Origin of the sequence: Neobacillus drentensis (genome assembly GCF_036965245.1) — a bacterium.
GTDB classification, from domain to species: domain Bacteria; phylum Bacillota; class Bacilli; order Bacillales; family Cytobacillaceae; genus Neobacillus; species Neobacillus drentensis_G.
The window spans coordinates 10,269-67,939 of sequence record NZ_JBALPG010000070.1; the positions used below are offsets into that span (position 1 = coordinate 10,269).

A 57,671-nucleotide genomic window follows, 5' to 3' on the forward strand; every position below is an offset into this window, starting at 1 on the left:
TTGATTTCCATGGAAAAGAAATTACTTAATTCACCACAACATTCGGATGAGTATACAGATGCTGCAGTTGCTGAGATGTTCCTAAACAATGCCCTGCTTGAATTTAGAAGGGAGAAAATCTGTAAGGAAATCGACCAAACATTACAGGATGGGAACAAGGAATTATTCCTTAAACTAACTGAGGAATTAAAGAAAATTTCGTAAGTCAATTACTAAGAAACCTACTTCTACTAAAAAAGAATCCCCAATCCATAGGACTGGGGATTCTTGGCCGTTTCAGCTGAAAGAGGAAAATAAAGAAAACGCAAGAAGAAAATTAGAAAATCCATATTTTAACCAATGGTTTTAGGCACCATTACATGCTAATTGTCATAAAGTGTTGCTTTTATCTACGATATTTTTAGGCAGTTAGTGTAGAAGGAGTGGTTTAGTTGAAAGAAAAAATTCTCGGAGAAATTAAACGAATTGAAGAACAATATGAAGTGAAGGTTTGTTATGCAGTAGAGTCCGGGAGCAGGGCGTGGGGTTTTCCTTCCAAGGACAGTGATTATGATGTCAGATTTATTTATGTTCATAAAAAAAATTGGTATTTGTCGATTGACCAAAAACGAGATGTCATCGAGCTTCCAATTAATGAACTCCTCGATATTAATGGCTGGGACTTGCGCAAAGCACTAAGACTTTTCAAAAAGTCAAATCCCCCATTAATGGAATGGCTTCATTCGGGAATTGTTTATTATCAAGCATATACTCTAGTGGACAAAATGAAGGCAATTCAAGAGAAAGTATTTTTACCGCAATCTGCACTATATCATTATTTAAATATGGCGAAAGGGAATTTTCGTGATTATCTCCATCGGGATCAAGTGAAAATTAAGAAATACTTTTATGTCCTACGCCCAATTTTAGCATGTATCTGGATTGAAAAGCATAATACCGTTCCCCCGATTGAATTTCAAATTTTGGTTGAAGAACTCCTCGATGAGGGACAACTTAAGCATGAAATCCTTACATTGTTAGAAAGGAAAATTAGAGGTGATGAGTTAAACCTCGAACCAAAGGTCACTGTTATTAATGACTTTATAGAAAGAGAAATTAATCGCTTAGAGGAATACACTAAGGCATTGAAAGTTTCGAAAGAAGATATCACACCAATATTGGATCAATTGTTCAGAGAAGTTCTAGAAGAAGTTTGGACAGAATATTAATCTTTAAAAGCCGTTTGGGAACCCCAAGCGGTTTTTTATGTTTATTTGTCCTAAGGCAAGAAAACAGAAATTATGATTTTCTAAATTTTTTTTTGTTTACATAAAAGGAATCTACTGGTAATTTGGATAAAATCCTGTAAGAAAATCTTCGCAGGATGTTAAGGCTTGTTGTTATTTTTATGTTTAAAAATGTGAAAGTTCAACAAATATTCACAGGTTATTCATATAGTCATATTGTTAATGTTGTTAATGTGAATTAAACTTAACCTCATGGGAAAAGGTATTTTGGATGAAGAGGGGATGAATATGTTACCGATTGAACGGAGGCAGCAGTTGTTAAAATGGTTAAGAGAAGAGGGATCTTTAGCAATTACTGAGATTAGCAGACGGTTAAATGTTTCAGAAATGACGGTGTATAGGGATATTAAGCCATTATTAGACGAAAAAGAAATTATCAAAACTTCTGGGGGTATCTCGTTAGCACCTATTTCAAAGATGTCTTCAACTACTTGTACTTATTGCTTAAAGGAATTAAATAGCCGTCACCCCGTTCAAATTATTACCAATGATTTAAAAGTGGAGCAATTATGTTGTCCACATTGTGGTTTATTAAGGTACAAGGATATCGAAAAAGATGTTTCACAAATTATCTGCCGAGATTTTCTTCAGAATTCTACTATTAGTGCTAAAATGGCCTATTATCTAATGGGCACCGATTTCAATTTGAATTGCTGCCAGCCGCAAGTATTAACCTTTGAATCTATAAAGCAAGCGGAACAATTTCAGAAGGGCTTTGGCGGAGTTGTGATCCGCTTTGAAGAGGCAATGGATGAAATTCAAAAAAGAATGAATGGAGCTGGAGGATGTTCTTGTAAAAAATAAAAAATTCTACCCTTTAGGGGAGTGATTGATTGAATGTAAAAATGAAATTCAGCATGTTCATGGTTCTTTTTACTCTTTTCCTATTTTTATTTCCGTCTATTTTTTCGGCTCATGCTTATATTAAAAAGTCGACTCCTTTAGAAAATGAGACTGTTGAAAAGTCACCAAACGAGGTAATGATTCAATTTGATGAATCGATCCAGCCGGCATTTAATTCGATAAAGGTTTTTGATTCGGAAGGGAACAGGGTCGATAAAAAAAATGGGAGGGTTGATCCAAAACAACCATCAATTCTAAAGAGCGGATTGAAGGAGAACCTACCAGATGGTAAGTACCGAATAAAATGGAAGGTTGTTTCAAGTGACGGCCATCCTGTTGAGGGAGTCATCCCCTTTCAAATTGGAACTGAAGATCAAGGGACAGCTGTAATACATAAAGAAACAAAAGGCTATACCCCGAAAGCGGATCTTATTATCATCCGTTGGCTGCAATATCTCAGTAATGCCTGCTTTGTTGGGATCCTGTTTTTTTACTTGGTTGTTTTGCCAAAAGGATTTCGACAAAATGGTGTAGCCGATAAGATTTTCTATAGATTGTTATGTACGAGTTTTGTACTCTTATTCCTTAGTATCCTGTTAAATTTGCCATTACAAACAACGATTGAATCTGGTTTCCCATGGAGTGAAGTGTTTAGCTTTCAATTATTTGAAAATATTTTAAAAAACACGACATTTGGTCAAACATGGATTTACCAGGCTGCAATCCTTTTGGCGCTTGCCCTAATAACTTTCTTTATCCAGATGGCTAAGAGCACAAAAAGGGTCATTCTATGGGCCTGTTTTGGTTTAGGTACAGCATTACTACTGACAAAGGCGATAACAAGCCACGCTGCAGCCCAAACTAACCAATTTTTAACGATATCAATGGATTTTCTTCATTTGCTTGCTGCTTCGATTTGGATAGGTAGTTTAATTGGCTTTACAGCGCTATTACCATGGCGGAAAAGCGCAGAAATGAAGCAAGATTATTTACAAATGTTAAAACGTTTTTCAAAATGGGGCATCATCCTTGTTATTCTGTTAACTTTCACTGGAGTGTTTGGCAGTCTATTATATCTTCCAAACCTTTCATCCCTTGTTCAAACGAACTATGGAAAGGTGTTAACTGGTAAAGTTATATTGTTCCTGTTAATGATCATACTTGCTGCAGTAAATTTTATGAACGGAAAAAGAAAAAAGGAAAGGGGACTAGCAGCTACATTATGGGGCGAACTTTCCATTGGTGTGATCATCCTAATACTTTCAGTTGTTCTAACCAATTTACCAACAGCAATGCAATCTCCAGGACCATTTAAGGAATCAAATGTAGTAAATCAAGGCAATCAAGTGACATTAAGAGTAACCCCTAATATAATTGGAGAAAATTTATTTGAAGTTACGCTAAAAGACCAGCAAGGGAAGCCAATAAATGATATTGAGCAATTAAACTTAACCTTCACCATGCTTGACATGGATATGGGAAAAGAAACAGTTAATCTAAATAAAGTTTCCGAAGGCAAGTATGAAGTAAAGGGTTTGCATTTCATAATGACAGGAGACTGGAACGTACATGTTCACGTTTTGACAAAGTCTTTAGAAAGTATCGATACCGATTTTAGCGTATTAGTTGGAAGCCAATAAAGTGAAACTTCAATTAGTGGTTTTTTAAATCCCCTACAGTCAGTCTTGTAAGGGGTTCCTACTGCCCGTTAATGCAGGATAAAAAAACATTCGAGGAGAATCCCAATGAAAAAAATAATGTTAAATATTTCAAAAATAATTATTCCAGCAGTTATGAGTCTATTTTTCTTTTCAACTGCTGCCAGTGCGCATGTGACAGTAATCCCAAAAACATCCGCAACCGGTGCCTGGGAAACATATACGTTAAAGGTTCCTGTTGAAAAAGATGTGGCAACGACAAAAGTTACCGTTAAAGTTCCCGATGGAGTAGAGATTATGTCCTATCAACCAGTTCCTGGTTGGGAGTATTCTGTAGAAAAAGAAGCAAATGGAAATGTAAAAACCTTTACATTTGAAGCAACTGGGGAGGGAATCCAAGTCGGGCAATTTCAACAATTTGTGTTTGTAGCAAAAAATCCTGATAAGGCAACAAAAGCTGCATGGGATGCATTTCAGTATTACAAAGATGGCAGTATCGTAGAGTGGACTGGCGATGAAGGTTCTGATTCTCCGCATTCCATAACGGATATTGTGACGGCAACCTCGACCGATCATCATGATACTACAGTGACAGAACATGCTGAAAAAACAGATAAGGTGCAAACAACTAAGGCTGAGAAAGAGGATGAAACATCAGATTATCTTCCACTTATTTTATCTAGTGCAGCAGCATTACTCTCTCTTGCAGCACTTATTCTCGCATTACGTAAAAAATAACCAAATCCCGATTCTGAAAACAGGAGAAGCCTTGTGCATCTCCTGTTTTTTTATAGATAAGATAATTCGACTTTGAGATTTATCCAGCACAAGCACCTCTATACGGGTGCTTGTGCTTTTATAATAAGTTTTACTTATGTCTAGTTATAAAAATCTTGTTATTATCCTTATTGATATTCTTATTTCTAAGGTTGGTGTAAACAATATTTTTCTGATATTTGTGCTTATCATCTTTGTATGCTTTTTTACCTTAAAAGAGTTACAGAAAGTTCACGTACCAAAATTAGCCTAACTGTATCCATTATTTGATGGTCTTTTTTTGTATAGAAGGAAAAAATATTAAATTTTTCCTCATATTTACTCCCAATCTAATAAAATTAAAACTATAATAAGATAAACAGTTAATTATAAATCAGGAAAAAATAGGTTTTTGTTGTTGGCAAATTACATTAAGCAATAATCTAGGCCCCAGGTCTTAGACGAAAATAAAACTTGAGATTGTTCCCTATTTATGCTTTGCCAATTAGACTTATTTATAGGGAAGATCAGCTTTCGTAAGAAATTTACTTTCTCCTCCCAAAACTGAGCTTTACAGGAGGTTTTTATAATGAATAGAAAAATATACGTACTTCTAACAGACACTGGCACTATTTTTACAAAAATAATCAAGCTATTTACAAAGAAACCCCATAACCATGCTTCCATTGTGATTGATGACCACTTTAACAAGGTTTATAGTTTTGGCAGAAGAAATCCGAGGAATCCTTTTGTAGCAGGATTCGTACAGGAGAACATTCGCGGTGGTTTATTTAGGAATGCTGATTGTGCCATTTATTGTGTTACCATCACTGAAAAACAATTTCAAAAGATCATCGCAAAAATAAGGGAAATGGAAGAACATAAGAATAAATACAGATACAATCTCATCGGGTTGATTGCTGTGATGCTAAACTTGGAAATTAATAGAGAGAATGCCTACTTTTGCTCCCACTTTGTAGCAGCTCTCTTAGAAGAATCAGGTATTCCAATAAAAAGACAAAAACCTCTTTCCCTAGTAACACCTCAGGATATAAAGGAATCGGCATCTCTTGAATTAATATACGAAGGGAAGCTGTCATCCTATGTTCAAAATTATTACCACGAATATTGTACTGATAGAGTGAAAGTAATTTAGAGTTAATATTAGGGGGAACTATGTGGGGAATAAGATACTTTACTACTTAGATCATTTACGAGTGGTGTTAACTGACTTTGTAGTCCAAGCTTATATTTACATAAAGTTTATCTATCTCTTTTATTAAAATTCCTCATTGTCGGTGTGACGGAACCCCCAATTGGATTTGTCGAATTGGGGGGGGAAAAGGTCATATCAAAATAAGCCCTCTCAATAGTTGAGGGCCTTCTAATGATTATAAAGCGATTCCTTCTTGTGTCTGGCTTTTTTTCTTTTTGAAGTTTCCACTAATCCCTTAAATACCTTTAAAGAGCTGTGAAAAACGGGACTTTGTATAAACGTATAAAGGAAAGTGGCGATAAACACCGGGCCGCCTAATAAAAACCCAATGATTAAGACGAGGCTTTCAACTATCATACGCGCTTGGCTTACCGATAACCTAGTTTTATCAGAGATAGAAAGCATAAAGCCATCTCGTGGTCCGGCACCTATCCCTGCTGCCACATACATTCCACCGCCGATTCCTGTAATAATAACGCCAGAAAGGAGAATAAGATAATCAAGCCATGTATTCGTTGCCTTTGGAAGAATATCTAACCAGAGAAAAAAGTCCATGATGGGCCCAATACAAAGGGCATTTAAAATAGTACCTATGCTAATATAGCTTGGGGCAACAAACAAGGAAATGATGATTAGGACGAGCCCACATACCACACCCCATGTTCCAATGGTTAAACCAAAATGCTGATAAAGTGCCACATTTAGAACTTCCCATGGATGCAGCCCAATATATTTAACTTTAACGGCGACGGCATTGCCCAGCCCAAAAAAGGTTAACCCCAAAAAGAATAAAAAATACTGAAAGAGTTTCAACTCCAGTAACCCCCATTGACCCTGTTAATTTTTCTGAATATTAAAACCTATCTCCATATCTTAAATTGCGTTGTTCTTTTTTTCAATAGTAAATTTGAATTATGGTCAGATATGATAAAACTTTAAATGGACTTAGCCTAAAAGGGTCGATCATTTTATCCATTTTCTTCAGCAATTATGTTAAAGAAGATATGTTTCTTCTACAAACCAATGATTTAGCATATAGTTAAAAAAAGACCTTCAAACCTCGAAGGTCTTTTACTTTGACAATGAAAGAGGGATACAACAATGCCAAGTGAAATACAACATGTAGAGGTAGATATCCCGATTGAGGTGATTTGGGACTTTATTAGGGACGAAAATAATTGGGCGCCGCTTGTCCCAGGTTATATTCAACATGAAAAAATAAATGACCGGCAAATCAGCTGGGAATTTAAGAGCGACCTTGGAATTATAAAAAAAAAGGTCACACTTTTAATTGATATTAAGGAGTGGAATGAGCCAAGTAAGGTATGCTTTGAATTAAAACGCAAGAACGAAAAGTATATTGGTGAAGGGTATTTTGAAGCTAGAGCACTTAATAAAAATAGAACTCGGGTGTCGGGCTTTCTAGAAATCAATGCAACAGGTCCAATAGGGACGTTAGCAAATTCGCTTTTTAAAAAAGCAATCCAAATAACGGATGAAGAAGTGGCTATAGCTATCTCTTCAAAGTTGGATGAGTTTAAAAATAAATAAAAATTCAAAGCTGCAACCCTAGTTAAACCGAGGGTTGCGTTTTTTTTCTATTATTATGAAAAATTATATCTGTTGTCGTATCAACAGCGATGATACCGAAAATATATGTATTGGTATATGACAGAACGGAATAACATAGCAACTTAAAACAATTTTGCAGATGAAAACCAGTCGCTTTGTAGGTTTTTTATTTTTTTTTTCAGTATTAAGTGATAAAGTAAGTTAAATACTGCACAAGATGCGTTAAGATATGTTATATTTATATATAAAAATTTAGCGAATCTTTTGAATTTTAGGAAGGTGATTAATTTGGTAGCAGAATTGAAAGTGAATGACAGCAGTCTTCCATTGCGTCGGGATGTAAAATTACTTGGTAAAATGCTAGGAGAAATCCTTGTTAATCATGGTGGCGAAGAACTTTTTGAAAAAGTTGAAAAAATAAGACTAATGTGCAAAACACTTAGGACTCAATTTGACCAAGAGATATATAATGCCTTAAAAGACGAGATTGCCGGCTTAAGCTCGCCAATGCGGAAACAAGTCATTAGGGCATTTTCAATGTACTTCCATTTGATCAATGCGGCAGAGCAGAACCACCGAATTCGGAGGCGCAGACAGTATCGGCTTCAAGACGACAACATCGTTCAACCAGCCTCGATTGAGAGTGCAATTTTAAAACTTAAAGAAAACGAGATTAATGACGAGATTATTCAAAATGCACTGAATACTTTGTCGCTTGAACTAGTCATAACCGCCCATCCTACTGAGGCGACAAAACGCTCGATCCTTGATATTCAGCAGCGAATTGCAGCTTTATTAAAACAACTCGATCATCCGTTACTTTCGAATAGAGAGCAAAAAAAGCTAGAAGAGAGCTTGTTTAACGAAGTTGCTATATTATGGCAAACAGATGAATTGCGTGAGCATAAGCCAACCGTTTTAGATGAGGTTCGTAATGGATTGTATTATTTTGATCAGACTCTTTTTGAGGTGCTTCCTGAAATTCATCAGGAGGTTGCAGAGTGTCTTGAAAAATATTATTCGAACACTTCTTGGGAGGTTCCAAATTTCCTTCGTTTTGGCTCATGGATTGGCGGTGACCGAGATGGAAACCCAAATGTTACCCACGAAGTAACGTGGGAGACATTAGAAAGACAGCGAAGGCTTGTCTTAAAAAAGTATAAAAATGTTTTAGTTGATTTAATGAAACGGTATAGCCATTCTACGAAAAGAGTTAAGGTCAGTGATGAGCTTCTGACATTCCTTAGGGAAAAAGAGGATTTATTTTTAACGGAAGAGAAAAAATGGCCTATAAAAACTGAAGCATACCGTCGTGTTTTTGCACTTATTATTGAAAGAATACGGCAAGTCGGTAAATCAGACTTAGGTTATCAGGCAGCGGATGAATTTTTAGCCGATCTATTCATGATTAACAACAGCTTAAAACAGCATCATCCAGCGGCACATGAATTAGAAATTATTCAAAAGCTGATCCGGCAAGTTCAGTTGTTTGGCTTTCATTTAGCTACACTTGATATCCGAAACCATAGCGGTGAGCATGAGGCAGCCATTACAGAAATTTTGCGCAAAGTCCGGATTACTGAAAATTATGCAACGCTTTCTGAAGAGGAAAAGGTGAAAATATTACAAAATATCCTCATGGATCCGCGCCCGCTTCTTTTATTAAATGAAGATTATTCAGCTGAAACACAGGAAATGATTAAAGTGTTCCAAATGATTAAAGCTGCTCATGAGGAGTTTGGAAAGCGATCGATTAGTGTTTACCTTGTCAGCATGACAAAATCACCGAGTGACTTGTTAGAGGTTTTGGTTTTAGCAAAAGAAGCAGGTATCTACCGACTCCATGCAGATGGAGCGTTAGAAAGTCATTTACATGTGGCACCCTTACTGGAGACAATTGATGATTTATCGGCAGGTCCAGCCATCATGGAAACTCTTTTCAAAATGCCTGTTTACCGGAATCATTTGCAAATCATGGGTAACCACCAGGAAATAATGCTTGGGTACTCAGATGGCAGCAAAGACGGTGGAACGTTAACGGCCAACTGGAAGCTGTATAAAGCGCAAATTGAAATTCATGACATGGCAAAAAGGTATCAGATAGGCCTTAAATTTTTCCATGGACGAGGGGGCTCGTTAGGACGAGGCGGCGGTCCACTAAATAAAAGTATCCTTTCTCAACCGGCGGAAACAATTGGAGATGGTGTCAAAATTACCGAACAGGGTGAGGTTTTATCTTCACGGTACCTGCTAGAGGATATTGCTTATCGAAGTTTGGAACAGGCGACCTCCACCTTACTTCTTGCTGCAGCAAATGTCTCCAATGAAGCTGAGCGAGGGCATTTACGTAAACAGGTATGGGAAGAAGCCATTGAGGAAATTTCTAGTTTCGCCCTTACTAAATACCAATTACTTGTTTTCGGAGATCCTGATTTTCTCACCTATTTTAATGAAGCTACACCATTAAAAGAACTTGGCGATCTTAACATCGGTTCAAGGCCGATGAGCCGTAAAAATAGAGGAAGATTTGAGGACTTAAGGGCCATTCCATGGGTGTTTGCTTGGACACAAAGCCGCCAGCTGCTTCCTGCATGGTATGCTGCAGGTACTGGTTTAGACAGCTATGCGGCAAAAAGTGAGCAAAATTTTCAGCTTCTACAGCAAATGTATGAAAAGTGGCCGTTCTTTCAATCAACCATAGATAATCTTCACATGGCTTTGATGAAGGCTGATATTACAACGGCGAAAGAATATTTATTGCTGGTTGAAGATAAAACAATTGCCGAAAGGATCTTTGCCAATATTCTTGAAGAGTATGAAAAAACAAAAGCAATTCTTCTCAAAATTACCGGTGATAAAGAGTTGCTCGATCACACTCCAAACATTAAAGATTCAGTATACAGGCGAAATCCATACGTGGATCCGTTAAACTTTTTACAGGTGGATCTTATTAAAGAATTACGGAAACAGGATGGGGCGAATGAAGAACTCTTAACGGAAGTTCTCCTCACCATTAGTGGTATTTCTGCAGGATTACGGAATACTGGTTGATATAGTACTAAAAAGCGATAAACTCTTACAAAAGAGATTTATCGCTTTTTTTTATAAAATTGACAGCGTTCGATGTTGACTAGCTTAACCTACAATGGTTTATGTGAATTTCGAACTTTTTGTGAATTATTAATAAATGAATGGCTATTCATTCATTTTTAAGCAAAGTTCGACATTATTCGATTTAACCAACATGATATATTTTAGCAAGTAGATAAATAAAGGAGTGAATTTAAAAAGGTTATCACTGCTGGAAGAAGTCTAATTCGTATTAATATGCGAAAGATTATTGATTCTGGAGGGGATTATTAATGGCTATAAAAGAAAAAGTGGTGCAAGAAAAGCATTTAGTTCCAGCGATGATTGACGCGTTAGCCAATAACGCTGAAAAGGCACTTGGAGATTTTCGCTGCTTCAATCAAGATATGGTTGACGAAATTGTGAAGCAGATGGCTCTTAAAGCGCTTGAAAATCATAAGCATTTAGCAAAATTAGCAGTAGAAGAAACAAAAAGAGGGGTATACGAAGATAAGGTTTTCAAAAATATGTTTGCTACTGAGTGTATCTATAACAACATTAGAGATATGAAAACGGTTGGCGTAATAAGTGAAAATGAAAATGAGGGTATAGTTGAGATGGCCGAACCAGTCGGTGTTATTGCTGGAATTATTCCAATTACAAATCCTACATCAACTATTATCTTTAAATCGTTAATTTCACTTAAAACAAGAAATCCAATTATCTTTGCATTTCCTCGTTATGCTCAAAAATGCTGCACAATAACAGCCGAGCTGCTAAGGGAAGCAGCAATTAAGGCTGGCGCTCCTGAGAATTGCATCCAGTGGATTGAAATTCCTTCTCATGAAGCCTTTCAATCATTGATGAAACATCCAAAAATTTCACTCGTCCTTGCAACAGGCGGACCTAACCTAGTAAAAGCTGCCTACAGTTCAGGAAAGCCAGCAATTGGTGTGGGTGCTGGAAATGTTCCTTGTTATATAGAAAAATCAGCCGATATCAAACGGGCTGTCAATGATCTTATCTTATCGAAAACTTTTGACAATGGTATGATCTGTGCTTCTGAACAGGCTCTCATTATAGACAAAGAAATTTATGATGAAGTAAGGCAGGAATTGATAACGAACAATTGTTATTTCCTAAATGATGAAGAACGACAAATGGTTGAGCGGATTACTATAGATCCAAAACACACCGCCATTAATCCGATGATTGTTGGATTGCCAGCTTATTTGATTGCAAAAATGGCAGGAATAAATGTTCCTGTAAATACTAAAATCCTTATTGCAGAATTAGACGGTGTAGGTCCGAAATATCCCCTCTCCTGTGAAAAATTAAGTCCGCTTTTAGCCTGTTATAAGGTTAATAGTTTTGCCGAAGGTTTACTAATTGCTGAGGAAACACTGGAATACGGCGGACTTGGGCACTCCGCAGCGATCCATACAGCTGACCAAAATTTAGTAGATATATTCGCACTTCGCATGAAAGCAGGCAGAATTATAGTCAATACTCCATCAACCCATGGAGCAATTGGGGATATTTATAATACATCATTACCGTCCTTAACAATCGGATGCGGGACGTATGGAGGGAATTCTGTGTCACAGAATGTGGGGGCAGCCAACTTAATAAATATCAAAAAAGTTGCAAAAAGGAGAAATATGACGCAATGGTTTAAGGTACCGTCACAGATTTTCTTTGAGCAAAATTCTATCCAAATGCTTTCTCAAGTTCCAGGCATATCGAAAGCGTTTATTGTTACAAGCGGAAGCTCAATTAAAAATGGCTATGTGGACAAAGTCCTCTATTATCTTAAAAGGAATGGTAATAATATTTTTTTTGAGACTTTTTCAGACATTGAACCTGAGCCAAGCATTGAAACTGTCATGAATGGCGCCGAAAGAATGAAAAAGTTCCAGCCGGATTGCATCATTGCCCTTGGCGGTGGTTCCGTAATGGATGCAGCAAAAGCGATGTGGCTATTCTACGAGCATCCTGAAACTGATTTTCTTAGTTTAACGCAAAAATTCTTTGATCCGACTAAGAGAGTAGTGAAATTTCCAGCACTTCACGGAAAAGCAAAATTTGTAGCGATACCAACCACATCAGGGACAGGTTCAGAGGTAACGGCTTTCTCAGTAATAACAGATAAAAAGACCAATTTGAAATACCCGCTGGCAGATTTCCAACTGACACCCGACATTGCGATTGTTGATCCACAGTTTGTCATGACTGTTCCGAAGCATGTTACCGCTGACACTGGAATGGATGTACTGACACATGCGATAGAGGCATATGTATCGGTTTTGGCTAATGATTATACGGACGGACTGGCCCTAAAAGCCATTCAGCTTGTATTTGAATATTTACCAAGGGCTTACCGGGACGGCAGCGATGAACTAGCCCGCGAAAAAATGCACAATGCGTCGACTATTGCAGGAATGGCCTTCGCAAACTCATTCTTAGGAATCAATCATAGCCTTGCCCATGTACTAGGTGCCGAGTTTGTTATTCCACACGGACGAGCAAATGCCATCCTTTTACCGCACGTAATTCGTTATAATGCGGCAAAACCTAATAAATTCATGACATATCCTAAATACGAACATTTTATTGCGGATGTGCGTTATGCGGAAATTGCTAAAATGCTAGGGCTCCCAGCAAGCTCAACTGAGGAGGGTATCCAAAGCTTAATTAAGGCAATTATTGCCCTAGCAGGAGAAGTGAATATTCCAATGAGTATCGAAGCAAACGGTGTTAACAAAGAAGAATTTGAGAGGAAAGTGGTCGAACTTGCTGAACATGCCTTTGACGATCAAGATACCATTGTAAATCCAAAACAACCATTTATTAGCGAACTGGTTGAAATCTATCGTCAAGCATATTTGGGTGTATAAGATCGCTTTAAAAAATAAAAATTCAGACTCAGTTCCCTGGGACTAATTCACAATAGTTAACAATGTAAGTGATTAATTTAGATTAATAATCTTTTTTTGCAATAACTATTTGTTGATTAAAACGATAGTGGAATAATCGAATCTTTTGTGAACAAACTAGGGTAATTTGTAAAAATTCATTGGAATTTCCACGAACCTTGTTATTTTTTGTTGTTATTTGACATAATGTTCTCCTTCTTAAACTTAATATTATGAAAATTGATGAAGTATGTCGAAATCGTCGCATTTACAAAAATCTTTTTTAAAACAATAATTTAAGTGGTTACAACTTCTTCCAAGTTTAATATTGTGAAAGATTTCACTTTTACATATTTTATTGAATTTGGAAGGGAAAATAAGGAGGGGAAAAATGTGGTTTATCAAAAAAAGCCATGGTTAAAGTTTTATGATCCTAGAATTAGTAAGGATGTATCAATTGAGTACGATTCTTTATTTGACCTATTAAAGCAGGCAGCAAATATTCATAATGACAAGCCCGCACTAACGTTTTTTGGGAAATCATGGAGCTACAAAGAAGCTAAAATGATATCTGAATGGCTTGCAGCTTCATTATTTCGGATAGGACTTAAAAAGGGAGATCGAATGGCAATCATGCTGCCTAACTGCCCTCACTATATTTTAAGTTTATTTGCTGCATTCCGATTGGGTGGTATTACGGTTCAAGTAAATCCAATGTACGTGGAAAGAGAAATTGAATATGTTCTTAATGATTCCGGGGCAGAATACATGGTTGTATTTGAAGCCCTTTATCCTAGAGTAAAGCAGGTACGGCCAAAAACCTCGTTGAAAAAGATCATTGTTGTTGGTTTTAATGGTAACAGAATTCAATTAGATGATGGGGATCTATATTTTGAAGACTTCCTTACCCATGACAATGTGATTCCTGACATTCCAATTGACATATATGAGGATGTAGCAATTTTACAATACACTGGCGGAACAACAGGATTATCGAAAGGGGTTATGCTTACCCATCATAATCTATTGGCCAACATTATTCAGGTATGTGATTTTACTTATAATGCAGTCGATGAGAAACCAGAAAATTTTAAAATCGTTAGTGTCCTGCCAATGTTTCATGTTTATGGACTCTCCTGTAATGCACTATCGGGGATAAGAATCGGCTGTAACCAGCTCATCTTGCCTCGGTTTGATGTGAATGAGGTATTAGATCTTATTAAACGAGAGAAGCCATTTCAAATGACGGCTGTGCCGACCATGATATTCGCATTGAATAGTCATCCACATTTAGAGGATAGCAGCATTGGTGATATTTTTTATTTGAATAGCGGAGGTGCTCCGCTCCCTGTTGAACAGGTTAAAGCGTTTGAAAAAAGAGTAGGGACAAGATTATCAGACGGTTACGGACTTTCAGAAACTGCTCCGTCTGCGATTTCCACCCCGCCATTCCTGCCTCGTAAATTGGGAAGTGTTGGTATCCCACTACCGGGAACAGAGGCAAGGATCGTTCAAGAAACTCCATCAGGCATTGTGGATGTTTCTGTTGGTGAAGCCGGAGAATTAATCCTCCGTGGGCCACAAGTAATGAAAGGATATTGGAAACGTCCTGGAGATACAGAGATGGTGTTGAAAGATGGCTGGCTATTCACTGGTGATATCGCCAAAATGGATGATGATGGATATTTTTATATATTGGATCGTAAGAATGATGTTATTATTGCCAGCGGCTACAATGTATACCCTCGTGAGATTGAAGAAGTGCTGTACCAGCATGAAGCGGTGGAGGAAGCTATTGTTATTGGGATTCCAGACACATACCGCGGGGAAACAGTTAAGGCTTTTGTTAAGCTAAAACCAGGTGAAGCTACAACACCGGAAAAACTAATTGAATTTGCAAAAGTGAATCTTGCGCCATATAAGGTGCCAAAAGAAATTGAGATACTTGATGAGCTTCCAAAGTCGTCTGTCGGAAAACTCTTAAGAAGAATGTTACGTAAACAGCAAGAAAAAACTCAGGTATAAAACAAACCTCTAGAATAAGCACTATCGCTTACAACTATTCTCCACAGAACTACCTCATAGAAAATCACCACTATTAAATACTAGCTTTAAAAAAAGAAGTATCTTCTATTTGGATTTTCATCATTGCAAAATAATGTTTATCTTCTGCCAATAATGGAGGATTATATGCAATTATCATCCGACCAAGATCTAAGAAAACTTTACAAAAAAATAGAAGACGACATTAATCGTAAAATATTCTCTCAAACGAATTCGTTATCATTTATCAAGATGACTGGTACAGCTATTGAGGAACACTTAAATCATTTAGTGGGTGCTAGAGAACTTACGAAACAATGGCTCGATTGTAATGGTCTTCCTACAAGGGATGACATTGCCGACATAGCGAAAAAAATAATAGAGAATGAGGATCGTCTAGATCGCTTGGATGATGCCTTTTATGCGGTATTGATGAATATCAAAGCAAGCCGCAGACAAATGGCAGTACTGGCCTTGGATTTAGATGAAATTTCAGGGTCATTCCCCCCTGAAGTAGATATAAAACTGGCTGAAAGATAAAAATTTCTTTAAAAGGATGCGAGTAAAATGGTTGGAAAAAAGGAAAATGAAAAAGATGTAGTGAAAGAGACGAACACCAAAAAAAGAGTACTAGAGGTTGAAACACCACAAGAAACTGAAGTAAAACCTAAGGGAGAAACAATGGAGAATAAGGTAGAAGAGTCAGTGCTTGAGTCAAAACCAGCAGTTGAGAAAGCTGCGGAAAAAGAAGAAAACGAGGAACAGCTTTCAAGCTTAGATTTACTTTGGAGACACGCGTTTGGTGAGTTAGACGAATGGGCGAAGCGATCTGATTTTCGTGATGAGGTTTTCTTGAAAGAGGCAAAGCTTTTTGCTGAAAGTGTTCAGCGTAATCAAGGAAACTCGATTGAAATAGCTGCACAATTTTACCAAGAATTTTCTTCCTGGGAAAAGACGGCTAGAGAAGAATTTTTAATGTCAACTACTAGTCTGCAGCACTTTTTCCCGCTTAAGTCCTATGAAGATATAAATGCGCAGATTGATCAAATTCGAGAGAGAACAATGACGATTCTTGCAACCCCTTGTCAAATGATAGCAAGCAATCTGTCAATGAATAAATATCTTGAAATGATTGATCAATATATTTCTATTCGTAAGAAAGGCAGGGAGCAGTATATTAATACTGTTAAGCAAGCAGGAAACTTAATTTATGAAAATCAGAAGGGCTTTGTAAATCTTTTTGCCAGACAAATTAAAACAGTAATGTTTCCATTAAATAAATACTTGGAAAAAACTGAAGAAATTATAAAATCATAATACTTAAGGGGCGAAGCGGGATGACTAAAGATAAAAATGATCCATTTGAAGGGTTCAAGCTAATTAGTGAAATATGGGAAAAACAACTAAATGGTCTGTTATACATGATGACTGACAACAATGAGTTCGTCCGGCTCTTAAAGGTTGGTACAGAAAGCCATTCACGTTACATGGAACTTTTAAGAAAAAACCAGGAGCTTATGGCAGGTGTAATGAATATGCCAACGAAAAAGGATGTTGCTAATGTAGCAAAGCTTTCTGTCCAGACTGAAGAAAAGATTGATATTTTAGAAGAACAAATTTGGAATTTACAGGACAGTATAGGTTTATTAAATAAAGAAAATCTAGAGATGTTCCAAGAAGTGGTGAATGTCGTCAAGCAGATGAAGATTGAATTACAAAAAATGGCCTTAGAAATTGCCGAAACAAAAAAAATTCAGGCAGAGCTTAGAGAACTTCGCCAAGGACTTGTAGATATTAAGATTATTCAGATCAATTTACAGGAATTACGGAAGGAAATTGAGGATCTAAAGGGCATTAAGGCAGAGCTAAAGGGGGTGAATGATGCTGCAGACACGACAGCCATTCAAACGGATTTACAAGAATTAATGCAAGAGGTTGCCCAATTAACAGATATAAAAGCTGAAATTGCTACATTGAAAAATCTTTTCCAAAAAGGGAAGGCAAAAGATAAAGATAAAGATAAAGATAAAGTGAAGGAAAAAGAAAAAGAAAAAGAGCTAGTCCTAACTGGTGCTGGCGCTTCCAAATCATAATGAAAGGAGCTTGGAGAATATGAGTGCAAAAGCATCAGTTACGAACTTTATTCCACTCCTTGACATAGAAAAGGAAAAAGCAAGGTGGAATCAAGTTTATAAAGTATTAACGGAACCAAAGCCGGACATTGTGCCGACACCTAGAGAAATTATTTGGAAAAAGAATAAATCAACCTTATATTATCACCCTGCAAAAGAAAAAAAATATCAAGTTCCATTGTTCTTGGTCTATTCACTTCTGAATAAACCATATATTTTAGACATTGGAGAAGGCAGCAGTGTCGTAGGTGGTCTTACAGAACGCGGATATGATGTTTACTTCCTTGACTGGGGATCCCCCGGATATGAAGATTGTGATATTACCTTGGATAATTATATCTTGGATTATTTAGAAAAAGCTGTTAAACGGGCATTACGTCATTCGGGAGCAAAGGAAATTTCGATGGTAGGATATTGTTTGGGAGGGACGATTTCAGCCATCTTTACTTCCATAACTAAACTACCGATAAAAAATTTAATCCTTGCTGCAGTACCGATTGATTTTAGTGTCGGTATTGTTCCAGATAAGTGGTTAAAAGGGCTTCAAAAAGGGCTCATTAACTTTGATCGCTTATCCGATATTTATGGTGTCATTCCTTCTGAATATATGTATCTTATGTTTAGAGGCCTTTCACCAGTCTATATGAGTCCATGGATCAACTTAATCACCCGCGCCCATGATGAGGACTATGTTGAAAAATGGCGAAGGATGGACAAATGGACAAAAGACACTGCATCATTTGCAGGGGCAGCATTTAAACAGTTACTTAATGATTTGTATAAAGATAACAAGCTCTTAAAGGGAGAGCTTTGGATTGGGGACAGGAAAGTAGATTTAAAGAATATTACGTGCCCTGTTTTTGTTTTCTCAACTTCAAGGGACACGCTAGTATTGGAGAAGCAAAGTCTTCCGGTAATGGATCTGATATCTAGTGAAGATAAAACCTATGAGGTATTTGAATGCGGACATGTTTCATTAGCACTTACGGGTAGGTTTGCAATTTTTGCTGACAAGTGGCTTTCGACACGTTCAAATAAAATTCAATAATCAATTGTATAATAAAAAGTAAGAGGAGTTAATAATTAACGGGAAGATGGGTGGGGGCCTTTCTTTCCCGTTAATCATGAATTATACAGCAGTTTTTTGCTGATTGAGGAATCTTCGTAGGAGATGGTTAAACCGGTCTTTTGCTTCCAGTTTGGCAAGGTGACCGGTATTCCTCATAATAATAAATTCAGATTGTGGAATTAGTTTGTGCATGCATGCCTGAATCCAGACAGGTAAGACAGAGTCATACTGTCCGCCAATAATAAGGGTTGGAACATTTATCTTTGGTAATAAATTCCGGTTATTGACTTCAAGACACATTTTCAAGGATTCAAGGAAAATTTGATGTTTTGGGCGAAAATAATGACAGAAAGTTTCCATCATATCTTTATTCCAGGAGTATAATGCCATACGTGCGATGAATTCTGCTTCGTTCCCTGCTGAAGTAACGGCTTCAAACTTTGCTTTTCGATTTTTAAAAAATAATCCCTTAAGCTTTTTAGGGAAAAAGTGGAATGTACTAACTAACATGAGTGAGCGGCAGAGGTCGGGAGCCTGACGGAAGATTTCTTGTGCAACGGCTCCACCCATTGACAGACCAAGAATGTGAGCGCTTTCAATTTTTAACTCTTTTAATAAACCAATCAAGTCAGAGGCAAAGTTCTGAATAGAAATACCATCCGTTTTTAAACACTCCCCATGACCGCGTAAATCAGGAATGATCAACTCAAATTGATCAGCTAATTCAAATTGGTTTTGCCATCCTTCTTTGACTTCACCTAAGCCATGAATTAGTACCAATGGTTCCCCTTCACCAAAATGCAAGTAAGGCACTCCTAATTTGCTAATTTTAGCTTTTTCCATTTTACACCACCTTTCCATTTTTTTTAGTTTATAACCAAGTTCACTAAATTGTAAACATTTAAATACTAAATTTATATATATTTATTTTACATATTGACAAAATATTACTTATAAGTGTAAAATACATGTAGGTGAGGTGATAAAGATATGGTAAACCAAGACAAACAATCAGTTAATCCATCAAAAAATTTTGTGCTGCCATTTATTTTATTGCTTCTTAGCAAATTTTCTCTTCACGGGTATGAACTTATCCAAAAGCTGGAGACATTCGGATTTAAGACCCTTGATCAAGGGAACTTGTACAGGATGCTGCGACAACTTGAAAAGGATGAACTTGTTTCATCAGAATGGGATACAACAGGAAGCGGGCCGGCCAAAAGAAGATATTCTATTACAAAAGCTGGTATTACATACTTAAAAGGCTATGCTAATCAACTAGAAACCTATCAATCAATCTTAGATCAATTCTTTAAGATGTATTCTAGTTTTCTTGAGCTCTATATTCCTTCATTTCAGAAGAGGGATCCAATAGAGAAAGTAAATAATAGTAGGAGGAGGAAGAACGATGGCACAGAAGAAAAGTGAAACGGTTGTGCCTGGTGATGAAAAAGTCATTCCATCACCAGAGGAGTCGAAAGCCGTAGGTTCATTTGTTACCACATTTTGGGATCAGTATGAGCAATCTCGTGAACGTGCAGAGCATATTCGGGAAAACCGAGAGGATGCTTATATTAATGCATTAAGGGAGGTCATCAAGTTCAATAAACAATACCGTAAATCCATTACAAAATTGTACGAGCAAACGAAAAAAACAAACAAGGAAATGGTATCTGAACTGGTGCATCAATTTAACGCAGGTAAAGAAGATGTGAAAGAAGATGTTCAGGCTCATGATCGTGAAGAACTAAAGAACCAATTGAAAGAAGTTTCAGGACAATTGGAGAAACTAGCTCTTACTCCAATCATATCTATCTTCCACATTGTCGATCAATTAGAAGATAATTTTGAGAAAAATGCAGAATCAAGTGTAGACTATGCGCGTGATCGCAGAAAGGCATGGCTTCAGGTTCGAAAGGAATATGTTAAGAAAGCAAGAAATACTCATCTAAACCTTGTAGAACGCGGTAAGAATAGTTTAAAAGAACTAGTAAAAATCCAGTAACCATAATAAATTCATAAGGGGAATTAACAGCATTGATTAACATAACCATCCTTTATAAAAGATAGAACCACAATCTCTATTAAAAATATGAGGCTGTGGTTTTTTATTTATTATCATTTCGATAAATTTTGTAATTACAGAAGAAGCGATGCATCAATGGCATCGCTTCTTCTTATTGTGGAGTCCTATTTAGTAACTTTTCTAAAACTGCTTTCATATAAACAAGTTCTTCCTTGCTTTTCGGTTCCATTTCAACCTGGCCGCCTTCATTAAAACTTAAACTAAAAAAGGGTAGTTTTGAGCTAACTGTTGTTACACTGTGGGTCAAAAGTTTTACGTTTTTTAGCCCGATGTTGCCTTTAGAAGGTATATAATTCTCACCAAATTCTGCGTTCGTAACCTTTAAGCTTAGGTTATTGAAAAGAACGGAATCTTTAGAAGTCATATCCAGTGTGATTATTCCATTTGAAGTTTTGACTAATTTTTTAATAATAAGACCATCTGCTGAAAGATTTTCAAACGTTAATTCAAGCATGGGCATGTCTTTTTGTTCGGATGTATCTCCTACTATCATTTCAGGGGGGTGTAATGTCCCTTCCATTTGCGCAGTTTCAATTATGAAGCCAATAATGGTCTGGTTACTTGCAGAGCTATACTTTGTAGGAACGATCAGGGCACAAATAGTAAGAAATACAATGACTACGAACTTATAAGTATTATTTTTTTGTTTCAATGCTATCACCATTTCTACGAATACTATATGCACTTTAATTTATTCTGGTAGAACTTCCTTTCCGGAAGCAACTTCTTTTTCGGCAGTATGATCTCCATTAGATTGTACTTGTGACACATTGTCCGCAATCACAGGTTTCCATGCTATCAGCATCGAACCGCCTATAATCCCAAGAATGGTTCCAATAAGGAATCCGCCTAACGCTCCCATAATTGATAGAACTGATGCAAAAATAGCTAAAATACCAAGCAAGGTCGAAAGTCTTGGCATGATATAGGACAGCACGCCCATTAACAATGTAAGGCCACCTAAAAAGAAGCCTACAAATAACATATTTCCCGGGGTAGCAGCAAGTTCATAGAGTTGTGCTGGTACGTATAAAATGATTAGTCCTGAAAAGATACACAAGGTCGCCCCCAAAAATGGGCGCCTTGCTCTCCAATTCTTGAACCGCTTACGTTTTGAATAAGTAGAATTCATTTTTATCATCCTTACTCAATTTTCTATGATTGTTGGTTTATTTGCTGTCTGGGATTTCAAAGTAAACTTTCATATTTGATAAAGTTACCCTATCCTGCCAGAGATATAATGTTTGCAATTCACCGTTTGTAATGGTGATTGTGTCGGCACCTTGTGTGAATTCTTTTGCAACCTTTTCTAATGGATTTTCAATATTTCCAACGAAGTTTTCTTTCATTTCCATGTTAGTAAATACTGCATCACCACTAACTACAGTTGCTTTTTGTGTTAGTCCATCAATTTTTACCGGATTCTTTTCATCTTTCGACTCAATGACAACTCTAATAGTACCAAGACCTGGGATTGTAATTTTTTTCGAAATTTCCAGGCCATAAATAGTAGCTTCTTTAATTATGTTTACTGCAACCGGGTTATTTTGCCTTGTTCCGCCATCTGCAAGCCCACCTAAAAGCTGGAAGTCCTTGCCTATCATTTTGTCAAATTTAACTGTGAATTCTCCAACACCGCTTAATGGAACTGCAGCCGCCACACCAGTAACTCCAAACAGCCCAAGAAGAGAGCCCAGAAAGATAAATCCACCTAATAATGCAACTACTAGCCGTTTCTTGACTGTTTGCCCCCCAATAATTACGGTTTCTGCAGCTAAATTCATTCTCATTCCTCCCTTTTTTGTTTTAAAAAGCGAAAGCATTTCTTGAAATAAGTAAACGCTTGCGCTATTCGTCACAATTTTATGATAAATTAGCCGAATTAGAAATCCCTACATTTGTAGGTGGTTTTTTCTACTTTAAAACTGAGAAGACAGGACAAGATATTTATCAGATGTTAAATGGAATTCAGGAGGAATGGTTTGCGTATTTTCACCGGCGTCCCGAACCAGAAGCGTTGATCTTCCATCTTAATTTATTGGAAAACGCTGCCCATAAGGTTTTAAAATCAAGGATCGCTTACTCATCTAAGCTACATCCTTCTGTCCATTATTTATTTTCGAAAATAAGTGAAGTAATGCTTTTTCAAACAGAAAAAGAGAATTATAGTATTTGGAAGGATGCGGTTATCTTATTTAATGAGTGGCTTATCCGCTCGCAAAATTTTAAGGAGTCGGTCGAGAATATTTGCTTTGGTTTTGGCTATATTCTTCCCTTTGAACGGTGCGCCCTTTTTAAGTTTACTAATAAGGAAAGTGTAGGGGTTGGCTTATTTGGACATCATTTAAATACAGAAGAGATTCAAGCAATTGCAGAAAAAATTACCAATATCCCTGTGTTGAATGAAAGCCTTGTCAAATTAAAATCACAAGGACATGAAATGAAAAATTTTCAGCCTATTTATATACCCTTTGCGGAACATGATCTTCCAAAAAAGTATGTGAAAAAATTTGAACTTACATCATTAATTAATGTTCCCATCTATGTTCCAGAGGAAGGGAAAATAATTGGTGGGGTCGTTTTAGATCAAGGCCCAGGTAAGCATTTTATTATTGATACAAGTCTATTTCCTGCGCTGATGAAATTTGGGCAAAGCTCAGGAGAATTGCTGTCAAAGTTTATCAAAGCAGATATTAAAAAGCAAGATTTGCCAGAAGGTGATTCTATTTCATTGTCACCTAGGGAAACAGAAATTATTAAGCTATTAGCGGATGGTGCTTCAACTGCAGAGGCGGCATTTAAGCTTTATTTAAGTGAATTTACGGTAAGAGACTATATATCAAATATCATGAGAAGACTTAATGCGCAAAATAGGACTGAAGTAGCTGTTAAAGCAATTCGAATGGGAATAATCGACTGAAACAATCGTGAAGAGGTTTATTTTATTTCGTAAATGTGGCATTATTAATTGGCTGCATTTTATTTTTTTGCGTGTTTGAGAAATAATATCTGAAACTTTGACGATATAATTGCGTTTTACTAGGTGTTAGCTTAAATTACAATAATATGAAAAAATTAATTTTGCCAGTCAAGTTTGCTTGTGAGAAAATAGGATAGTTATTTACTTGTTCTGACGCAAATAAAGTTAGGAGATATGACTACATGGATTTACTTATGATAATTAAAGCGATTATTTTAGGTTTAGTAGAAGGTTTGACAGAGTTTGCACCAGTGTCATCAACTGGACATATGATTATTGTCGATGATATGTGGCTTCAATCTGAAAAGTTTTTAACAATGCATGGAGCCAACACCTTTAAAGTGGTCATTCAGCTTGGTTCAATTCTCGCTGTTGTCGTTACTTTTAAAGATCGATTTATCGATTTGTTAAGTTTAGGGCGCCTTAATAAGGATAAAGTGGGCAGTGGGGGCCGTCTTAAATTAACACAGGTTATTGTTGGTTTGATTCCTGCAGGTGTGCTTGGAGTACTTTTTAATGATTATATTGATGATCACTTATTTTCCACGGCTACTGTTCTAATTGGATTAGTGGTAGGCGCTTTGTTAATGATTGTTGCAGATTTCTTTGGCCCAAAAAATCCAAAAACGCAAACAGTTGATCAGATTTCATACGGACAAGCATTAGCGGTTGGTCTTTTTCAATGTTTTTCACTGTGGCCTGGGTTTTCACGTTCTGGTTCGACCATATCAGGCGGGGTACTGATGGGGATGAGCCATCGTGCTGCCGCTGACTTTACCTTCATCATGGCGGTACCGATTATGGCCGGGGCTAGTTTTCTTTCATTATTAAAAAACTGGGAATATATGACGATGGATGCATTGCCAATATTTATTGCAGGATTTATTAGCGCCTTTATTTTTGCATTAATATCCATTCGCTTTTTCTTAAAGCTAATAAATAAAATTAAGCTTTTACCATTTGCAATATATCGAATTGTTTTAGCTTTGGTCATTTATCTTGTTTTCTTTTAAATTTTCTGGGCGGTTCTCTTACAGGGAACTGCCCTATTTATTTTTAATTATTAACTGTCAGCAAAAAGTTGACAGTTTTTTTATATATAAATGGCGGCTACGCCCTTGTACTTGCGTATAGAGCTTGAAAATGGGGGAATGTTCTATGATGTTTGTCCTAATTGGAAGTAAAAGGGTAAATGCCCATTAAACGCTCATTTGGATAAATCCCTCTTTTCAGGGAGAGAGGAGCCTATACCATCTAGTTAGAATAGAATAATTTAAAATAAGGTATGTATTTGAAGGCAATGGAAGGAGGGAAAACATGGATAAGAGTCGATGTGGACAGTGTATTTGTCACGACATGGAACAACTGCTTGATGAGCAGCAGAAGCTAAATTTTGAAGGCTTTCGTTTCATTTGCGATAAATTTGGGTATGACACGATTCCATTTATCCTCTCAAATGGGAAATGTTCATTTGAAACTTTTGGGGTAACGATGTATGGAAAATTCTTCACTACACAAGTTTTTAGGTTAGAAAATCTTGACCCAAGTCATTGTTGTGCAACGCTATCACTTCTAGTGCCAGTAGATATGGATGGCTGCCCGGTGGAGTTATGTAATGATGTGTATTCGCTATTAAAAACTGATAATTGTATGATTGTAGATTTGACCTGCTTTTGTACGATTCAGCCGTTATCCCCCAAATTAGTTAACAGAGAACTGCCCATTATTGAGCCGAAATGTTAAAAAATGGATTAGGGTCTGCTTTATACCAGTTTGATGGGCGGACCCTAATTATTTTTTTTAGAAAGGCTATAAATACATGAATCCTTCCTTCAACACCACACAGTTTTAAAAGTATATCCTAAACCATTTTTCCACTAGTGCCAAGAACATAGGACAAACATTCATTATGGATAAAAGCATATATGCAAATGGGCTTATTCTTTTTTTTCAAAACTAATTAATATGGATATGTGTCTATCGCACATTTTTATCTAGGTGAATAGGATATATGGAATTCAATAAAGGAGGTAATGTTAATGTCTGGTGCTGTTGGTGGCTTTGGCAGCGGATTTGCCCTACTTGTCGTTTTGTTTATTTTGTTAGTCATTATCGGGGCTTCTTGGGGTTGCTGTTTCTAATAATATAAAAAAGGAGGAAATATAATGTTTGGATATGGTGGTTTTGGAGGATATGGATATGGCTACGGTGGTTGTGGTTGCGGATTTGGCGGCGGTTTCGCATTAATCGTGGTGTTATTTATCCTTCTGATTATTGTCGGTGCAGCTTGTTTTAGATGGTAATCAGATAAGCTCCAGTGCTAAAAGCTCTGGAGCTTTAAAGCTTTTTTAGTGATAATCACAAAAAAACGCCGGGTTATACCAGCGGTTTATTTTGGCTATTAGGAAAGTATAAATTTTCCAAATTTATACTTTCCTAACGCATAAGTGCAACTACGCCTCTGTCTTCGCCCTTAGGGGCTCGCCAATCGGCGAGTTTTCTTTATGCAAAGATGGCGATTTGGTTCCATCTATAAGGCAGTTAATAAAATGTAAAAAAGCCAGAATGTAAAAATATGTGCATCTGGCTTTTGTTTATCCAGCATTAACGAGTAGGATGACCACCTTTTCAAGTCTTTAAGGGAACAATAAACGAAATGGGGGAAAGGCCCCCCAATGATTGTAGTTTTACTTTAAGCGAAAACAATGCTTTCAGTGATATTTTTCGATTTTTCCCAAACTATTGTTTCCACTTCAGAGCCTTCTAATGTTTCTTTCTTTAATAATGCATCAACCAATTGCTGATACTGATGTTGATGGTCATTGATTAGGATTTCAGCTTTTTCTAAGCCTTTTGTAAAGAGTTCCTGCATTTTTGTTTCTTTATCCTGTTTACTGAATGTCAATGTAAAACCGTCCTGAAGCATTCCGATATCCACCATATGTTCGATGATATGTTTTGCCTGCTGGACGTCGCCGCTAACACCGATACTATGTTCACCAAGAAACATTCTTTCAGCAACACCGCCAGCCAAAACCATGGCAACACGGTCGAGTAGATCAGAGGTTGTCGACAATTGCAGCTCCTTTGGAATTGGTGCTACATAACCAAGAGCCTCTCCGCGAGGGATAATAGTAGCTTTTCTAACGGAACCAGGCTTAGTTAACGATGCGACAATAGCATGTCCTGCCTCATGGATGGCGACCCTTCGTTTCGTGTCAAGATCTTGTAAGGAACGAGAGGTGCTTCCTAAAATGGTCCTGTCGAGGGCATAATCAAGGTCATGCTTGTAAATCATATCCTGACCATTTCTTACTGCTCGTCTGCTTGCTGTTTCAAAAAGAGACTGAAGTTCAGCGCCCGAGAATCCTGAAGTACTTTCTGCCAGCTCGTCTAAGGAAGCAAGAACATCATCTGCAAGAGATTTCCCTTTCGTATGGATATCAATAATTTCTCTTCTTCCCTTTGTATCAGGAAGTGGTACATGAAAGGAGAAATCAATTCTTCCTGGCCTTAGGAAGGCTTCGTCAAGCATGTCTTTTCTATTTGTAGCTGCAATAAACAAAATTCCATCATTAGAATGACCGCCATCAAGCTGAACTAGAAGTTCAGTTAAGGTTTTTTCTGCCTCCTCACCGCCATGTGCCTTTCGTTTACCTGCTAAGGCATCAACTTCATCTATAAAGATAACAGCTGGCCCTTGTTTTCTTGCTGTTTGGAACAAGGACCGTACACGGCTGGCCCCGACTCCAACAAACAGTTCATTAAAAGCAGATCCACTAGCAGAGAAAAAAGCTGCATTTAATTCACGGGCGATTGCTTGAGCTAATAAGGTTTTACCCGTTCCTGGAGGCCCGTACAATAATATTCCTTTAGGTGGTTTAATCCCTAATTTTATTGCCCGTTCTGGCTCCTTTAACGTAAAGAGTGTTTGCATTATTTCTTCTTTCATTTCCTCCCCAAGTCCACCTACATCTTCTAAGCTTATAGTAGGAAGGGGACGTGACTTTGAGACGCTGTTCTTCATTGAATTAGGAAAGCCTAAGCCACCCTTTGTTTTTTGCAAGGCAAACGCGGAGCCCGCAAGTAATAGAATAACACCGCCCATAATCCACTTTCCATAACGGCTGCTAGTGGAATAAGAATATTCGATATTATATTTTTCAACAAGTTTATCAATCATTTGACTGTTTGGTGGTACATGGGAAACGTATTCTGATTTTCCTGCTTTTATTTCTAGGCTGCCATCAGCTCGTTCAGTAAGAGTAACTGGTTCACCATTTTGCGCTTGAATCGTTTTTTCAACTGAAGAGAATGGAATGGCGACCTCATTATTTAAAGTTTGGACATACCAAACGATCCCTGCAACGACAACAATAAAAATCGTAAACAACGGGATAAACTTTGAAACTATTTTTTTGCTTTGATTCATCCAACCTCATCTCCTTTAACAGGGTCATCTTCTATTATAAAGGAACTTCCAGATAAATGGATGTGGGAATCGGTGGAAGATAAAAAGCGGAAGAAATTACAGAAAAAAACACACTACCAAAATGAGGAAAGTGTGTTTTAGAAGTCTATGATAATAAGCGAAGATGCGGAATAATCGGCATTAGTACACTTTGAGCAAGGACACCAATGCTTACACCAAGGCTCGATGCTTTACTCCATTTAAAAACATGAACTTTTTCGTCTTTTCCTTCATACAAAAATAATAGCTGTTCACCTTCTTCAGCAATGCCAATTTTATTAAAAGTAACGTTATTTTGCTTTAGGACAATTTCGAACGCTTTATGTATTAATGCTAAGGTCTGTTGATCAAAATTATTAATTTCCATATTTCCTCCTAGGGGAAGCTTTATATATATTCTTATACCATCATTATATTATTTTACCATAGGGGATAAAAGAAAAAATCAGTGTCAATCAATTGAAATATTGCAAAGTTACCATTTGCAAGATAAGATTGAAGTTATGGACAAAAAATTTTTCCTTGCTTTAACGGGCAGTAAACTCTTGAAGCGGGTAAAATAACGATTTCGGTGTTAAACTGCCCGTAAAAGCCCGATTCGTTCAACTAACCTTAAGTGGGAAAAAGATCTCAAACTTAGGGTAGTTTCACTTCATTGTCAAAAGAGAGGAAGACAAGATGGGTAAAAATTTTAGAGAAGACGTATTATCGCGCCGGACATTTGCGATTATTTCCCACCCGGATGCCGGTAAAACGACACTTACGGAAAAATTATTATTGTTTGGTGGAGCTATTCGCGATGCCGGGACAGTAAAAGCAAAAAAAACAGGGAAATTTGCTACAAGTGACTGGATGGAAATTGAAAAGCAACGTGGAATTTCCGTTACTTCCAGTGTAATGCAATTTGACTATGAAGGATTCCGAGTCAATATTTTAGATACTCCTGGCCACCAGGATTTCAGTGAAGATACCTATAGAACGTTGATGGCTGTCGACAGTGCGGTCATGATTGTCGATTCGGCAAAAGGGATTGAGGAACAAACACTTAAGTTATTTAAAGTATGCCGTATGCGTGGAATTCCAATATTTACGTTTATGAATAAACTAGATCGCCAAGGAAAGGCACCGCTTGAGCTGCTTGCTGAACTAGAGGAAGTTCTTGGAATCGAATCGTATCCTATGAACTGGCCGATCGGAATGGGAAAAGAATTCCTTGGGATTTATGACCGATTTAACAATCGAGTTGAACAATTTCGTGTAAGTGAGGCTGAACGATTTATCCCATTAAATGATGATGGGGAAATTGTAGGGGATCATCCATTAAAAACTTCCGGACTTTACGACCAAACACTTGATGAAATCATGTTGCTAAATGAAGCGGGAAATGAGTTTTCAGCCGAAAAAGTGACAGCAGGTACATTAACACCTGTGTTTTTTGGAAGTGCGTTAACGAATTTTGGTGTTCAAACATTTTTAGAGTCGTACTTGAAATTTGCCCCAGTACCAATGGCGCGCAATTCATCAATTGGAGAAATTGATCCATTAGGTGAACAGTTTTCAGGCTTTGTGTTTAAAATTCAAGCCAATATGAATCCTGCACACCGTGACCGGATTGCCTTTGTACGAGTTTGTTCAGGGAAATTTGAACGTGGGATGACCGTTAATATTCCACGTTTAGGAAAACAATTAAAGCTTTCCCAATCTACTTCCTTTATGGCGGAAGAACGAAATACAGTCGATGAAGCGGTTAGCGGCGATATTATCGGGTTATACGACACAGGCACTTACCAAATTGGGGATACACTGACCACTGGTAAGGATGATTTCCAATATGAACGATTGCCGCAGTTTACACCGGAATTATATGTTAAGGTCTCGGCTAAAAACGTAATGAAGCAAAAATCATTTTATAAAGGCATCGAACAGCTTGTCCAAGAAGGAGCAATTCAGCTCTTTAAAACTGCTAGGATGGAAGAATATTTATTAGGAGCCGTTGGCCAGCTTCAGTATGAAGTATTTGAGCATCGGATGAGAAATGAATACAATGCTGAGGTTTTAATGGAACGTATGGGTTCTAAAATTGCACGTTGGGTTGAAAATGATTCGGTGGATGAAAATCTTTCTAATTCACGCAGCATGTTGGTGAAAGATCGGTATGACCATTTTGTATTTTTATTTGAAAATGAATTTGCACTAAGATGGTTCCAAGAAAAAAATCCTACCATCAAACTGTACAATCCAATGGATCAGCAAGAATAGAAAAACTGAGACTTCTGTCCAAAGACAAAATAGAAAAATCAGCAGCGGGAATACTCCCGCTGTTTTTTTGCTTAATTATACAACTGAAAACTAAGATAAATGCCTTGAAGGAAGCAGTAAAATGGAATACCAAGAGCTGTATATAGCATTTTTCAGAAAGATATGGTTGGGAAAATTTTGTTACCCTGTTTTTTTTATATGGAAATGGATAAGCTAAATTGAGGAGTTTTTTCTGAAATTGCTATATAGAAACGGGATTTTACAATGAAAAAAGTGAGCAAATTGGAAGCTGTTTTATGGAATATTGCATTTCCTGGTTTCAGTCAATTGTTAACAGGCCATTATATTAAAGGAATATCATTTGTTGTCTTGGAATTTGTTATGAATATTAATAGCCGCTTTAACCAGGCGATCATGTATAGTTTATTAGGCGAAATAGGAAAGGCTGAGGCGGTCACAAACTACCAATGGCTTATGTTTTATCCATGTATTTATATGTTTTCTATGTGGGATGGCTACCGCTCAGCTATGCCTGCGGATGAAAAATATTCCTATTTTCCTTTTGTTTTTTGTGCATACTTTGTCACCGTTGGTTTAATGATATCTCCAATAGTGACGATTTTTCATATACACCCTGGTCCAGTTTTTTTACCGATGCTATTTTTAATTCCAGGACTGTTAATTGGGTTTTTATTAAAATTTTTATTAACTAAAAAACTTCATACTAAACAATTATCATAATGCTTTAAATCAGGATTTTCTGGTTTGAAGCATTTTTTGTTTAAAAAAAATACTTATAAACCCCCATAAACTATTTCAGAGGAAACGTACCTTTGTAGTGAAAAGCGGCCGCAAAAATTATCGAGTTGAAGAAATTGGTGATGCTGACAAGTCTAAAAGAATTGAACAAAATCACAAAATGTGTCTTTGAAAAAATCAGTTAACATTAACTTTCGATAATGGGAAAGAAGAAAATCAGCAACAAAAGAAATAAAGCAGCAAGTGAAAGAGAAAAAGTAAGAAGCAAAGAAAATAAACTGGAAGTTAAAAAAGAATTACGTAACGAAAAAATCATTAATTCCGTAAACAATAAACCGAAAAAAGGTAGCCATTATTGAAGGCTATTTTTTTAAAATGCTTCCCCGAAAAAAGTCAAAAATAACATTTTTATGTTATAATTGGTCGAATCGAGGTGAGCAAATGCTAAGTTTATTGTTTATGACCAAGAAGAAAAAAAGAACTCTGGAAGAAACGGTTCTTTTAATTCAGCAAGGTGATCGCCACTTGCTTGATGAACTAATTGATGCTTATAAGCCTTTTATTGCAAAAACAGTATCTTCCGTTTGTAGACGATATATTTATGAATCCGATGATGAATTTAGCATTGGTCTTATCGCATTTAATGAAGCTATTGATAAATATTCTAAAGAGCGAGGCAGTTCTCTATTGAGTTTTTCAGAAGTGATCATCAGACGAAGAGTTATTGACTATATTCGTAAACAGACAAAAAATCAACATATTAGTATCGATATAACCAATGCAAGTCAAGATGAAGACTCAGCAGGATCAGTCATAGTTAATGAACTATCTCTTGATGATTTCCATAAAAAGAATGATGAGAAATTAAGAAAAGATGAAATTCTTAATTTTCAAAAATTATTAACCACCTTTGATTTAAGCTTTAGCGACTTAGTTGAAAATTCACCCAAGCATGCTGATGCTAGGAAAAGCGCCATTATGACGGCGAAATTGATAGTCGATAACCCTGAACTTAAGGAATTATTATTTGAAAAAAAGCGGCTTCCCATTAAACAATTAGAAAAAATGGTGAAGGTAAGCAGAAAGACGATTGAACGGAACCGAAAATATATTATTGCGATTGCACTAATATTATCTAATGATTATGTGTATATGAAGGATTATATAAAGGGGGTCCTAGATACATGAAAAAAGGAATTATAATGGAAATAGATGATGCTTTTTTAACTCTTTTAACCCCCGAAGGTGAGTTTTTCCGTACAAGGAGACAAGACCACCCTTATTCGATCGGTGAAGAAATTCACTTTTTTCCGATTGAAAGCAAAAAATCTGATAAATCATTAGATTCATTAAAGAATTTGTTTACATTAAAAACGGTCTGGGTCGTGATGGCAGCCCTATTCATTTTTATTGGCTCATTTATCCCACTTTATCAAAATAATAACGCATATGCCTATATGTCTATTGACGCGAATCCAAGTATCGAGCTTGCTGTAAATAAAAAAATGCAGGTTGTTGAGTTAGCTGGTTTCAATGAAGAAGGAAAGAAAATCATTTCAAAACTTAATGATTGGAAGAAAAAAGATGTTTCTGAATTAACAAAGTCCATTCTAGTTGAAATGAAAAATGCAGGTTTTATTACAAATAATGAACATGTCATTATATCTACAGTGCGGACAAAACAGCCTGAGGAAAAAGCGGAAAAAGAACTGCAAAAGAATATGAGTAAGATCAAAGAAACTGTCAATAATCAGCAGTTAGATCTTAGTGTACTTACAGCTACTGAAAATGATCGAGAAAAAGCACATGAACTTGGCATATCAACAGGAAAATACCAAGAAAAAAAGAATCAGTCATCGCAAAAGAAGAAACTAAAGTCAATTGAGAAAGATCAAAAACAAAATTCCCTTTCATCAGAGGATGAAAAGGTGATTCCACCTGGACAATTAAAGAAACAGTTAGAAAATAACGCTGATCAAAACTTAGGATTAACTGAAGACTCTGTAAATAAAACGAATCGTCCGGAAGAAACTTCGATCCCTCCAGGGCAATTGAAAAAAGCGGATGAAGAACAATGGAAACAAAATCAAGGGCAATCCCAAAAACAATTTCAACAACAAGAAAATACATACCAACAAAATAAGTGGGATCAGAAACAACAAGAGAAACAAGAGAAACAAAATGAGAAACAAGAGAAACAAAATGAGAAACAAAAAGAGAAACAAGAAAAACAAAATGAGAAACAAAATAATTCTAATCAGAATAATCAAGGGAATCAGAAAAATCATAAAAACAAGTAAAAGTCCGGCTAAAAACCGGACTTTTTTCCATAACTATTTAATTATTGTTTGGTAAACTGGCCAGACATTTGGGCTTGTGCTTGTTGTACAAGCCTTTTCGTTATCTCGCCGCCTACGGATCCGTTTGCTCTTGATACTGTATCTGAACCTAATTGAACGCCAAATTCTTGGGCAATTTCGTATTTTACCTGGTCTAAATACTGCTCAATCCCAGGTACTAATAATTTGTTCCTGCTATTTGCCATTCTGTTCAACTCCTTTATTCATACAGAGATTTTTACCTCTGTAAATGTATTATTTATTTACTGTGCTATTTTCATAAGTGGTAATGTTTTGCCAAACTGGATATTTAATCTGTCCCCTTACTAACATCATTTGTAGGATGCATAAAGGGGGAAGCTTGAGGTTGTCTTTTTCTTTCAAGCAGCTCGCGATTTTCCGTTGTATTCCAGCCAATATCATTCGTAGGATGAACCCATTCATCTCCGGCCATTATCGAGGGGTCTGTATCCTTTGTCCAGTTCTCTAAAGGAGAATTTTCTGAGGCATACATACTGTCACCAATGGTCACACCATGTTTATTAACAAAAGGAGCCTGCATTTTGATACCAGTACCTTCAAAGCTTGGAGCATTGATTTGATGTGGCATCGTTTCATTGATAGTTAATTGCTCAGAAGCCTGTTTGTTTTTTTGTTTTTTCATTTTTGTACACTCCCTTTTTCCTCTTATTTTTCTGAGTTAACATCATTTTTATTTATGAAAAATAAGGAAAGGAATGATTCACCCTGATTTGTTTAAAACTAAAGGTGTACGAATAACAAATAGGAGGATTAGGATATGGCAAAACGAAAGGCTGAATTTGATGCAGTAACAAAATATACAAAGACTCCTCATAAAAATGTCCAGGAAAGTGAATTTTCAGCAGAATTCACCGATAATAATAATGCTATTCGATTTGCAAACCGTAATTCAAAATTAGGAAAAAAGAATAGAAGCTAATGGGCAGCCGTAGAAAAACACCTCCACGGATACATGTTGAGGAAATCAGTGTTGAAATTGGCGATGTAAACGGAGTTAAGCTTTATGAAAAGAAAAATAAAAACAAAGCTTGGAAGGAAAAATAAGCCGGAGGCATCCGGCTTATTTTTAGTCTTTAAACGGAAAAATCAGTGTTTGGTCATTTGTCGGGTCAAAGTAAGCTAATAAATTTGCAGGATGCTTTTCAAGTTTTCCTGTTGTTAAATATGTTTGTAAATCAAAGGTAAGCTCTTCAAGCAGTGTATGCTTAAACAATTCTTTTTCATCGAGATTCAGTTCGAGAAAATCATTTCCTAAAAGGTTTGGATTCTCGAGAATCTGTTTAAACAAAGCTGTCCGATTATTTTTATCTATTCTTGCTTCCCACCAAGGTTTTCTAGGCTTGTATTTATGGTTTTTTAAATAATCATATTTCATTAGCCCGATGATAACATCAAGATTGTCCACTGATTTCTTCTCAAGAAAGGAGTATAAGCGGCGGAATAAATCTTCCAGCTGGTGGCCGATTCTAGACCAACCCCGTTCATCCCAATAGGAACCAAAATCCTGGAAGAAATCAAATGGAGAAGGGAAAACATTTGTAACTAAATATTCTACCGTAAAATCCATTCGATGGGCGTTCCAGTATTTCTCCAAAACGTCCTCCACTTGTTTAATTCTAACAATATCATCAAAAGATAGGACATTATTACTTAAGATTTCATATGGAGAATGATCCATATATACATATTGATGTTCTGCTGAACGAAGCCGTATTCCTGTTCCACGCAACATTTTCAAAAAACCTAATTGTAATTCTTCAGGTCTCATTTCAAAAACATCGTTGAATGTTTTGCGGAAAGATGAATAGTCCTCTTCTGGCAGACCGGCAATCAAATCGAGATGCTGATCAATTTTTTTGCCTTCTTTTACCATTGTGACCGTTCTAGTCAGCTTTGAAAAATTTTGCTTGCGCATGACAAGCTCATTTGTATAGTCGTTAGTTGACTGAACGCCAATTTCAAAGCGGAAGAGTCCCTTTGGTGCCTCTTGATTAAGAAATTCAATTACCTCAGGACGCATTATATCAGCGGTAATTTCAAATTGGAACACAGTTCCGGGAAGATGTTCATCGATGAGAAAGCGGAACATTTCCATTGCATAGCTTCTACTAATATTAAAGGTACGGTCAACAAACTTAATTGTTTTTGCTCCATTTTCCATTAAATAACGAATATCGGATTTTATTTTTTCTCTGTCAAAATATCTTACCCCGACTTCAATGGAAGAAAGACAAAACTGGCAGCTAAATGGACAACCCCTGCTTGTTTCAATATAGGTGACTCTTTTCCCTAGATCCTGAATGTCTTCTGGGAAACGGTATGGTGATGGAAGTTCTTTAAGATCAAGCTTATTCATTTGCGGGGTGATCTTCACTTTTCCATCCTCACGATAGGCAATTCCGTGGACATTGCGATAGTTTTTAGTTGTTTCGATTTCATTAAGCAACTGCTTAAAGGTTAGTTCCCCCTCGCCGATGACAATAAAATCGACATCAGGAGATTTTTCCATCCATTCAGCCGTATCGTATGTTACTTCTGGTCCGCCTAATACGATTATGATAGTTGGATCCACTTTCTTAAGCATATTAACTACTTTGAGCGTTTCTTCGATGTTCCATATATAGCAGCTGAACCCAATCACCGTTGGTTTTGCCTGATAAAGGTCAGAGACAATATTCATAACTGGATCCTTGATGGTGTATTCCTTCATTTGGATCGTAAATTCCGGAGCGGCATAAGCCTTTAAATAACGTATTGCAAGGTTTGTATGGATGAACTTTGCATTCAAAGTAGAACAAATGACATTCATAAAAAAGCTCCTTTTTGGTAATAAAACAAAAAATAATTATATCCTATTTTTGACCAAAATGGTAGCGTACAAACGTTGAAAGAGTGGAACTTAAATAAATACAATTTTCAATAGAAAATCTGTTATACAACAATTTTGATTCTGTAATATAATTGGAGGGTTTTGTAAATCCCGTTATATTAATGGTTTATTAAGAAAAACTAATGTGTTACAAAAAATAATGGTAGATGTTTGATTTTTGTCACAGCAAAATAAATGTAAGTGTCCTACAATAACTTTGGGGAAGTAAAAATTTTTATGTCTATTTCGTGAATTTATTTGAACGAAATTAGGGGAGGGACATTATGTCTATTTTACCGAAAAAAAATGAACTGGGATTTTTTGAAATCCGTTTAGAATCAATTGGAGGTCTCGGAGCGAATTTAGCCGGAAAGATGTTGGCGGAAGCTGGTGTTCTAAGTCTTGGCTTAAAAGGTTCGAATTTTTCGTCATATGGATCAGAAAAGAAAGGTTCTCCGGTAAAGAGTTTCATTCGCTTTTGTGATCCAGATGTAGAAATTAGAGATCATAGCCCAATCGAACAACCCCATATTGTGGGGGTTTTCCAAGAGGCACTATATAAAACAGTTAATGTAGTCAGCGGCTTGGATGCTGATGGTATCGTCTTAGTAAATACTGAAAGAGATTTTGATGATGTTAAAAGGGATCTTCAGTTGGAATATGGTACGCTTGCTATTGTTGATGCCTTAACGATTGCAGTTGAGGAAAAAACAAAGGTGAATACAGCGATGCTTGGTGCTTTATATCGTATTTGTGATTTTCTGGATCCGGAATCAATGAGAGATGTGATTCGGAAAACTTTTACAAAAAAATATCCGCATCTAGTTGAACCAAATATCCGTACGTTTGACCGTGGCTATAATGAAGTTCAATTTAAAACATATACAGTTCCAGAAGGTGCTGAAGGTAAGGCCTTCACACGCCCGTTGCCACAGCTTGGCTATATGACCCAGGAAATCGGCGGTGTCATAGTTTCACAAGCAAATAGTATTTTTAAAGATTTAAGTGGTTCACGTCAAGGATTCATTCCCGAGTTACAACACGAAAAATGTATTCATTGTGCAGCCTGTGATAATGTTTGTCCGGATTTTTGTTTTGTTTGGGAAGAGGGAGAAGATAAACGCGGCAGAAAGCAAATGTTCCTTAAAGGTATTGACTATCAATACTGTAAGGGTTGCTTAAAATGTGTGGAAGCATGTCCAACCAATGCCTTAAGGGATCTTCGTGAAGTGCTTGGGTATGCTGATGAAAACCGTGTGAAGCAAAACTTTCCGTATATTACAGGAGGGGTACTCTAATGGCAATTTTAGAAGATAATTTAACTGCTGAAGGTATGGCAGAACAAATATCAACATTTGAGTCAGGAAATGAAATGGCTGCTACTGCTGCCGCTCAAATTAACTATCATATCATGGGCTATTTTCCAATTACACCTTCAACTGAAGTAGCCCAATTTTTAGATCAAATGAAAACACGCGGCGAGCATGATATCAAGTTGATACCTGCAGATGGAGAGCATGGCTCAGCAGGTATTTGTTATGGTGCAGCTGTAACAGGTGCGCGCGTGTTTAATGCTACGAGTGCAAATGGATTCTTATATATGCTTGAACAAATGCCAGTGCAATCAGGAACTCGATTTCCAATGGTTATGAACCTAGTTACCCGTGCTGTCAGCGGACCACTTGATATTCGTGGAGATCACTCCGACCTTTATTATGCACTGAATACAGGATGGGTTATTTTAACAGCTAAAACGCCACAAGCCGTTTATGATATGAATATTATGGCGTTAAAAATTGCAGAACACTCAAAAGTACGCCTGCCTGTTATTGTTGCTTATGATGGATTTTTTACTTCACACCAAAAACGCAGGGTTGAATTCTTTAAAGACCGTAATGTTGTACAGCAATTTGTTGGTGAATGTCCAACTGATTATAACTTTGTCAGGGATTTGAGCAAGCCGGTAACCATCGGGTCTCATATGAGTGGTGATGATTTCATTAACAATCACTTTCAACAATCAGAAGCGATGTACAATGCCGGTGAAGTATTTAAAGAAGTTGCTGCTGAATATGCGAAACTTTCAGGCAGAGAATATCCTGTTCTTGATTTATATAAAATGGAAGATGCAGATGTAGCATTATTCCTATTAAACTCAGCAGCAGAGTCGGCTAAAGATGTTGTGGACCAGTTGCGTGAAAAGGGAATCAAGGCAGGGGTGATCAGCCCTAATATTATCCGCCCATTCCCAGCAAAAGAGATTCGTGAAGCCCTAAGAAATGTAAAAGCATTATTGGTTGGTGAGCGTGCCGATTCTTACGGTGCAAATGGACCTAACTTAACACATGAAGTGAAATCGGCGCTTCAAGATGACAAGAACAACAAGACAATCGTGTTAAGCCGGGTATTCGGTCTTGGCGGTAAGGATTTCTATGCTACCGATGCGCAGGCTTTCTTTGATATGGCGATAGATGCAATGGAAAAAGGTTATGCTGAAAAGCCGTTTGACTACTATGGTCATGTTCCTGGCAACCTTGAGAAAATTCTTAAACCGGTCATTTTGCCCCAGCATGGTGATGTATTTAAAACGGGTTTAATTGATGTAAAAATGGATGAAGAAACAAATAAGTTAAAGGTAAAAATCCCACCGCTTCGTGCTCTTACAGGAAAACCGAAACGGATAGCATCCGGTCACGGGGCATGTCCGGGATGCGGAATTTTTGCTGGTTTAGAGCTATTCTTTAAAGGGATAGAAGGTGATATTGTTACCCTATTCCAAACAGGCTGTGCCTATGTAACTACAGCAGGCTATCCAAGCACCTCTCATAAGCAAACGATGATACACAATTTGTTCCAAAATGGCGCTGCAACATTATCTGGTACTCTTGAAGCGTTTATGGAATTAAAACGCCGTGGTGAAATCAAAGTATCTGACGATGCAACGTTTGTGATGATCACTGGTGATGGCGGGATGGACATTGGTATGGGCTCTGCGATTGGAACGGCACTAAGAGGTCATAAGTTGATTATGCTCGAATATGATAATGAGGGCTACATGAATACTGGGTCACAAATGTCTTATTCTACACCATTGGGTCATATGACAAGTACATCAGGTATAGGGAAAGCCCAGCGCGGAAAAGCATTCCATCATAAGGATACTGCGCAGATCATGGCTGCTACAAATTTGCCATACGTATTTACAGGTTCCGAGGCCTTCCCGCAGGACTTAGTTAAAAAAGGTGCAAAGGCACAATGGTATGCACAAAATGTTGGCACAGTTTACGGAAAAATTCTCATTACATGTCCATTAAACTGGAAATCTGATGACCGTTTCAGTACAAAAATTGTTGAAGCTGCTGTTGATTCTTGCTTCTTCCCGCTTTATGAAGTAGAGCAAGGAGTCACAACGATTACGTATAATCCAGAGGGAAAGAACAAACGTATTCCACTTTCCGAATGGTTAAAATATATGGGTAAAACAAAACATCTTCTAAAAGACGAGAACAAACTAATTTTAAAAGAGTTTGAAGAAGAGGTTGAAATGAGATGGCAGCGCCTAAAGGCTAAACACGAAAATCCAATGCTATAAATTGAAAAGCAGAAGCGTCCCGTATAGCGGCGTATGGACTAGAGCATGACTTTTATTGAGGTTTAATAAGGAAAATTATTTAGAAACGCAAAGCGTACTTTTATGCTTTGCGTTTTTGTATTTTATGACATCGGTTAATCTTTGTAAAAAGTGGAAAGTGAAAATTTGGTTGACGGAAGGAAAGGAATTTAATCGTATTATGTAGAATATATGACTTAAATTATGTTTGATTAAAGATGTTCGCGGGGTGCTATAAGTTGGAGAAGCAGTTCGATCAGGTAGATACTATACCACTTGATATAAATGATGAGCAGACGCAGGAAACAGTTTTACTGGGGAGCGAACAAAAATATAGAAAGATTTTTGAAGATTCTATTGACGGACTACTTCTCTGGGATAATGGGCATCGTATTGTTGATGTAAACACAGCCGGTGAGAGAATGATTGGTCTGCCAAAGAGAAAATTAATCGGTAAGCGGGTTTATGATTCATATTCCCAGTTAGATGGGAAAAAGCAAGAAATATTAAGACATATTGATCAGCTTCTTAATAATGGACAAACGACATCGACAATCATTTTTGAGATGGAAGATGGCAAGAATAAATTTTTTGAATTCTCTTCAAAACTGGATATTGTAGAGGGAGTGAATTTAACAGTATTTAAGGATGTAACAGAAAAAGTAGTGATGCAAGAACAGCTGCGGAAATCAGATACACTAAATGTAATTGGTGAACTTGCGGCGGGGATTGCCCATGAAATACGAAATCCTATGACTGCCTTGAAAGGATTCATTCAATTACTTGAAGGTAGTATCACAAAAGAGCATTCGATGTATTATCAAGTTATCACTACGGAATTACAACGAATTGATTCGATTATTAATGAGTTTTTAATACTTGCTAAACCTCAGGCAATTAGATTTCAGGAAAAGGATATTAATCAAATTATGAAGGAAACTGTTGACCTGCTGACTGCGCAGGCAGTTCTTTACAATGTCCAATTTGTAACAAAATATGATAATGGGCTTCCACTGGTTTTTTGTGAACCAAATCAAATGAAAAAGGTCTTTATTAATTTTATTAAGAATGCTATTGAGGTAATGCCTTGTGGCGGGAATATTTCGATTACCATTAAGAAAATGGAAAATCAGCAAATTCAGATTAAAATCCAGGACGAAGGAACGGGGATACCGAAAGAAAAAATAAAAAAGCTTGGTGAACCGTTTTACACGACAAAAGACAGAGGAACAGGTCTTGGTTTGATGGTAAGCTTTAGAATCATCGAAGAACATAAAGGAACCATCAACATTGAAAGCGAAGAGGGAAAAGGCACAATTTTTTACATAAACTTACCCATTAAATCATAATAAAAGTAACCCATTGGTTTAAAAACACTTCCTTAAAGTTCTAGAAGTGTTTTTTTAACTATTGACAGTACAATGTAATTTTGATATTTATCTAATTAGATAAATATCAAAGCGAGGAGATTGAAAGAGTATGATTCAGCTGAACCGTATTGTTGCGTTTTATAAAACAATGGGAGATCCAACAAGAGTCAGGATTGTTGCTCTTTTAGCAAAAGGACCTTTACATGGGCAGGCAATTGCAGGCAAACTTGGTTTAACTGCACCTACGATTACACATCACATAAAAAAATTACGGGATATTCATGTGGTTTATGAACGGAGAGACAAAAATACGATTTACTTCTATTTAAATGAATCAATGATTAAACAGCAGGCACAGGTGCTTACCCAGTTACTTGAAAAAAGAGGGGAGGAGCTGGAGGATATGGTGGAATCAAGTTTAGAAAGGCAAAAAACAATCGGAAATTTTTTCACAAAGGAAGGAAAGCTGAAAAACATTCCTGCTCAAAGGAAGAAAAAATTAATGGTGTTTGAACATATTGTTAGTGGCTTAAAAAGAGGCAAAAAATATGATGAAAAAGAATTGAATGAGTATATCAAGCAATTTCATGATGATTATGCGACAATTCGCAGAGAATTCATTATTAATCATTACATGTACCGAGAAAATAGTATTTACGAACTCAATCCAGAAGAAATGTGGGCTAAATAAAGAAAACTCACCGATTGGCGAGCCCCAAAGGGCGAAGACAGAGGTGAAGTTGCACTTATGCCTGATAGGAAAGTTTACTTTCCTATCGGCCCAGAATAAATAAAGAAGAAGTCTCAAAAGATTTGATTTTTTTGAGACTTCCACCTTTTTCTATTAAATTACTTCATTAACCTTTGCAATAAAAACATCAAGATTGAAGATTTCTTTTCGTTGTTTAATTAGGACTTTCCCGAGTTCTAACGTTGTCCGTTTGGCAGCTAATCTAGCTTGTTCATCTTCAATAGTATCTAAATCAGCAACATGTGCAAGTCCAACTGTCCTTCTGATTAATTCGCAGCCGGCAAATCCAATGGCATCCTCAAAAAACTTAGATAAATTGTAGCTTAAAAATGGTTCTATTTTGGCTGAAAATTCTTTATTTTCCGTATTCCATAGATATGTAAATTCTTCTTTAAAAACATTCCAAACTGTTTCAATATGCTCGATAAAGAGGCCACGCTTTGGAACGTTCACAATAACCTCGAAGAGAAGATTCGCAAAAACTTGGCCAATATCAAAACCGGCAGGACCGTAGAAGGCGAATTCTGGATCGATAACTTTTGTTTCTGAATTGGATGCAAAAACACTCCCGGTGTGGAGATCACCATGGAGGAGAACTTCTGCCTCCGTTAAAAAACATCTTTTCAAAACATTCACATGAAACTTTAGTTCATCATCCTTCCAAAGGGCTTCAACGTCAGTGCGTAAGTCATCTTCAAATTGGTTTGTGTCCGCATCAAAGTATGGATCGGTGAAAATTAAGTCCTCGGTAATTTTGCAAAGTTCTGGATTGCTGAACTTTTGCATCTGTACTTTTTTTTCAGAGGGACCTAAGCCATAGTCAGAAGTATAAAATAATGTTTTTGCAAGATACTCTCCCAAATGTTTAGACAGGAGAGGGTATGCTTCCCCGTTAATAAAACCTTTTCGGGCAATTAAAAGATGGGAAAGGTCCTCCATTACAGTGACGGCCAGCAAATCATCAGTAAAATAAACTTTTGGGACGTAATCTGGAGCCAGCTGACCAAATGTCTTTAAGGCATTTGCTTCAATCTTGGCCCGTTTTACGGTTAACGGCCAGCTTTCTCCAACGACTTTGGCATATGGAAGAGCTTGTTTGATGATTATGCCTTTTCCATCGTGCTCATTGATTAAATGAAAAACTAGATTTAAATTCCCATCACCAATCTCTCTGCAGGAGAGTATAGCATTATCGTTGAATATATTTAAACTTAATGCCAGGCTAATAGCGGCATCTTCAGTTAATGGCTCGTAATATGTTTGTTTTAGTTGACTCATAATGTATTTCCTCCTTTGTTTTGGAGGCTTTGGAAGTGCGATGAGGCACTAAAAAAGCCTCTTTCTCATCTGAAAGAGGCTTGAAGACAATCGTGTCTATCACACCTCTTATCTTTCAGAAAGATCATCCTTCTGTTGGAATTAGCACCGTGCCATAAATGGGGGAATAACCCGGCGCGAAAACTGCGCCCCATTTCACAAATGGATATACGGTCGGTTGCTGGGCTTCAAAGGGCCAAATCCCTCAGCCAGCTCGTGATAAGAGTAAATCAATTTCAATACGGTAAAAATAATAACAGTTTCATGAACAAAGTGTCAATATATTTTGAAAATTATTTATAATATTCTGGTTTTCTATCTTCAAAAACAGGAATCTGACTACGGATTTCTTTTACGAGATCCACATCTATCTCAGCAGATAAGATTTCCTCATTTGTTGAAGCCTCGGCAATCACTTCTCCCCATGGGTCAATAACCATCGAATGTCCGGCAAATTTGTTATTCGGATCGCTTCCAGACCGGTTGCAAGCAATCACATAACACTGATTTTCAATCGCTCTTGCTATTAATAGAGCACGCCAATGTGCCAAGCGCTGTTCAGGCCACTCGGCAACAACGAACAGTGCTTCAGCTCCTTCTGATGTGTGGGCGCGAATCCATTCAGGGAAACGGATATCATAACAAATAACTCCTGCAAATGGTCGGTTTTCTAATTGGAATAACCCCTTTTCAGCCCTTGCCTGTAAATAAAGATGCTCGTCCATAAGCTTAAAAAGATGTAGTTTACTGTAATGCTGAACTGGTTGACCATCTTTGGAAATAATGAGCATTGTGTTTAATACTTCATTTTCAATACGATTAGCAACAGAACCGCCAACAAAATGGACTTGGTGTCTTTTTGCTGACTCTTGTAGGAAATTTATTGTCTTTATTGCGTTTTGGTCAGCAATCTCGTTGAGGCGTGTTAGGTCATAGCCTGTTGTCCACAGTTCTGGAAGGACAATAATATCTGGGTTTTCACCCATTGCTTTTTCAATCAGCTCAGTGGCAATTTGATAGTTTCTAATCGGATTTCCAAAGACTATATCCATTTGAATACAAGAAATTTTAAATTTCATAAATCCGCCCCCCCTGTTTTGAACTTTCGGAATTTTTCCTTTACAAGCTGTTATAAAAGTTATATCATTTGTGACTAGAATTTCAAGGAAAATATGATATTGATTAAGCAGGTGAAAATGATGAAACAAATTCCATCATCAGATCTTTTAAAAAGTCTTCCTAAACAATTTTTTGCTGGGCTTGTGAAGAAGGTCGGAGAATATATTGCCGAGGGACATGATGTGATTAATTTAGGTCAGGGTAACCCTGATCAGCCGACACCAGGACATATTGTTGCAAAGCTTCAAGAAGCAGCTGCCAATCCTCTAAACCATAAATATACGCCGTTTCAAGGACATCGTTATTTAAAACAAGCTGTGGCTGATTATTATCTTAGCGAATACGGGGTAACGATTGATCCTGATAAGGAAGTAGCCATATTATTTGGCGGTAAAGCAGGACTGGTTGAAATTCCTCAGTGTTTGTTAAATCCAGGTGACATCGTCCTAGTTCCCGATCCAGGCTACCCTGATTATCTGTCTGGGGTTGCATTGGCGAAAGCGGAAATGGTGACAATGCCTTTACGTGCACAATATAATTTTTTGCCTGATTACCGTGAGCTATCTGCTGAAATTCTTTCAGAGGCAAAGTTAATGTTTCTTAATTATCCGAATAATCCGACCGGTGCTATCGCCACGGCAGAATTTTTTGAGGAAACAATTAAGTTGGCAAGTGAGAACGATATTTGTGTGGTTCATGATTTTGCCTATGGTGCAATTGGGTTTGATGGTGAAAAACCACTAAGCTTCCTCCAGGTTGAGGGAGCAAAAGAGGTTGGAATTGAGATTTATACTTTGTCTAAAACCTATAATATGGCAGGCTGGCGAGTAGGGTTTGCTGTTGGTAATGAGAGTGTGATTTCTGCGATTGAACTTCTTCAAGATCATTTGTATGTAAGTTTATTTGGAGCGGTTCAGGAGGCAGCGGCGGAAGCATTAACGGGCCCTCAGGAATGTGTTAAAGAATTAATCCGGCTTTATGAACGTAGACGAAATGTATTAATTGAGGGTCTCCATTCGCTTGGATGGAATGTCACAGCACCAAAGGGTTCATTTTTTGCTTGGCTAAAGGTTCCAGACGGGCTTTCTTCTGAGGAATTCGCCAATATTCTTCTTGAACAAGCGCATGTAATGGTCGCACCAGGAATTGGCTTTGGTGAATTTGGCGAGGGCTATGTCCGTGTTGGGTTATTATCAACAGAAAAACGGTTAGCTGAAGTTGTCGGAAGAATAAGTAGATTAGGAATTTTTAAAAAATAAGTTGACATTTAATACTTTTCTTGGCATAATCCGAAATAAAGTTAAACAATATGAAAAAGTGAATAAATACGAATCGTTTTCTTATTAAGAGCAGGCGGAGGGAAAAGCCCGATGAAGCCCGGCAACCGACTTAAACTAGTGTTTAAGCACGGTGCTAATTCTTGCAGCTTTATGCTGAAAGATGAGAAGGTGTTAGTTTGTGTTGCTAACCTCTTCTTTTCGAAGAGGTTTTTTATGTTTTTACGGAAGGAAGATCAAAATTGAGTGAAATAATCGCTACATATCTACTGCATGATGAAAGAAATCCAGAAAAAAAAGCAGAGGAAATTGCACTTGGGTTAACGGTTGGATCATGGACGAACCTACCGGAACTAGATCAAAGTCAATTGCGCAAGCATAAAGGCAGAGTCGTTTCCATTGAGGGATTACCAGCCGTAAATAAAGAACAGTCACTTCTCCGGATTGCTTATCCAACCATTAATTTTTCCATTGATCTGCCTGCAATTTTAACAACTGTTTTTGGAAAGCTCTCCTTGGATGGGAAAATTAAATTGCTAGATTTACAATTTGATGATGGATTAAAGAGATTGTTCCCAGGGCCAAGGTTTGGGATTGAAGGGCTCCGGCAAAAACTAAATGTCTACGACCGGCCGCTGTTAATGAGCATTTTTAAAGGTGTGCTGGGCAAAGACTTAAACTTCTTATCCGAACAGCTTAAGCAGCAAGCTCTTGGTGGTGTAGATCTTGTGAAGGATGATGAAATCCTTTTTGAAAATGAATTAACACCATTTGAAAAAAGAATAGCTGCTGGTAAAGCTGTGCTGCAAGAGGTTATGGAACAAACTGGACACCGGACATTATACGCAGTAAACCTTACCGGCCGTACATCCCAGCTAAAGGACAAAGCAAGAAGGGCCACTGAACTGGGTGCGGACCTCCTGTTGTTTAATGTGTTTTCCTATGGATTAGATGTTTTGCAGGAGTTAAGAGAGGATTCGGAGATAGCCCTTCCTCTTATGGCCCATCCTGCGATTAGCGGTGCATTAGCCTCTTCACCTGAATTTGGCTTTTCTCATTCATTGTTACTTGGAAAGATTCTCCGTTATGCTGGGGCAGACTTGTCGCTGTTTCCATCACCATATGGAACAGTTGCTCTAGAAAAACCATTAACCCTTTCAATTGCAAATGAGCTAACGAAGGAAGATGTCTTTAAAAAGGCTTTTCCTGTACCATCAGCGGGAATTCATCCGGGACTGGTACCATTGTTAATTCATGATTTTGGAATTGACTCCGTCATCAATGCTGGCGGCGGGGTACATGGACATCCAGGTGGTGCCCGCGGAGGGGCGCTTGCCTTCCGACAAGCGATTGAAACGAATCTTCAGGGGAAGCTTCTGGTTGAGGGGGCTGACAAGTACCTTGAACTTAAAAAGGCCTTACAGCTCTGGGGGAATGCCGAGGTGATCGTCTAAATGACAAAGCTAGTAATTTTTTGTGACTTTGACGGGACTGTTACGGAAAGTGATAACATCATTGCCATAATGAAGAAATTTGCCCCACCAGAGTGGGTAAAGCTCAAAGATCAAATACTTTCCCAGAAAATCCCCATCAATGAGGGAGTAGGAAAACTCTTTTCTCTATTACCGAGTACCTTAAAAGAAGAAATTACAGCCTTTGCGATAGAGAATGCCAAGATTCGCGCTGGGTTCAAAGAGTTTGTAGATTTTTTACGTGAAACAGGCATTCCACTTTATATCATTAGTGGCGGTATCGACTTTTTTGTTCACCCTATTTTAGCAGAGTTTGCACCGTTCGCGGGAATCTACTGTAATGAATCTGATTTTTCAGGCGAGACAATCAAAATTCTTTGGCCTAATAAATGTGATTCAATGTGTGACAATGATTGCGGCTGCTGTAAGCCAAGTATTATTCGTAATTTATACCTTAGTGACGACAGCTTCAAAATTGTCATTGGTGATTCAGTAACCGATCTTGAAGCAGCCAAGCATGCTGACTTTGTGCTGGCAAGGGATTTACTTGAGGAAAAGTGCGAGGATTGGGGTATAAACCATCAAGGGTTTCATACATTCTTCGACTGTATCGAGGAAATAAAAAAGAGAATTGAGGTGGGAGAGCTAACATGCTAACGGAAAGATGGACTGAATTGGCTGATGTAAAGGATGAGCTGGCTGAGCGTGACTGGTTTATGGGAACAAGCGGAAACCTTGCAATTAAAGTGAGCGACCATCCGCTTCAATTTTTGGTGACAGCAAGTGGTAAGGATAAGCGTAAGCGAACGGAAGAGGACTTTTTGTTAGTTGACGATTTCGGCTGTGCTGTTGAAGAAACACATTTGAAGCCTTCAGCAGAGACACTTCTTCATGTTGAAATTTACCGCAAGACGAATGCGGGCTGCAGCCTCCATGTCCATACAATTGATAATAATGTCATCTCTGAAGTTTATGGGGACAATGGCGAAATTTCATTTAAGGGGCAAGAATTAATTAAAGCCTTTGATAAGTGGGAAGAAGATGCGGTTTTAAATATTCCAATCATACGTAACTATGCCCATATCCCGACGCTGGCAAATAAATTCTCAGAACATGTATTAGAAGATACTGGTGCTATTTTGATCCGTAACCATGGAATTACAGTGTGGGGAAGGAATGCTTTTGAGGCGAAGAAAATTCTTGAAGCTTCAGAATTTCTATTCCGCTATCAATTACGTTTATTAGAACATAAACCATATCAATTATTTAAAGTTGTTTAATATATAAAAGGAGAGATTACTAATGGCATATATTACATTCCAAAACAAAAAAGAGCAAATTCACGAACAAGAAGCAGTAGCAAGCTTCCTTTCATCTCAAGATGTTATTTATGAAAACTGGGATATTAGTAAACTTCCTCTCTCACTAGTTGAAAAATATCTTTTAAGTGATGAAGAAAAAGAAGAAATCCTTAATACTTTTACAAGAGAAATAGCAGATATTTCGGCAAGACGAGGATACAAAGCTCAAGATGTGATTTCCTTGTCTAAAAATACTCCGAATCTTGACGTTTTGCTTACAAATTTTAAAAAGGAACACCACCACACAGATGATGAAGTCCGTTTTATTGTAAGTGGCCATGGTGTGTTTGTCATCCAAGGTAAAGATGGCAAGTTTTTCGACGTACATTTAAATCCTGGTGACCTCATATCAGTTCCTGAAAATACAAGGCATTACTTTACTCTTGAAGAAGACAGGAAGGTTGTTGCCGTTAGAATATTTGTTACTACCGAAGGATGGGTACCTATTTATGAAAAAGAAGAAGTGAATTTATAAGAAAAAGACTGGCTGGCAATTTCTTCTAGCCAGTTTTCTATTTAATGGATATCCCTTATTATTCCAATTAATTGTTGTCGTATTAACAAGAAGGGCACTGAGGAATTTGTCGAAAAACGAAAGAAATAGAATGTTTTGTCTACTTTTGCGAATGTATTTACTTTTAAAGAAATTCTTGTCATAATTCTTCAAGTAGTCTACTTTTTTGCAGATTACAGTATGCGTGTAAGAGTAGGAGGATAAAATTGTACAAGTATAGTAATATTCAATCTGAAATGATTGAAGAGATAAAGGTAAAAAGAGAACTGATGATCAATAGCGCGAATAAACAGGGCTTTACGAGTGAAGAAACAATAAAATACAGCCAAGAATTAGATGAATTAATCAACAAGTACCAAAAGAGCATTGGACATTCTTCAAGTCCAAATGAAGAAATAAAATTTGCATTTAAACAAATGATTATGATTTGGCCAAAAGTTTTAGTTTAATGAGTATGCAGCCAAAAAGATACCAAGGGAATTTTTAGATTATCCCACAAAACAAGATATCTTTGATCCACACCATGATTTTAGCCCCATAATAAATGCGTAGGTAGATATCCGCTCATTTCCATCTCCGTGGCTTTTGGGAATTAATTCTTTATAATAATAAGCAGCATCGCACCCGCGTCAGAATGATAGACCGTATGGAACGAAGTTTTAGACAAACGATGTTAAAACAATTTCAATTGCTAGAGTTAAAGTTTCTATAATAAAGGCCTTCCTATTTACTATTTCGTTGATTGATTAAAAATAAAGCGACAAGAAGGCCTTTCGGCGCATTATGTAAATAAATTGCTAATACGATTATTTTTCCAGTATCCCCTTTGCATCCGACTCCTAACCCCAATGAAAAATATCAACAAAATTAGACATAAGCTGTGATTTTTATCATTGTTTATATCAGAATATTTCATATAGTTATATTAGTACTATTTAATTGAAAATTCACACCTAAATTAACTACATATCTTACCACAACTAGTTTTTATTTCAACTACTTTTGTTTTATAGAAACCACATCGTAGAAACTGCATTAGTTTTGTAAAGCTTTTCCCATGATTATTAATTAATATTTAAACAACTAAGAAAAAAGAAAACAATCATTGTTTGGTACTATGCTTGTGTTGCGATTCATATATCGTTAATAAAGGCATTTTTTATAACCAAAGGAAGCAAACGCTTTCAACAAACTTAGATTATATAGAGGAGGGAATGTCCTACATGCACATTGTCGTATGTGTCAAACAAGTACCCGATACAAAAATCATTAAAATTAATCCAAAAACAAACACACTCGACCGCCGAAGTGCGCCAGCCATTTTGAATCCTTACGATGCCCATGCTGTTCAAGAGGCCGTAAAAATCAAGGAAAACACCGGCGGCACGATTTCTGTATTGTCAATGGGACCGCCGCAAGCAACTGCAGTTATTAAAAAGAGTATTGAAATAGGAGCGGATAGAGGATTTTTGATTACTGACCGTGCCTTTGCCGGAGCGGATACTCTTGCGACTAGTTATGCCTTATCTAAAGCTTTAGAAAGAATTAATAAGGAAATCCCAGTGGATATGGTTATTTGCGGGAAGCATGCTATTGATGGTGATACAGGACAAGTTGGTCCAGGAATTGCAAGAAGAATGGATATTCCACCCGTGACAAATGTAATTGAAGTATCAGAAGTCAATCAAAAGGAAAAAACCGTGTTAATTAAACGGAAATTAACAAGCGGATATGAATTAATTCAGTCGGAAATGCCGTGTCTGTTAACTGTTGAGAAAGAAATTAATGGTATAGAATATTCGCCAATGCCAAACATGATAAAAGCAGCAAGATACGAACCCATAATTTGGGCAGTAAGTGATCTTGAAAATGTAGACCGTACTCAGTTAGGACTGAAAGGTTCACCAACAATTGTTGGGAAAATGTTTACACCTCCTCGACCAGAGGGTGGTAAAAGACTAGAGGGTTCTGCCGATGAGCAAGTTGGTCAGCTTATGGAAGTCTTAATGGAGAAAAGGGACCTATTAACGATGCAGTCATCTAAATAATAAAGATTAATCTTCTGTCTGAGGGGGTATTTACATGAATCTAGACGATTACCGTGGAGTCTGGGTATTCATTGAACAAAACGATAGTAAAATAGAAGGGGTTTCACTAGAATTGCTTGGTGCTGGCAGGAAGCTCGCTGATAAATTACAAGTACCGTTAGCAGGATTTTTATTAGGACACGATGTAAAACCATTAGCAAACCAAGTCATCTCCTTCGGTGCCGATGTGGTGTATGTTATTGATCACCTTGTCTTGAAACATTACCGTACAGAGTCATTTATGAAGGGTGTTATGCTGCTTGCTCAAAAATATAAGCCAGAAATAATTCTTTATGGGGCAACACCAAATGGTAAAGATTTAGCTAGTGCTGTGGCAACTGATTTAAGTACAGGTTTAACAGCAGATACCACGATGCTTGATGTCGATGTAGAAAATAGATTATTAGAGGCAAGCCGACCGGCATTTGGCGGTAATATTATGGCTACAATCCTTTGTAAGAAGCACCGCCCGCAAATGGCAACTGTTCGACCAAAGGTAATGAAGGCATTGGACCCGGACAGCAGCAGATTAGGAAAAATTATAGAAGAGAAAATAGATCTAAAAGAAGAAGAGATGCGCACTAAAGTGCTCCAAATTGTGAATGATGTAACAAAAAAGGCCAATTTAGCCGATGCCCATGTGATTGTTTGTGGCGGTAAAGGAATGGGGGACTTTCAAAATTTTCAACTCATTCATGAACTAGCAGAAACGATTGGAGCCAGTGTGGGCGGTACGCGTGATGTTGTTGAAGCTGGCTGGCTGCCTCATGAGCAACAGGTTGGCCAAACTGGGGAAACCGTTACACCGAAAATCTATTTTGCAATTGGCATATCAGGAGCGATTCAGCACGTCGTCGGCATGAAAAATTCCGAGTTCATTATCGCCATTAACAAAGACCCGAATGCGCCAATTTTTGATGTTGCAACATATGGAATAGTAGGAGACGCAATGGAAATCGTCCCTAAACTAATTGAGCAATTTAAGCAGCTAAGAAGCGAAAAAGGCGGTGAAATAAGCTATGCCTGAAAAATTTGACGTGATCATTGTTGGAGCAGGCCCTGCAGGCACATCTTGTGCCCTCACTTGTGCAAAGAATGGCTTAAATGTTTTGCTTATTGAAAGAGGAGAATACCCTGGGGCAAAGAACGTAATGGGCGGGGTCTTGTACCGCAAGCAAATGGAAGAGTTAATTCCTGAGTTTTGGAAGGAGGCACCGCTTGAGAGACCTGTCATTGAACAGCGCTTTTGGATGATGGATAAAGAATCAGTCGTACAATTTGGCTATAAAGGTCTTGAATGGGCAGTAGAACCATATAATAACTTTACCGTTTTACGGGCTCAGTTTGACCAATGGTTTGCAAATAAGGCTGTTGAGGCAGGAGCCCTGTTGATCAACGAAACTGTTGTTACAGAATGTATTGTTGAAAATGGCAAGGTTGTCGGTGTTCGTACCGACCGTCCTGATGGGGAGATCTTTGCAGATGTTGTAGTGCTTGCTGACGGAGTGAACTCGCTGCTTTCCAAACAATTAGGCTTTCATAAAGAATTCAGGCCGGATGAAGTGGCGTTAACGGTCATGGAAGTGATAAATTTACCAAAAGAGAAAATTAATGATCGTTTTAACTTAGAGGATAACCAGGGTTGTACAATCGAGATCTTCGGAGATTCAACAAAGGGGAATCTCGGGACAGCTTTCCTGTATACAAATAAAGATAGTTTGAATATTGGGGTAGGTACAACCCTGTCAAGTATGATTAAAGCGAAATTAAAGCCATATGAACTGCTAGATTACTTGAAAAATCATCCAATGGTAAAACCGATGCTAGCTGGCGGAGAATCTGCTGAGTATCTTGCCCATCTTATTCCGGAAGGCGGTTACCGTTCCGTGCCAAAAGTGGCCGGTAATGGTGTTATTGTTGTAGGAGATGCTGCTCAGCTGGTTAATGCCATTCATCGTGAAGGTTCGAACATGGCGATGCATTCAGGACTATTGGCTGCAGAATCTATCCTAGAGGCAAAAAGCCGTGGAGACTTTAGTGAAGCTAGTTTAAATATCTACCGTGAGAAGCTTTTTGATAGCTTCATCATAAAAGATTTAGAGAAATACAAAGACGCAGCCCATACATTTGAGAAATATCCACAATACTTTAATGATTATGTACCAATGATGAATAAGGCAATGAGTAAATTCTTCACAGTAGATGGCACGCCAAAACGAGAAAAACAAAAACAAATTATGAAGAATGTAACAGCTGAAAAAGGAACGCTTAAAGTATTGCAAGATATTTATCGTGCTTGGAAGGCGGTGAAATAATGTCAACTAAGAATATTGAAGAAAAACAATATCTTCTCCGTTTTAAGTGTGACACGAAATCCCATTTGACCGTACTCGACCATGACATTTGTATGACTCAATGCCCCGATAAAATTTGTACAGTATTTTGCCCTGCTGAGGTTTATAAGTGGGAAGGGACACGCATGCAGGTTGGCTATGAAGGGTGTCATGAATGCGGAAGCTGCCGTATCGGCTGTCCGTATCAGAACATTAAATGGGAATATCCTAAAGGCGGACATGGGATTGTTTTCCGACTTGCATAACTCTTAAATGAAAAAGTGCTGTTTGCATTTGTGCAAGCAGCACTTTTTTCATTGATAGAATGGTAATTGTTTGTATTTCGAGAAATGTCTAGCTCCAGCTCCTGAACAAGGCGCTTCCGATTCAATATCACTATATGTAGGTTTTTTCACAAGTGAGGTTAAAAAGAAGGTGAAGCAGAAGGTAAGTATTTTGGGGATTAGCTTATTTTTTCTAATAAGGCTGCTGAGGAAAGTTCATCCTTATTGCCTAATTCAGCTAATGATATAGCAAGTGCGATTGCATCATCCATTAATTTCATATTTGGTGAACAATAAAAAGGCTTCTTCCAATTAAAATCGCCTTCACTTTCAGCAGGATACACACTCACTTTCCAGTGATAGTAAATCTTTGGCTGCGGGAGTTGTATTCCTTCTACAGCAATAAGCCAATGAGTGGGTGGTAAACTAGGGTTGTAAGCATCAGATTCTTTAAGTGCCATTAAGTCATTTAAACCAATTGGTATTACTTCCTTTGGATAAAAGTCATGATAATTTGGGGTTTTCATGGTTTTGCCCTCCTTTATATGGTTTATCTATATTATATGAAATTTTTAAATCTTTTTGAGTGATAAATGTTAAAATTTTTCAAAAATTTAATGAATTTTCATAAAATCGACAAAAACATGTAAGCTTTCAACGATTTTGTATATACGTGACCTAAATCACTACATTAAATATTGGATAATTTTATACTTGAGGAAATTAAAAATAATAGGAGTGAATGTAAATGAGCGGCTGCATGAGTAGTTTTGGAGGTATCCCCCAAGCTGAATTAAGCGAAGGACTGAAACAATTAAAAAGTGAACATCCTCCGTTATTAGGACAATTAGAAGAATTATTCGAATTAACGAAGCAAATTGAACAAGAATCAGATATAGATCATAATTTTGGAGAATTAATCACAAAAGTAAAAGAATTTAAGGATGCCCTAGACCCGCATTCAGAAAGGGAAGAGGGTGTTCTTTTTCCAATGATTGGTGCCTATATTGGCACAACTTCAGGACCGATTGCGGTGATGGAATATGAACATGATCAAGCAAAATCAAATATCGGCACCTTTCTAACTAAGGTAGAAGCTGGCAAGGCATCAACTGATGAAAAGAAAAAATTAGCAGAATTCATTCAAAACGCTTACTTTATATTAACAGAACATTTCTCTAAAGAAGAAAACGTGTTATTCCCAATGGCAGAAAGAATGCTTACTGATAAAGAAAAGGCGGACTTATATCAAAAAATCCAGGAAATTAAGTAAGGATGGGCTTAAGCCCATCCTTTAATTTTTTTGATTCCATTCCCAAATCTTTTGATCCGATGGAAGCAAAAATGCGATTAAACCCATCAATGGCAGTACTCCAAGCCATGTAATCATCGACTGTAATCCAATCAAGTCCGCGATATAACCTAAACTTACTGAACCAATTGCCCCCATTCCAAACGCAAGGCCAACAGTCAAACCAGACATCGTGCCAATTTTCCCCGGAACTAATTCTTGTGCATAGACAACGGTAACGGAAAAACTTGTCATTAAAATAAACCCAGTCAGAATAAGGAAGATAAAGGCTATGGTTGGCGGAACATAAGGAATAAGAATAGAAAAAGGAACGGTTGCTAACATGGAAAAGGAAATAATGTTTTTCTTTCCAAATCTATCTGACAGCGGCCCTCCGAAGAAAGTGCCAATGGCCCCGGATACTAAAAATGCAAATAAAAAGATTTGAGATTCTTTAATCGTAAGGGCATATTCCTTAATCGCATAAAATGTGTAGAAATTGGTAATGCCAGAGGAATACCACGTTCTAGCAAAGATTAGTAATAAGATCAACGCCAATGTCTTTTTAACTTCTTTGGATAAACCTCCCTTCCTACTAACACTAATGTTCTTTTTCTTTTGTGAATTTGGTAAAGTTATTAATCTCTGTTTATACCAATTGGCGATATAAACTAGCAATATGACAGCAAGTGCGGCAACAATTGTAAACCAGGATGCGCCAATCTGTCCGAGTGGAACCAATATCAATGCGGTAATGACTGGGGCTAACGCTTGACCAGTATTTCCGCCCACTTGATAAATGGATTGCGCAAGCCCCCTTCTATCTCCTGCCGCCATATAAGCCACCCTCGAACCTTCGGGATGAAAAACCGCCGAGCCGAGGCCGATAAAAAGGACAGATAAGACAATCATCGCAAAACTTGAAGCAAACCCCAATCCGAGGATGCCAAATAATGTAAACGTGAGCCCAATTGGCAGGGCATAGGGCATTGGCTTTTTGTCAGTTAACATCCCTACTACAGGCTGCATAACGGATGAGATCATATTTAATGAAAATGCAATGATTCCGAGCTGGGTAAAGCTTAAACCCATTGATTTTTCTAAAATAGGAAACATAGCTGGTACAACAGCTTGAATGGCATCATTCAATAAATGACAAAGCCCGATGATAAAAAGGATTTTATACATAGTTGATTCAGAGGCTTTTGGAACCTTTGTGGGTAAAACTGCTTGTTGACTCATAGTATCCCTTCTCTTTTTAAACTTAATATTTTTCTATCTTATCTTACTACTGAATGACTAAAATAAGAAATATTTATTTCTGTTTTCGAAACATTTAAATTATAATAGAGAAAAATAAACGATAATAAGGAGGGGAAATATGGAAAAATCAGTTGAAGTTATCTTTAGCAAAGAGATCTTAAATGGATTTTTAGCATGCTTTCAAGTAGGCGCAAACGTTAAAAAACTGGGGGATTTTGAGAATTATGTCTTCGAGGTTTACCGTGGAGCAAAGCCCATGGTCTTAAGAATTACACATAGTTCCCATCGAAATAAGGATGAAATTAAAGCAGAGCTTGATTGGATGAATTATTTGTATCAAAATGGTGTGAATTGTCCGAAGGTCTTCCAGTCTTCAAGTGGACAATTAATCGAAGGTATGAAGGCTTCTGATGGATCTTTTTTTTACGCCTGCCTCTATTCAAAGGTAAAAGGTATGCCTGTAAAGGTTAACTCCGATCAATTCAATGCCCAATTGTTCCATTCTTGGGGTAAAGCGATTGGAAAAATGCATGCGGTTACAAAAGATTTTCAACCGAAAGAAGGATTACGTCCATTTTGGCACGAGGAGGAGCTGTTTGAAGTTGAACAATATTTTCCTAATGAGCCGGAGATAATTCAACGTACGGGTGAATTAATCAAGGAATTAATGGAGCTTCCGCAAAACCGTGATAATTTTGGACTGATCCATTCGGATATTCATTCGGGGAACTTTTTTTATGATGGCGAGTTCGTCAATGTATTTGACTTCGATGATTGCAGTTATCATTGGTTTGCATCCGATATAGCCATTCCTTTGTACTATTCTATTTTCTATGGATTAGAAAGTGCGAGTGAGGATGAGAAGAACGAGTTTGCCTATCATTTCCTTACACATTTTAGTAAGGGCTATGAAGAATGCAATACCTTGCCAGAGCGCTGGCAAGAGCATTTGCCACTTTTTCTAAAGCTTAGAGACATTACGCTTTTCTCAGTGTTCCATAAAAAAATCGCACCCGAAGACAGAAACGAGAGATTGAATCTGCTTTTAAATAATATTCGAAGTAGGATCATTCAAAAAGAAGCGATTGTGCAAATAAAATAAAACGAGACCGGGTTAGGTCTCGTTTTATTTACTGGTTGGCAATAAAATGGTAACTGTGGTTCCGATCTTTTCTTTGCTATCTATTTCGATGCTGCCGCCAAATGAGTGAATGATTCGCTTACAAATGACCAGACCTAGACCTGTTCCAGTATCTTT

59 protein-coding genes, 1 pseudogene and 2 riboswitches (1 of these 62 only partly in view) are annotated in these 57,671 nt (G+C 37.3%); of the genes and pseudogenes, 44 read left to right on the top strand and 16 right to left on the bottom strand.

What is annotated here, in order from left to right; translation table 11 throughout:
* The 6 genes from V7150_RS15515 to V7150_RS15540 form a co-directional block, all read left to right on the top strand.
* A partial coding sequence (locus V7150_RS15515; RefSeq protein ID WP_335520004.1) for an IDEAL domain-containing protein occupies positions 1–204 on the top strand: 204 nt, incomplete at its 5' end.
* Positions 205–431: 227 nt separating this feature from the next.
* The gene (locus V7150_RS15520; RefSeq protein ID WP_335520007.1) at positions 432–1,208 is read left to right on the top strand and encodes a nucleotidyltransferase domain-containing protein; all 777 of its coding nucleotides are present in this window, start codon (positions 432–434) and stop codon (positions 1,206–1,208) included.
* Between the two features lie 306 nt (positions 1,209–1,514).
* Complete coding sequence (locus V7150_RS15525; RefSeq protein WP_335520161.1) at positions 1,515–2,090, top strand: DeoR family transcriptional regulator; 576 nt, start codon at positions 1,515–1,517, stop codon at positions 2,088–2,090.
* 29 nt (positions 2,091–2,119) lie between these two features.
* Positions 2,120–3,769, top strand: coding sequence for a copper resistance CopC/CopD family protein (locus tag V7150_RS15530; protein ID WP_335520010.1), 1,650 nt, complete (start codon positions 2,120–2,122; stop codon positions 3,767–3,769).
* Between the two features lie 153 nt (positions 3,770–3,922).
* Complete coding sequence (locus V7150_RS15535; RefSeq protein ID WP_420490301.1) at positions 3,923–4,525, top strand: YcnI family copper-binding membrane protein; 603 nt, start codon at positions 3,923–3,925, stop codon at positions 4,523–4,525.
* A gap of 607 nt (positions 4,526–5,132) precedes the next feature.
* Positions 5,133–5,699 (top strand): hypothetical protein, encoded by a 567-nt coding sequence (locus tag V7150_RS15540; protein WP_335520015.1) that lies wholly within the window; start codon positions 5,133–5,135, stop codon positions 5,697–5,699.
* 228 nt (positions 5,700–5,927) lie between these two features.
* On the opposite strand, the gene V7150_RS15545 is transcribed toward V7150_RS15540, so the two are convergent.
* Entirely contained in the window at positions 5,928–6,578 is a 651-nt protein-coding gene (locus V7150_RS15545) for a YczE/YyaS/YitT family protein (RefSeq protein ID WP_335520164.1), read from the bottom strand.
* 282 nt (positions 6,579–6,860) lie between these two features.
* On the opposite strand from V7150_RS15545, the gene V7150_RS15550 reads away from it, so the two are divergent.
* From V7150_RS15550 to V7150_RS15585, 8 genes are all read left to right on the top strand, one after another.
* Complete coding sequence (locus V7150_RS15550) at positions 6,861–7,310, top strand: CoxG family protein (protein ID WP_335520017.1); 450 nt, start codon at positions 6,861–6,863, stop codon at positions 7,308–7,310.
* A 327-nt stretch (positions 7,311–7,637) separates the two neighbouring features.
* Entirely contained in the window at positions 7,638–10,382 is a 2,745-nt protein-coding gene (gene ppc, locus V7150_RS15555) for a phosphoenolpyruvate carboxylase (protein ID WP_420490300.1), read from the top strand.
* Between the two features lie 311 nt (positions 10,383–10,693).
* Positions 10,694–13,297: a bifunctional acetaldehyde-CoA/alcohol dehydrogenase gene (gene adhE, locus V7150_RS15560; RefSeq protein ID WP_335520020.1), complete on the top strand. Its 2,604-nt coding sequence runs from the start codon at positions 10,694–10,696 to the stop codon at positions 13,295–13,297.
* Between the two features lie 411 nt (positions 13,298–13,708).
* Positions 13,709–15,340 (top strand): long-chain-fatty-acid--CoA ligase, encoded by a 1,632-nt coding sequence (locus tag V7150_RS15565; RefSeq protein WP_335520022.1) that lies wholly within the window; start codon positions 13,709–13,711, stop codon positions 15,338–15,340.
* Between the two features lie 123 nt (positions 15,341–15,463).
* On the top strand, positions 15,464–15,898 hold the full coding sequence (locus V7150_RS15570) for a hypothetical protein (protein ID WP_335520025.1): 435 nt from the start codon (positions 15,464–15,466) through the stop codon (positions 15,896–15,898).
* 27 nt (positions 15,899–15,925) lie between these two features.
* Complete coding sequence (locus V7150_RS15575; RefSeq protein WP_335520028.1) at positions 15,926–16,675, top strand: hypothetical protein; 750 nt, start codon at positions 15,926–15,928, stop codon at positions 16,673–16,675.
* A 20-nt stretch (positions 16,676–16,695) separates the two neighbouring features.
* A complete protein-coding gene (locus V7150_RS15580; RefSeq protein ID WP_335520029.1) occupies positions 16,696–17,451 on the top strand; it encodes a polyhydroxyalkanoate biosynthesis repressor PhaR in 756 nt (251 codons plus the stop codon).
* A 19-nt stretch (positions 17,452–17,470) separates the two neighbouring features.
* Complete coding sequence (locus V7150_RS15585) at positions 17,471–18,538, top strand: alpha/beta fold hydrolase (RefSeq protein WP_335520031.1); 1,068 nt, start codon at positions 17,471–17,473, stop codon at positions 18,536–18,538.
* Between the two features lie 81 nt (positions 18,539–18,619).
* On the opposite strand, the gene V7150_RS15590 is transcribed toward V7150_RS15585, so the two are convergent.
* Complete coding sequence (locus V7150_RS15590) at positions 18,620–19,402, bottom strand: alpha/beta fold hydrolase (protein WP_335520034.1); 783 nt, start codon at positions 19,400–19,402, stop codon at positions 18,620–18,622.
* A gap of 147 nt (positions 19,403–19,549) precedes the next feature.
* Between V7150_RS15590 and phaQ the strand changes: the two genes are divergently transcribed.
* Positions 19,550–19,987, top strand: a complete 438-nt coding sequence (gene phaQ / locus V7150_RS15595) for a poly-beta-hydroxybutyrate-responsive repressor (RefSeq protein ID WP_335520037.1) — start codon at positions 19,550–19,552, stop codon at positions 19,985–19,987.
* Positions 19,968–20,564 (top strand): hypothetical protein, encoded by a 597-nt coding sequence (locus tag V7150_RS15600; protein ID WP_335520040.1) that lies wholly within the window; start codon positions 19,968–19,970, stop codon positions 20,562–20,564. Before phaQ ends, V7150_RS15600 begins: the two co-directional genes overlap by 20 nt.
* A gap of 172 nt (positions 20,565–20,736) precedes the next feature.
* Here V7150_RS15600 and V7150_RS15605 read toward each other — a convergent pair whose 3' ends face one another.
* Genes V7150_RS15605 through V7150_RS15615 form a run of 3 tightly spaced genes read right to left on the bottom strand, consistent with a single transcriptional unit; the run spans position 20,737 to position 22,429 of the window.
* Entirely contained in the window at positions 20,737–21,297 is a 561-nt protein-coding gene (locus V7150_RS15605; RefSeq protein WP_335520042.1) for a hypothetical protein, read from the bottom strand.
* Between the two features lie 39 nt (positions 21,298–21,336).
* Complete coding sequence (locus V7150_RS15610; protein WP_335520044.1) at positions 21,337–21,777, bottom strand: DUF6114 domain-containing protein; 441 nt, start codon at positions 21,775–21,777, stop codon at positions 21,337–21,339.
* A gap of 37 nt (positions 21,778–21,814) precedes the next feature.
* Positions 21,815–22,429 carry a DUF6230 family protein gene (locus V7150_RS15615; RefSeq protein ID WP_335520047.1) on the bottom strand — a complete coding sequence of 205 codons (615 nt, stop codon included), beginning with the start codon at positions 22,427–22,429 and terminating at the stop codon, positions 21,815–21,817.
* A 59-nt stretch (positions 22,430–22,488) separates the two neighbouring features.
* On the opposite strand from V7150_RS15615, the gene V7150_RS15620 reads away from it, so the two are divergent.
* The 5 genes from V7150_RS15620 to V7150_RS15640 all read left to right on the top strand — a co-directional run bounded on the left by V7150_RS15620 (position 22,489) and on the right by V7150_RS15640 (position 25,928).
* A complete protein-coding gene (locus V7150_RS15620; RefSeq protein ID WP_335520050.1) occupies positions 22,489–23,565 on the top strand; it encodes a response regulator transcription factor in 1,077 nt (358 codons plus the stop codon).
* Between the two features lie 242 nt (positions 23,566–23,807).
* Positions 23,808–24,638 (top strand): undecaprenyl-diphosphate phosphatase, encoded by an 831-nt coding sequence (locus V7150_RS15625; RefSeq protein WP_335520053.1) that lies wholly within the window; start codon positions 23,808–23,810, stop codon positions 24,636–24,638.
* A gap of 304 nt (positions 24,639–24,942) precedes the next feature.
* Entirely contained in the window at positions 24,943–25,368 is a 426-nt protein-coding gene (locus V7150_RS15630) for a CotY/CotZ family spore coat protein (protein WP_335520056.1), read from the top strand.
* A 296-nt stretch (positions 25,369–25,664) separates the two neighbouring features.
* Entirely contained in the window at positions 25,665–25,766 is a 102-nt protein-coding gene (locus V7150_RS15635) for a YjcZ family sporulation protein (protein ID WP_335520059.1), read from the top strand.
* A 24-nt stretch (positions 25,767–25,790) separates the two neighbouring features.
* Complete coding sequence (locus tag V7150_RS15640; RefSeq protein ID WP_335520062.1) at positions 25,791–25,928, top strand: YjcZ family sporulation protein; 138 nt, start codon at positions 25,791–25,793, stop codon at positions 25,926–25,928.
* A 389-nt stretch (positions 25,929–26,317) separates the two neighbouring features.
* Here V7150_RS15640 and V7150_RS15645 read toward each other — a convergent pair whose 3' ends face one another.
* Positions 26,318–28,057 (bottom strand): AAA family ATPase, encoded by a 1,740-nt coding sequence (locus V7150_RS15645; protein ID WP_335520065.1) that lies wholly within the window; start codon positions 28,055–28,057, stop codon positions 26,318–26,320.
* A gap of 145 nt (positions 28,058–28,202) precedes the next feature.
* Positions 28,203–28,463, bottom strand: coding sequence for a hypothetical protein (locus V7150_RS15650; RefSeq protein WP_335520068.1), 261 nt, complete (start codon positions 28,461–28,463; stop codon positions 28,203–28,205).
* 311 nt (positions 28,464–28,774) lie between these two features.
* On the opposite strand from V7150_RS15650, the gene V7150_RS15655 reads away from it, so the two are divergent.
* The 5 genes from V7150_RS15655 (at position 28,775) to V7150_RS15675 (ending at position 33,414) form a co-directional block, all read left to right on the top strand.
* The gene (locus V7150_RS15655) at positions 28,775–30,355 is read left to right on the top strand and encodes a peptide chain release factor 3 (RefSeq protein WP_335520071.1); all 1,581 of its coding nucleotides are present in this window, start codon (positions 28,775–28,777) and stop codon (positions 30,353–30,355) included.
* A 264-nt stretch (positions 30,356–30,619) separates the two neighbouring features.
* Positions 30,620–31,096: a hypothetical protein gene (locus V7150_RS15660; protein WP_335520073.1), complete on the top strand. Its 477-nt coding sequence runs from the start codon at positions 30,620–30,622 to the stop codon at positions 31,094–31,096.
* A gap of 218 nt (positions 31,097–31,314) precedes the next feature.
* Positions 31,315–31,473: a hypothetical protein gene (locus V7150_RS15665; protein ID WP_335520076.1), complete on the top strand. Its 159-nt coding sequence runs from the start codon at positions 31,315–31,317 to the stop codon at positions 31,471–31,473.
* An 82-nt stretch (positions 31,474–31,555) separates the two neighbouring features.
* A complete protein-coding gene (gene sigI, locus V7150_RS15670; RefSeq protein WP_335520079.1) occupies positions 31,556–32,302 on the top strand; it encodes an RNA polymerase sigma factor SigI in 747 nt (248 codons plus the stop codon).
* Positions 32,299–33,414: an anti-sigma factor domain-containing protein gene (locus V7150_RS15675; protein ID WP_335520080.1), complete on the top strand. Its 1,116-nt coding sequence runs from the start codon at positions 32,299–32,301 to the stop codon at positions 33,412–33,414. Before sigI ends, V7150_RS15675 begins: the two co-directional genes overlap by 4 nt.
* 41 nt (positions 33,415–33,455) lie before the next feature.
* On the opposite strand, the gene V7150_RS15680 is transcribed toward V7150_RS15675, so the two are convergent.
* Together V7150_RS15680 and V7150_RS15685 are read right to left on the bottom strand one after the other, a co-directional pair.
* A complete protein-coding gene (locus V7150_RS15680) occupies positions 33,456–33,659 on the bottom strand; it encodes an alpha/beta-type small acid-soluble spore protein (protein WP_283922418.1) in 204 nt (67 codons plus the stop codon).
* Positions 33,660–33,763: 104 nt separating this feature from the next.
* The gene (locus V7150_RS15685) at positions 33,764–34,117 is read right to left on the bottom strand and encodes a DUF3905 domain-containing protein (protein ID WP_335520083.1); all 354 of its coding nucleotides are present in this window, start codon (positions 34,115–34,117) and stop codon (positions 33,764–33,766) included.
* Between the two features lie 135 nt (positions 34,118–34,252).
* Here V7150_RS15685 and V7150_RS15690 point away from each other — a divergent pair, with 135 nt between their 5' ends.
* Together V7150_RS15690 and V7150_RS15695 are read left to right on the top strand one after the other, a co-directional pair.
* Positions 34,253–34,414, top strand: a complete 162-nt coding sequence (locus tag V7150_RS15690; protein ID WP_335520086.1) for a hypothetical protein — start codon at positions 34,253–34,255, stop codon at positions 34,412–34,414.
* Positions 34,414–34,539: a hypothetical protein gene (locus V7150_RS15695; protein WP_335520089.1), complete on the top strand. Its 126-nt coding sequence runs from the start codon at positions 34,414–34,416 to the stop codon at positions 34,537–34,539. Before V7150_RS15690 ends, V7150_RS15695 begins: the two co-directional genes overlap by 1 nt.
* Positions 34,540–34,561: 22 nt before the next feature.
* Here the strand turns inward: V7150_RS15695 and V7150_RS15700 are convergent, their stop codons facing one another.
* Positions 34,562–36,304, bottom strand: coding sequence for a B12-binding domain-containing radical SAM protein (locus V7150_RS15700; RefSeq protein ID WP_335520091.1), 1,743 nt, complete (start codon positions 36,302–36,304; stop codon positions 34,562–34,564).
* Positions 36,305–36,648: 344 nt separating this feature from the next.
* Between V7150_RS15700 and V7150_RS15705 the strand changes: the two genes are divergently transcribed.
* The 4 genes from V7150_RS15705 (at position 36,649) to V7150_RS15720 (ending at position 42,035) form a co-directional block, all read left to right on the top strand.
* Complete coding sequence (locus tag V7150_RS15705) at positions 36,649–37,662, top strand: 2-oxoacid:acceptor oxidoreductase family protein (protein WP_335520093.1); 1,014 nt, start codon at positions 36,649–36,651, stop codon at positions 37,660–37,662.
* Entirely contained in the window at positions 37,662–39,956 is a 2,295-nt protein-coding gene (locus tag V7150_RS15710; protein WP_335520097.1) for a thiamine pyrophosphate-dependent enzyme, read from the top strand. Before V7150_RS15705 ends, V7150_RS15710 begins: the two co-directional genes overlap by 1 nt.
* 257 nt (positions 39,957–40,213) lie before the next feature.
* Positions 40,214–41,323, top strand: a complete 1,110-nt coding sequence (locus V7150_RS15715) for a PAS domain-containing sensor histidine kinase (protein WP_335520100.1) — start codon at positions 40,214–40,216, stop codon at positions 41,321–41,323.
* A gap of 133 nt (positions 41,324–41,456) precedes the next feature.
* Positions 41,457–42,035, top strand: a complete 579-nt coding sequence (locus tag V7150_RS15720) for a metalloregulator ArsR/SmtB family transcription factor (RefSeq protein ID WP_335520168.1) — start codon at positions 41,457–41,459, stop codon at positions 42,033–42,035.
* A gap of 153 nt (positions 42,036–42,188) precedes the next feature.
* On the opposite strand, the gene mtnK is transcribed toward V7150_RS15720, so the two are convergent.
* A complete protein-coding gene (gene mtnK / locus V7150_RS15725; protein WP_335520103.1) occupies positions 42,189–43,373 on the bottom strand; it encodes an S-methyl-5-thioribose kinase in 1,185 nt (394 codons plus the stop codon).
* A gap of 105 nt (positions 43,374–43,478) precedes the next feature.
* Positions 43,479–43,638, bottom strand: a riboswitch (SAM riboswitch).
* A gap of 67 nt (positions 43,639–43,705) precedes the next feature.
* Complete coding sequence (locus V7150_RS15730; protein ID WP_335520105.1) at positions 43,706–44,491, bottom strand: carbon-nitrogen family hydrolase; 786 nt, start codon at positions 44,489–44,491, stop codon at positions 43,706–43,708.
* Between the two features lie 120 nt (positions 44,492–44,611).
* On the opposite strand from V7150_RS15730, the gene V7150_RS15735 reads away from it, so the two are divergent.
* The 6 genes from V7150_RS15735 (at position 44,612) to V7150_RS15760 (ending at position 49,604) form a co-directional block, all read left to right on the top strand.
* On the top strand, positions 44,612–45,790 hold the full coding sequence (locus V7150_RS15735) for a pyridoxal phosphate-dependent aminotransferase (RefSeq protein WP_335520171.1): 1,179 nt from the start codon (positions 44,612–44,614) through the stop codon (positions 45,788–45,790).
* 78 nt (positions 45,791–45,868) lie between these two features.
* Positions 45,869–45,978: riboswitch (SAM riboswitch) on the top strand.
* 72 nt (positions 45,979–46,050) lie between these two features.
* Complete coding sequence (locus tag V7150_RS15740) at positions 46,051–47,262, top strand: 2,3-diketo-5-methylthiopentyl-1-phosphate enolase (RefSeq protein WP_335520108.1); 1,212 nt, start codon at positions 46,051–46,053, stop codon at positions 47,260–47,262.
* Positions 47,263–47,937 carry a 2-hydroxy-3-keto-5-methylthiopentenyl-1-phosphate phosphatase gene (locus tag V7150_RS15745; RefSeq protein ID WP_335520110.1) on the top strand — a complete coding sequence of 225 codons (675 nt, stop codon included), beginning with the start codon at positions 47,263–47,265 and terminating at the stop codon, positions 47,935–47,937.
* Entirely contained in the window at positions 47,931–48,560 is a 630-nt protein-coding gene (locus V7150_RS15750) for a methylthioribulose 1-phosphate dehydratase (RefSeq protein WP_335520113.1), read from the top strand. Before V7150_RS15745 ends, V7150_RS15750 begins: the two co-directional genes overlap by 7 nt.
* Before the next feature lie 22 nt (positions 48,561–48,582).
* On the top strand, positions 48,583–49,116 hold the full coding sequence (locus tag V7150_RS15755) for a 1,2-dihydroxy-3-keto-5-methylthiopentene dioxygenase (protein WP_335520115.1): 534 nt from the start codon (positions 48,583–48,585) through the stop codon (positions 49,114–49,116).
* A gap of 245 nt (positions 49,117–49,361) precedes the next feature.
* Positions 49,362–49,604, top strand: a complete 243-nt coding sequence (locus V7150_RS15760; protein ID WP_335520119.1) for an aspartyl-phosphate phosphatase Spo0E family protein — start codon at positions 49,362–49,364, stop codon at positions 49,602–49,604.
* A 39-nt stretch (positions 49,605–49,643) separates the two neighbouring features.
* Here V7150_RS15760 and V7150_RS15765 read toward each other — a convergent pair.
* Positions 49,644–50,001 (bottom strand): annotated as a pseudogene (locus tag V7150_RS15765) (ZIP family metal transporter); the annotation flags it as partial.
* Positions 50,002–50,378: 377 nt separating this feature from the next.
* Here V7150_RS15765 and V7150_RS15770 point away from each other — a divergent pair.
* Genes V7150_RS15770 through V7150_RS15785 form a run of 4 tightly spaced genes read left to right on the top strand, consistent with a single transcriptional unit; the run spans position 50,379 to position 53,841 of the window.
* Positions 50,379–51,203: an electron transfer flavoprotein subunit beta/FixA family protein gene (locus V7150_RS15770; RefSeq protein ID WP_335520121.1), complete on the top strand. Its 825-nt coding sequence runs from the start codon at positions 50,379–50,381 to the stop codon at positions 51,201–51,203.
* Positions 51,204–51,237: 34 nt separating this feature from the next.
* Positions 51,238–52,269, top strand: a complete 1,032-nt coding sequence (locus tag V7150_RS15775; RefSeq protein WP_335520124.1) for an electron transfer flavoprotein subunit alpha/FixB family protein — start codon at positions 51,238–51,240, stop codon at positions 52,267–52,269.
* Positions 52,262–53,557, top strand: coding sequence for an FAD-dependent oxidoreductase (locus V7150_RS15780; protein ID WP_335520127.1), 1,296 nt, complete (start codon positions 52,262–52,264; stop codon positions 53,555–53,557). The genes V7150_RS15775 and V7150_RS15780 overlap by 8 nt, the downstream gene beginning before the upstream one ends.
* A complete protein-coding gene (locus V7150_RS15785) occupies positions 53,557–53,841 on the top strand; it encodes a ferredoxin family protein (RefSeq protein WP_066395350.1) in 285 nt (94 codons plus the stop codon). Before V7150_RS15780 ends, V7150_RS15785 begins: the two co-directional genes overlap by 1 nt.
* Before the next feature lie 197 nt (positions 53,842–54,038).
* Here V7150_RS15785 and V7150_RS15790 read toward each other — a convergent pair whose 3' ends face one another.
* Entirely contained in the window at positions 54,039–54,386 is a 348-nt protein-coding gene (locus V7150_RS15790) for a hypothetical protein (protein WP_335520132.1), read from the bottom strand.
* A 221-nt stretch (positions 54,387–54,607) separates the two neighbouring features.
* Between V7150_RS15790 and V7150_RS15795 the strand changes: the two genes are divergently transcribed.
* The gene (locus V7150_RS15795; RefSeq protein ID WP_335520135.1) at positions 54,608–55,132 is read left to right on the top strand and encodes a hemerythrin domain-containing protein; all 525 of its coding nucleotides are present in this window, start codon (positions 54,608–54,610) and stop codon (positions 55,130–55,132) included.
* Positions 55,133–55,153: 21 nt separating this feature from the next.
* Here the strand turns inward: V7150_RS15795 and V7150_RS15800 are convergent, their stop codons facing one another.
* On the bottom strand, positions 55,154–56,392 hold the full coding sequence (locus V7150_RS15800; protein ID WP_335520138.1) for an MFS transporter: 1,239 nt from the start codon (positions 56,390–56,392) through the stop codon (positions 55,154–55,156).
* 139 nt (positions 56,393–56,531) lie between these two features.
* On the opposite strand from V7150_RS15800, the gene V7150_RS15805 reads away from it, so the two are divergent.
* Complete coding sequence (locus V7150_RS15805) at positions 56,532–57,515, top strand: phosphotransferase enzyme family protein (protein WP_335520139.1); 984 nt, start codon at positions 56,532–56,534, stop codon at positions 57,513–57,515.
* A 24-nt stretch (positions 57,516–57,539) separates the two neighbouring features.
* Here V7150_RS15805 and V7150_RS15810 read toward each other — a convergent pair whose 3' ends face one another.
* Positions 57,540–57,671, bottom strand: the end of a protein-coding gene (locus tag V7150_RS15810) for an ATP-binding protein (protein ID WP_335520142.1). The gene runs 1,368 nt beyond the window's last position; the window shows 132 of its 1,500 coding nt (coding positions 1,369–1,500); its start codon lies beyond the right edge, outside the window; it ends in the stop codon at positions 57,540–57,542.

Bases quoted from the DNA above. Each gene is read 5' to 3' on its own strand.
- V7150_RS15590 (WP_335520034.1), bottom strand. From the start codon at position 19,402: ATGGAAAAAGCTAAAATTAGCAAATTAGGAGTGCCTTACTTGCATTTT.
- V7150_RS15535 (WP_420490301.1), top strand. From the start codon at position 3,923: ATGAGTCTATTTTTCTTTTCAACTGCTGCCAGTGCGCATGTGACAGTA.
- V7150_RS15795 (WP_335520135.1), top strand. From the start codon at position 54,608: ATGAGCGGCTGCATGAGTAGTTTTGGAGGTATCCCCCAAGCTGAATTA.
- V7150_RS15780 (WP_335520127.1), top strand. From the start codon at position 52,262: ATGCCTGAAAAATTTGACGTGATCATTGTTGGAGCAGGCCCTGCAGGC.
- mtnK (WP_335520103.1), bottom strand. From the start codon at position 43,373: ATGAGTCAACTAAAACAAACATATTACGAGCCATTAACTGAAGATGCC.
- V7150_RS15635 (WP_335520059.1), top strand. From the start codon at position 25,665: ATGTCTGGTGCTGTTGGTGGCTTTGGCAGCGGATTTGCCCTACTTGTC.
- V7150_RS15680 (WP_283922418.1), bottom strand. From the start codon at position 33,659: ATGGCAAATAGCAGGAACAAATTATTAGTACCTGGGATTGAGCAGTAT.
- V7150_RS15525 (WP_335520161.1), top strand. From the start codon at position 1,515: ATGTTACCGATTGAACGGAGGCAGCAGTTGTTAAAATGGTTAAGAGAA.
- V7150_RS15615 (WP_335520047.1), bottom strand. From the start codon at position 22,429: ATGAATTTAGCTGCAGAAACCGTAATTATTGGGGGGCAAACAGTCAAG.
- V7150_RS15735 (WP_335520171.1), top strand. From the start codon at position 44,612: ATGAAACAAATTCCATCATCAGATCTTTTAAAAAGTCTTCCTAAACAA.
- phaQ (WP_335520037.1), top strand. From the start codon at position 19,550: ATGGTAAACCAAGACAAACAATCAGTTAATCCATCAAAAAATTTTGTG.
- V7150_RS15790 (WP_335520132.1), bottom strand. From the start codon at position 54,386: ATGAAAACCCCAAATTATCATGACTTTTATCCAAAGGAAGTAATACCA.
- V7150_RS15650 (WP_335520068.1), bottom strand. From the start codon at position 28,463: ATGGAAATTAATAATTTTGATCAACAGACCTTAGCATTAATACATAAA.
- V7150_RS15675 (WP_335520080.1), top strand. From the start codon at position 32,299: ATGAAAAAAGGAATTATAATGGAAATAGATGATGCTTTTTTAACTCTT.
- V7150_RS15705 (WP_335520093.1), top strand. From the start codon at position 36,649: ATGTCTATTTTACCGAAAAAAAATGAACTGGGATTTTTTGAAATCCGT.
- V7150_RS15540 (WP_335520015.1), top strand. From the start codon at position 5,133: ATGAATAGAAAAATATACGTACTTCTAACAGACACTGGCACTATTTTT.
- V7150_RS15745 (WP_335520110.1), top strand. From the start codon at position 47,263: ATGACAAAGCTAGTAATTTTTTGTGACTTTGACGGGACTGTTACGGAA.
- V7150_RS15695 (WP_335520089.1), top strand. From the start codon at position 34,414: ATGGGCAGCCGTAGAAAAACACCTCCACGGATACATGTTGAGGAAATC.
- V7150_RS15775 (WP_335520124.1), top strand. From the start codon at position 51,238: ATGAATCTAGACGATTACCGTGGAGTCTGGGTATTCATTGAACAAAAC.
- V7150_RS15685 (WP_335520083.1), bottom strand. From the start codon at position 34,117: ATGAAAAAACAAAAAAACAAACAGGCTTCTGAGCAATTAACTATCAAT.
- V7150_RS15630 (WP_335520056.1), top strand. From the start codon at position 24,943: ATGGATAAGAGTCGATGTGGACAGTGTATTTGTCACGACATGGAACAA.
- V7150_RS15585 (WP_335520031.1), top strand. From the start codon at position 17,471: ATGAGTGCAAAAGCATCAGTTACGAACTTTATTCCACTCCTTGACATA.
- V7150_RS15750 (WP_335520113.1), top strand. From the start codon at position 47,931: ATGCTAACGGAAAGATGGACTGAATTGGCTGATGTAAAGGATGAGCTG.
- V7150_RS15575 (WP_335520028.1), top strand. From the start codon at position 15,926: ATGGTTGGAAAAAAGGAAAATGAAAAAGATGTAGTGAAAGAGACGAAC.
- V7150_RS15800 (WP_335520138.1), bottom strand. From the start codon at position 56,392: ATGAGTCAACAAGCAGTTTTACCCACAAAGGTTCCAAAAGCCTCTGAA.
- V7150_RS15730 (WP_335520105.1), bottom strand. From the start codon at position 44,491: ATGAAATTTAAAATTTCTTGTATTCAAATGGATATAGTCTTTGGAAAT.
- V7150_RS15660 (WP_335520073.1), top strand. From the start codon at position 30,620: ATGAAAAAAGTGAGCAAATTGGAAGCTGTTTTATGGAATATTGCATTT.
- V7150_RS15805 (WP_335520139.1), top strand. From the start codon at position 56,532: ATGGAAAAATCAGTTGAAGTTATCTTTAGCAAAGAGATCTTAAATGGA.
- V7150_RS15640 (WP_335520062.1), top strand. From the start codon at position 25,791: ATGTTTGGATATGGTGGTTTTGGAGGATATGGATATGGCTACGGTGGT.
- adhE (WP_335520020.1), top strand. From the start codon at position 10,694: ATGGCTATAAAAGAAAAAGTGGTGCAAGAAAAGCATTTAGTTCCAGCG.
- V7150_RS15625 (WP_335520053.1), top strand. From the start codon at position 23,808: ATGGATTTACTTATGATAATTAAAGCGATTATTTTAGGTTTAGTAGAA.
- V7150_RS15610 (WP_335520044.1), bottom strand. From the start codon at position 21,777: ATGAATTCTACTTATTCAAAACGTAAGCGGTTCAAGAATTGGAGAGCA.
- V7150_RS15755 (WP_335520115.1), top strand. From the start codon at position 48,583: ATGGCATATATTACATTCCAAAACAAAAAAGAGCAAATTCACGAACAA.
- V7150_RS15785 (WP_066395350.1), top strand. From the start codon at position 53,557: ATGTCAACTAAGAATATTGAAGAAAAACAATATCTTCTCCGTTTTAAG.
- V7150_RS15600 (WP_335520040.1), top strand. From the start codon at position 19,968: ATGGCACAGAAGAAAAGTGAAACGGTTGTGCCTGGTGATGAAAAAGTC.
- V7150_RS15550 (WP_335520017.1), top strand. From the start codon at position 6,861: ATGCCAAGTGAAATACAACATGTAGAGGTAGATATCCCGATTGAGGTG.
- sigI (WP_335520079.1), top strand. From the start codon at position 31,556: ATGCTAAGTTTATTGTTTATGACCAAGAAGAAAAAAAGAACTCTGGAA.
- V7150_RS15700 (WP_335520091.1), bottom strand. From the start codon at position 36,304: ATGAATGTCATTTGTTCTACTTTGAATGCAAAGTTCATCCATACAAAC.
- V7150_RS15690 (WP_335520086.1), top strand. From the start codon at position 34,253: ATGGCAAAACGAAAGGCTGAATTTGATGCAGTAACAAAATATACAAAG.
- V7150_RS15655 (WP_335520071.1), top strand. From the start codon at position 28,775: ATGGGTAAAAATTTTAGAGAAGACGTATTATCGCGCCGGACATTTGCG.
- V7150_RS15580 (WP_335520029.1), top strand. From the start codon at position 16,696: ATGACTAAAGATAAAAATGATCCATTTGAAGGGTTCAAGCTAATTAGT.
- V7150_RS15665 (WP_335520076.1), top strand. From the start codon at position 31,315: ATGGGAAAGAAGAAAATCAGCAACAAAAGAAATAAAGCAGCAAGTGAA.
- V7150_RS15710 (WP_335520097.1), top strand. From the start codon at position 37,662: ATGGCAATTTTAGAAGATAATTTAACTGCTGAAGGTATGGCAGAACAA.
- V7150_RS15770 (WP_335520121.1), top strand. From the start codon at position 50,379: ATGCACATTGTCGTATGTGTCAAACAAGTACCCGATACAAAAATCATT.
- V7150_RS15645 (WP_335520065.1), bottom strand. From the start codon at position 28,057: ATGAATCAAAGCAAAAAAATAGTTTCAAAGTTTATCCCGTTGTTTACG.